The organism is Shimia ponticola (assembly GCF_007995215.1).
Taxonomy (GTDB): Bacteria; Pseudomonadota; Alphaproteobacteria; order Rhodobacterales; family Rhodobacteraceae; genus Shimia_B; species Shimia_B ponticola.
Genome location: NZ_VCDK01000008.1, coordinates 1 through 57671, shown reverse-complemented (window position 1 = coordinate 57671; position 57671 = coordinate 1). Strand labels below are relative to the sequence as shown.

General features: G+C 58.8%; 44 protein-coding genes (1 of these 44 running past the window's edge). 28 read left to right on the top strand and 16 right to left on the bottom strand.

Annotation, left to right across the window (positions count from 1 at the left end):
* The 8 genes in view from FE702_RS17435 to FE702_RS17400 are tightly spaced (at most 27 nt apart) and all read left to right on the top strand, a layout consistent with a single transcriptional unit that may run on beyond the window.
* Nucleotides 1-732, top strand: partial view of a phage baseplate assembly protein V gene (locus FE702_RS17435; protein WP_147127624.1) — the 3' portion only. Its footprint begins 93 nt before the window's first position; the window shows 732 of its 825 coding nt (coding positions 94-825); its start codon lies off the left edge, out of view; its stop codon occupies nt 730-732.
* Between the two features lie 3 nt (nt 733-735).
* Nucleotides 736-1161 (top strand): GPW/gp25 family protein, encoded by a 426-nt coding sequence (locus FE702_RS17430; RefSeq protein ID WP_147127623.1) that lies wholly within the window; start codon nt 736-738, stop codon nt 1159-1161.
* Nucleotides 1154-2398 carry a baseplate J/gp47 family protein gene (locus FE702_RS17425; protein WP_147127622.1) on the top strand — a complete coding sequence of 415 codons (1245 nt, stop codon included), beginning with the start codon at nt 1154-1156 and terminating at the stop codon, nt 2396-2398. The genes FE702_RS17430 and FE702_RS17425 overlap by 8 nt, the downstream gene beginning before the upstream one ends.
* Nucleotides 2395-5358, top strand: coding sequence for a baseplate J/gp47 family protein (locus FE702_RS17420; protein ID WP_147127621.1), 2964 nt, complete (start codon nt 2395-2397; stop codon nt 5356-5358). Before FE702_RS17425 ends, FE702_RS17420 begins: the two co-directional genes overlap by 4 nt.
* Complete coding sequence (locus FE702_RS17415) at nt 5355-7025, top strand: hypothetical protein (protein WP_147127620.1); 1671 nt, start codon at nt 5355-5357, stop codon at nt 7023-7025. The genes FE702_RS17420 and FE702_RS17415 overlap by 4 nt, the downstream gene beginning before the upstream one ends.
* Nucleotides 7026-7052: 27 nt before the next feature.
* Nucleotides 7053-11093, top strand: coding sequence for a hypothetical protein (locus FE702_RS17410; protein WP_147127619.1), 4041 nt, complete (start codon nt 7053-7055; stop codon nt 11091-11093).
* A gap of 12 nt (nt 11094-11105) precedes the next feature.
* Nucleotides 11106-12491 carry an eCIS core domain-containing protein gene (locus FE702_RS17405; protein WP_147127618.1) on the top strand — a complete coding sequence of 462 codons (1386 nt, stop codon included), beginning with the start codon at nt 11106-11108 and terminating at the stop codon, nt 12489-12491.
* A gap of 3 nt (nt 12492-12494) precedes the next feature.
* On the top strand, nt 12495-16451 hold the full coding sequence (locus tag FE702_RS17400; RefSeq protein WP_147127617.1) for an eCIS core domain-containing protein: 3957 nt from the start codon (nt 12495-12497) through the stop codon (nt 16449-16451).
* Between the two features lie 4 nt (nt 16452-16455).
* Here the strand turns inward: FE702_RS17400 and FE702_RS17395 are convergent, their stop codons facing one another.
* Nucleotides 16456-16752 carry a CcdB family protein gene (locus FE702_RS17395; RefSeq protein ID WP_147127616.1) on the bottom strand — a complete coding sequence of 99 codons (297 nt, stop codon included), beginning with the start codon at nt 16750-16752 and terminating at the stop codon, nt 16456-16458.
* On the bottom strand, nt 16752-16982 hold the full coding sequence (locus FE702_RS17390) for a type II toxin-antitoxin system CcdA family antitoxin (RefSeq protein WP_222611836.1): 231 nt from the start codon (nt 16980-16982) through the stop codon (nt 16752-16754). Before FE702_RS17390 ends, FE702_RS17395 begins: the two co-directional genes overlap by 1 nt.
* Nucleotides 16983-17442: 460 nt before the next feature.
* On the opposite strand from FE702_RS17390, the gene repA reads away from it, so the two are divergent.
* The 3 genes from repA (at nt 17443) to repC (ending at nt 20826) form a co-directional block, all read left to right on the top strand.
* The gene (repA, locus tag FE702_RS17385; RefSeq protein WP_147127614.1) at nt 17443-18618 is read left to right on the top strand and encodes a plasmid partitioning protein RepA; all 1176 of its coding nucleotides are present in this window, start codon (nt 17443-17445) and stop codon (nt 18616-18618) included.
* Complete coding sequence (gene repB, locus FE702_RS17380) at nt 18618-19583, top strand: plasmid partitioning protein RepB (RefSeq protein ID WP_147127613.1); 966 nt, start codon at nt 18618-18620, stop codon at nt 19581-19583. Before repA ends, repB begins: the two co-directional genes overlap by 1 nt.
* A gap of 175 nt (nt 19584-19758) precedes the next feature.
* On the top strand, nt 19759-20826 hold the full coding sequence (repC, locus tag FE702_RS17375; protein WP_147127612.1) for a plasmid replication protein RepC: 1068 nt from the start codon (nt 19759-19761) through the stop codon (nt 20824-20826).
* 50 nt (nt 20827-20876) lie between these two features.
* On the opposite strand, the gene FE702_RS18700 is transcribed toward repC, so the two are convergent.
* From FE702_RS18700 to FE702_RS17360, 3 genes are read right to left on the bottom strand one after another with little or no spacing between them, the layout of a single operon-like run.
* Nucleotides 20877-22859 carry an N-acetylmuramoyl-L-alanine amidase gene (locus tag FE702_RS18700; RefSeq protein ID WP_186827150.1) on the bottom strand — a complete coding sequence of 661 codons (1983 nt, stop codon included), beginning with the start codon at nt 22857-22859 and terminating at the stop codon, nt 20877-20879.
* On the bottom strand, nt 22856-23488 hold the full coding sequence (locus FE702_RS17365; RefSeq protein ID WP_147127611.1) for a hypothetical protein: 633 nt from the start codon (nt 23486-23488) through the stop codon (nt 22856-22858). Before FE702_RS17365 ends, FE702_RS18700 begins: the two co-directional genes overlap by 4 nt.
* Nucleotides 23485-25386 carry a hypothetical protein gene (locus FE702_RS17360; RefSeq protein WP_186827149.1) on the bottom strand — a complete coding sequence of 634 codons (1902 nt, stop codon included), beginning with the start codon at nt 25384-25386 and terminating at the stop codon, nt 23485-23487. The genes FE702_RS17365 and FE702_RS17360 overlap by 4 nt, the downstream gene beginning before the upstream one ends.
* Nucleotides 25387-25641: 255 nt before the next feature.
* On the opposite strand from FE702_RS17360, the gene FE702_RS17355 reads away from it, so the two are divergent.
* From FE702_RS17355 to FE702_RS17335, 5 genes are read left to right on the top strand one after another with little or no spacing between them, the layout of a single operon-like run.
* A complete protein-coding gene (locus FE702_RS17355; protein ID WP_147127609.1) occupies nt 25642-26772 on the top strand; it encodes an ABC transporter substrate-binding protein in 1131 nt (376 codons plus the stop codon).
* A gap of 48 nt (nt 26773-26820) precedes the next feature.
* Nucleotides 26821-27741, top strand: coding sequence for a branched-chain amino acid ABC transporter permease (locus FE702_RS17350; RefSeq protein WP_147127608.1), 921 nt, complete (start codon nt 26821-26823; stop codon nt 27739-27741).
* Entirely contained in the window at nt 27738-28721 is a 984-nt protein-coding gene (locus tag FE702_RS17345; RefSeq protein WP_147127607.1) for a branched-chain amino acid ABC transporter permease, read from the top strand. Before FE702_RS17350 ends, FE702_RS17345 begins: the two co-directional genes overlap by 4 nt.
* Entirely contained in the window at nt 28714-29463 is a 750-nt protein-coding gene (locus tag FE702_RS17340) for an ABC transporter ATP-binding protein (RefSeq protein ID WP_147127606.1), read from the top strand. Before FE702_RS17345 ends, FE702_RS17340 begins: the two co-directional genes overlap by 8 nt.
* Entirely contained in the window at nt 29460-30146 is a 687-nt protein-coding gene (locus tag FE702_RS17335; protein WP_147127605.1) for an ABC transporter ATP-binding protein, read from the top strand. The genes FE702_RS17340 and FE702_RS17335 overlap by 4 nt, the downstream gene beginning before the upstream one ends.
* Here the strand turns inward: FE702_RS17335 and FE702_RS17330 are convergent.
* The 7 genes from FE702_RS17330 to FE702_RS17300 form a co-directional block, all read right to left on the bottom strand.
* Complete coding sequence (locus FE702_RS17330) at nt 30143-31603, bottom strand: mannitol dehydrogenase family protein (RefSeq protein ID WP_147127604.1); 1461 nt, start codon at nt 31601-31603, stop codon at nt 30143-30145. The genes FE702_RS17335 and FE702_RS17330 overlap by 4 nt on opposite strands.
* Nucleotides 31604-31632: 29 nt before the next feature.
* Entirely contained in the window at nt 31633-32400 is a 768-nt protein-coding gene (locus FE702_RS17325) for an L-iditol 2-dehydrogenase (protein WP_147127603.1), read from the bottom strand.
* Nucleotides 32397-33401 carry an ABC transporter ATP-binding protein gene (locus FE702_RS17320; protein WP_147127602.1) on the bottom strand — a complete coding sequence of 335 codons (1005 nt, stop codon included), beginning with the start codon at nt 33399-33401 and terminating at the stop codon, nt 32397-32399. The genes FE702_RS17325 and FE702_RS17320 overlap by 4 nt, the downstream gene beginning before the upstream one ends.
* 9 nt (nt 33402-33410) lie before the next feature.
* Entirely contained in the window at nt 33411-34244 is an 834-nt protein-coding gene (locus FE702_RS17315) for a carbohydrate ABC transporter permease (protein WP_186827148.1), read from the bottom strand.
* Between the two features lie 6 nt (nt 34245-34250).
* Entirely contained in the window at nt 34251-35189 is a 939-nt protein-coding gene (locus FE702_RS17310) for a carbohydrate ABC transporter permease (protein WP_147127601.1), read from the bottom strand.
* 142 nt (nt 35190-35331) lie between these two features.
* Nucleotides 35332-36594, bottom strand: a complete 1263-nt coding sequence (locus FE702_RS17305; RefSeq protein WP_255449725.1) for an ABC transporter substrate-binding protein — start codon at nt 36592-36594, stop codon at nt 35332-35334.
* Nucleotides 36595-36725: 131 nt separating this feature from the next.
* On the bottom strand, nt 36726-37745 hold the full coding sequence (locus tag FE702_RS17300) for a LacI family DNA-binding transcriptional regulator (RefSeq protein ID WP_147127599.1): 1020 nt from the start codon (nt 37743-37745) through the stop codon (nt 36726-36728).
* A 124-nt stretch (nt 37746-37869) separates the two neighbouring features.
* On the opposite strand from FE702_RS17300, the gene xylB reads away from it, so the two are divergent.
* Nucleotides 37870-39303 (top strand): xylulokinase, encoded by a 1434-nt coding sequence (gene xylB, locus FE702_RS17295; RefSeq protein WP_147127598.1) that lies wholly within the window; start codon nt 37870-37872, stop codon nt 39301-39303.
* A 105-nt stretch (nt 39304-39408) separates the two neighbouring features.
* Here the strand turns inward: xylB and FE702_RS17290 are convergent, their stop codons facing one another.
* From FE702_RS17290 to FE702_RS17280, 3 genes are read right to left on the bottom strand one after another with little or no spacing between them, the layout of a single operon-like run.
* Nucleotides 39409-40593, bottom strand: coding sequence for a hypothetical protein (locus tag FE702_RS17290; RefSeq protein WP_147127597.1), 1185 nt, complete (start codon nt 40591-40593; stop codon nt 39409-39411).
* 7 nt (nt 40594-40600) lie between these two features.
* Nucleotides 40601-41467: a hypothetical protein gene (locus tag FE702_RS17285; RefSeq protein ID WP_147127596.1), complete on the bottom strand. Its 867-nt coding sequence runs from the start codon at nt 41465-41467 to the stop codon at nt 40601-40603.
* Nucleotides 41468-41526: 59 nt separating this feature from the next.
* The gene (locus FE702_RS17280; RefSeq protein WP_147127595.1) at nt 41527-42531 is read right to left on the bottom strand and encodes a UDP-glucuronic acid decarboxylase family protein; all 1005 of its coding nucleotides are present in this window, start codon (nt 42529-42531) and stop codon (nt 41527-41529) included.
* Between the two features lie 729 nt (nt 42532-43260).
* On the opposite strand from FE702_RS17280, the gene FE702_RS17275 reads away from it, so the two are divergent.
* From FE702_RS17275 to FE702_RS17235, 9 genes are read left to right on the top strand one after another with little or no spacing between them, the layout of a single operon-like run.
* Entirely contained in the window at nt 43261-43986 is a 726-nt protein-coding gene (locus FE702_RS17275) for a geranylgeranylglyceryl/heptaprenylglyceryl phosphate synthase (RefSeq protein ID WP_186827147.1), read from the top strand.
* On the top strand, nt 43979-45394 hold the full coding sequence (locus FE702_RS17270; RefSeq protein WP_222611835.1) for a B12-binding domain-containing radical SAM protein: 1416 nt from the start codon (nt 43979-43981) through the stop codon (nt 45392-45394). The genes FE702_RS17275 and FE702_RS17270 overlap by 8 nt, the downstream gene beginning before the upstream one ends.
* A gap of 13 nt (nt 45395-45407) precedes the next feature.
* Nucleotides 45408-47273 (top strand): asparagine synthase (glutamine-hydrolyzing), encoded by a 1866-nt coding sequence (gene asnB, locus FE702_RS17265; RefSeq protein WP_147127592.1) that lies wholly within the window; start codon nt 45408-45410, stop codon nt 47271-47273.
* Entirely contained in the window at nt 47270-48853 is a 1584-nt protein-coding gene (locus FE702_RS17260) for a carbamoyltransferase C-terminal domain-containing protein (protein WP_147127591.1), read from the top strand. The genes asnB and FE702_RS17260 overlap by 4 nt, the downstream gene beginning before the upstream one ends.
* Nucleotides 48846-49799 (top strand): hypothetical protein, encoded by a 954-nt coding sequence (locus tag FE702_RS17255; RefSeq protein WP_147127590.1) that lies wholly within the window; start codon nt 48846-48848, stop codon nt 49797-49799. The genes FE702_RS17260 and FE702_RS17255 overlap by 8 nt, the downstream gene beginning before the upstream one ends.
* Complete coding sequence (locus FE702_RS17250) at nt 49783-50712, top strand: hypothetical protein (protein WP_147127589.1); 930 nt, start codon at nt 49783-49785, stop codon at nt 50710-50712. The genes FE702_RS17255 and FE702_RS17250 overlap by 17 nt, the downstream gene beginning before the upstream one ends.
* Nucleotides 50709-52850, top strand: coding sequence for a peptidase domain-containing ABC transporter (locus tag FE702_RS17245; RefSeq protein ID WP_186827146.1), 2142 nt, complete (start codon nt 50709-50711; stop codon nt 52848-52850). Before FE702_RS17250 ends, FE702_RS17245 begins: the two co-directional genes overlap by 4 nt.
* Nucleotides 52847-54199, top strand: coding sequence for a putative HlyD family type I secretion protein (locus FE702_RS17240; protein WP_147127587.1), 1353 nt, complete (start codon nt 52847-52849; stop codon nt 54197-54199). The genes FE702_RS17245 and FE702_RS17240 overlap by 4 nt, the downstream gene beginning before the upstream one ends.
* 4 nt (nt 54200-54203) lie before the next feature.
* On the top strand, nt 54204-54896 hold the full coding sequence (locus FE702_RS17235) for a class I SAM-dependent methyltransferase (RefSeq protein ID WP_147127586.1): 693 nt from the start codon (nt 54204-54206) through the stop codon (nt 54894-54896).
* A 32-nt stretch (nt 54897-54928) separates the two neighbouring features.
* Here FE702_RS17235 and FE702_RS17230 read toward each other — a convergent pair whose 3' ends face one another.
* The gene (locus FE702_RS17230) at nt 54929-55903 is read right to left on the bottom strand and encodes a glycerophosphodiester phosphodiesterase family protein (RefSeq protein WP_147127585.1); all 975 of its coding nucleotides are present in this window, start codon (nt 55901-55903) and stop codon (nt 54929-54931) included.
* A gap of 136 nt (nt 55904-56039) precedes the next feature.
* On the opposite strand from FE702_RS17230, the gene FE702_RS17225 reads away from it, so the two are divergent.
* Both FE702_RS17225 and FE702_RS17220 read left to right on the top strand, forming a co-directional pair.
* Entirely contained in the window at nt 56040-56714 is a 675-nt protein-coding gene (locus tag FE702_RS17225) for a hypothetical protein (protein WP_147127584.1), read from the top strand.
* A gap of 156 nt (nt 56715-56870) precedes the next feature.
* On the top strand, nt 56871-57671 hold an 801-nt coding region (locus tag FE702_RS17220), incomplete at its 3' end, for a hypothetical protein (RefSeq protein ID WP_147127583.1).

The following is a 57671-nucleotide window of genomic DNA, read 5'->3' as shown; positions in this document are numbered from 1 at the left end:
GACCCGCAAGCCATGGGGCGTCTGATCCTGTCGATCCCGTCGGTTCTGGGGCAAGTCGACAGCACTTGGGCGCTGCCCATCGTGCCCTATGGCGGTGCAGATCAGGTGGGGATGCTGTCGGTCCCACCGGTTGGGGCATCCGTGGTGGCCGAATTCCTCGAAGGCGACGCGTCCTCCCCCGTCTGGTCCGGCACGTTCTGGCGGGCCGAGGGCGAAGTTCCCGAGGCTTATGAAAATCCCGACCACAAGGTCTTGATGACCCGTGCCGGTCACAAGCTGGTCTTTGACGACACCGACGACGCCGCGCGGATCACTCTGACTTCCGGCAACGAGGCTGAGATCCTGCTCGATGAAAACGGGTCGATCCAATTGACCGGGCAGGATGGCGGGACAGTGACGCTGGATGCCGAGGCTGGCGAGCTGACCGTCGAGGACGCCAATGGCAACAGCATCTCGATGACCTCATCGGGCATGACCTGCGTCGACTCCAACGGCAACGAGATCGTCTGCGCAGGCGGCGGCGTCGACATCACGACCTCTTCGACCGTGAACATCACAGGCTCCAGCGTGAACCTCGCGGGATCGGGCGGCGCGGCCCTCGTGAAGGACAGCTTTCTCAACATCTTCAACGCCCACCAGCATCCGATCCCCGGCCCCAGCGGGGTGACCGGCCCACCGACCACCCCGGCCCCTGCCCCGGCCCACGCCACGATGAAAACGAAGGCGAGCTAAGTCATGACGAACACACCCAGCACATCCACCCGCGCCACGTCGACCCTGCCCCGCGTCGCCTATATGTCGTTCCCTTTCCGAATGGGCCGCGAAGGCGCGGCAACGTCCGAGCGGTTCGAACACATTCGCGAACAGGTGGAACAGGTGCTGTTCACCTCACCGGGCGAGCGCGTGTTTCGGCCCGAATACGGCTTTGGCGCACGTCAACACGTATTCGAAATGAACGCGCAGCCGCTGTGGGAGCTCGCTCAGAACCGCCTTTATGGCGCGCTCGCCGATGCTCTTGCCGGTGAAGTCGACCCGAAATCCATTCAGGTTAGCGTCAGTGCAGGCGACGGCAACGAGGCGGTCCTGATGGTGCGCATTTCCTACACCATTGCCGCGCTGAACCGCGAAGAAACCCACGCGTTCGAGGTGACCAATGGCTGAGCTTCCCGCCCCCGAACTGCGCTTTGACGATGGCTGCCCCGATTGCGGGTCGCGCGCGGCGGTGTTGCCTTTGCCACTGCCCCGGATCGACGATGATTTCGACTGGAAGGCCCGCGATTACGACAGCTTCCGCCTCTTCATGATGCAGGAACTGGCCAGCCGGTTCCCCGAACGCCGCCGCTGGACCAGTGCCGATATGGAGGTGGTGATTGTCGAAGTTCTGGCCGCCGCGCTGGATCGCGCTTCCCACGCGCTCGACCGGGTGCAGGCCGAACGCTTTATCGACACCGCCCGCCGCCCCGAAAGCGTGCGCCGTTTGCTGAAACTGATCGGTTGGGAGGTTGACGCCGGCACGCAGCGCAGCCTTGAGAAAGAGGCCCTGGCCCGCGCCATGGCCGATGGCACCTCCGAATCTGAGGCTCGTGCCAACCTGCCGCCCATGGGGGCCTTGATCGAGGACTACTGGCGCGCCAACCCCGCCCAGATGGAGGCGGCTCGCCGCAATGCGCCGCGTCGCATCACAGAACAGAACCGCATGGTGACCGTTCAGGATCATGCCACCGTCATGGAAAGCCATCCTTTGGTCGCGCTCGCGCAGGCCCGGTTGCAATGGACTGGAAGCTGGCATTCGATCATGATCGCCGCGCTGCTGTTCGGCGATGTCGGACTGGACAAGAGCCTGCATGACGCGGAATCCGACAGCGCCCATCCAAGCGCGCTATCTCCCGAACTCTGGGCCGATATTCAGGACTTTCATGCCGCGCGGGGCCTCGACCTGCCGCCTGTGAACGCGGGACTGACGGGACGCCGCATCCTGCGCGGGATGATCGAGCAATACCGCATGATCGGCTCAGAAGTGTTCCTTGAAACGGCACGCGCGGCGTCTGTGTCGATCGTGCTCTCGGTCCGCGCCAAGCCCGGCTATTTCCGCTCTGAACTTCGCCATGCCTTGGAACAGGTGTTCACAGCCGATCAGGGCGGGTTCTTTGAACCCGGACGCCTGCGCTTTGGCGAAGGGCTTTATGCATCGGATATCATCGAAGCCGCGATGCAGGTCGAAGGTGTGGCCGTTGCCTGCCTGAACCTGTTCAAACGCGTCGGCTCCGCCTTTCCCGACCAGACATCCGAAGGCGTGATCCCGGTCGAGGCGGACGAATTCATCCGCTGTCAAAACGCCCCGCGCAACCCGGCCCAAGGCACAATCCGCATCACCGTGAACGGAGGAGAGGTCGGATGACCCATGCACCCCATACCCGCACGGACCTGACCCGCTGGAACCGCGCCGGTCTGACCCGGTTTGATTATGTGGATGGCAACGCGGCTGTCTGGCTTGAAGAACTGCGGCTCGCGGCGCTGGGGCTCTACATGCGCGGCGGACCCGACGATGCACGCTCAGCCGATGACTGGCGTGACCTTTGGCTGGATGACAGCGATCCGGTGCGCCGCGCTTTGCGCACCCCCGAACAATGGCGCGCCCTCGCGGCCAAAGTCGATTGGGACCGCATAGCACCTGTGATCCCCGACACGACCGAAAGCCGGGGCGACCGCGCCGCGAGGCTTCAGGACCAATACACCGACGGTCCGACCCCGGACCACGCATGGGAAATCCTGCGTGCCATGGCGCGCGCAAGCCACGTTCTGACAGGACATTTGCAGGCCTATGCCAACGAAGGCTACCTGCGCACCGCGACCCAGTGGGACAACCTACGCCGTCTGGCCGCTCTGGTGAACTATCAGCCGACCCCACCCGCCTCGGCCAGCACGCTGGTGGCGCTGACCCTGAAACCGGACGCAGGCCTGAGCGAGGTCAAAGCCGGTCTACCGATGAAATACGCGCCCACCGATGGCGGCGCCACGCTGATTTTTGAAACCGCGTCCGACATCCTCGCCCATCCTGATCTCAACGCCGCGCGCCCGCGTCATTGGCAACGCAACCGCACAAACGTCACGCTTGGATCAAGCAGCCTGAAATGGCTTTTGCCCGAGAAATCCAGCCTTTCCACGGGGGATATCGTGGTCGCGACGGATGGAACGCAGGGCTTTGCCGCGATCATTGATGCCGTCACGCGACACCCGGATGAAACCGCCCAGATCGACATCGCGGATAGCAGCAGCGTCAGCCCTCTGGCGATTGGCGATCTGGAAGTGCTGACCGAGGTCGAAGCCGTGCGTGCAGGCCTCGCCCGACCCAAAGCCAATGTGCTGGACCTTGTCCTCGTGGACGGAGGCGCTTTGTCGGTTGGCGGTCTGGTGCGCGTGCTTGCAGACGGAGTGTCCGAGATTGTCGAGATTGCCGCCGTCGAAGGCGCGAAAATCAGCCTGCAAACCGACCTTGCCCTGGAAGGTGAGGTCAAGGTCAGCCCGCTGATCGAATTACTGGCCGACAAAGAAGGCGAGTTTCAGCTGGGCGTTCCCGATGTCGAGGGCCTTTATTTCGCGGATGGAGGCGCGCCGTCCTTTGTCGGCGTCGCGGATGCCGAACTGGCGTTCAAGCTGGGCGATACGGCCAACCCAGCCGGGGTCAAGATCGACGGTCAGGCCGCAGAAGGTCGCCGCGCCTTCTTTGAACTGGCGGATCAGGACCCGCTGGTCGCCAAGGTCGATGAGATCAGCCGCATCACCGCAGATCTAGGCGATGCAGGTCACAAAGTCGTCTCCTTTGCGGGCAAACCACCCAAGTCAATGGTTACCGATAGCTGGCTGGTCGCGCGCAGCGCAGACGGAGCAAGCCTGATCCCGCTGCGTGTGGTCAAGGTCACGACGCGCACTGGCTCTTATGAGCTGACGTTTGACCGGCCGTTGACACTTGCGCCCGAGGAAACCGAGTTCCACGGCCCACTCAAAACCCCGATCCGGGCGCAGGGTCATGACCGCAACCCGGAGCGGCTTTTGCCCGGATCAAGCCGGGTAATCACGCTGGATGGCGTATCGGCCGAAGCGCGCGGTGTTCTGCGCCCTGGCCGCGCGATTATTCTCAGCGATGAAATGGCTCCGGGGCAGTCGGATGTATCTGCGTCGATCATCAAGATCGAACAGGAAAGCCCGCTGCGCCTGCGCATCGAACCTGATGCAGACGTTTCGCATCTGGTGACTGGATCGACGCTGATCCGGCTCAATGTGCTGACGGCCACCCACGGGGAACAAAAGGGCCCCAAGACGCTGGGATCAGGCGACGGAGAGTTCGGCGCGCAGGTCTTTACCGTGAATGTCGGTGAAATCAGCCATGTCCCCTCAAGCAAGGCGATCAGCGGTGTCGTGCCTGACATGACCGTCACGGTCGACGGCGAGGCATGGGACTATCGCGATTACGCTGATCTCAGCGCCGAAGGCGCGCTGGCATGGTCGACGACACTGGGCGAAGACGGATTGCTGCGCATCCATTTCCGCCGCCGCCTGCCGACCGGGACAAACAATGTCGGCCTCTTGCGCCACCGCGTCGGCGTTGGGTCGCGCGGCAATGCCGTGCCGCCACTGGGCTTTGAAAAGCCCATGAAGAAACACCCCAAGGTCGGCGAGATCTACCAGCCCTTTGCCACCGCTGGCGGCGCGGACCGCGAAGCGGTCGAGTCCGTGCGCCGCAACGCACCCTCGCGGCTGGTCGCCAATGGCCGCGCCGTATCCCTGAAGGATTTCGAACGTCTGACCGCCGGACATGCCTCGATCCTGCGCGCCCACGCCGAAGAGCGCAGCGTCGCCTCGGCCATCCGCGAAGTGGTGATAACGGTTGTCCCCTCAGCGGGAGCGCCGCTCACGCCCGGCCTGACGAGCAATCTCACCGAGTTGATCAACGCCCACGCCATCCCCGGTGTCGTGCCGACATTCCGCAAATTCGGGTCTGTTCTTCTTGATATCGGAGCAACGGTGCGCGCGGACCTCGTGTCCTATGATCAGGCCGACATTCTGGCCGCAGCCCAAGACGCCCTGCTTGCCGCCTTTTCGCTAGAGACGCGCGAATTCGGACAGGCGGTCTACAAGGCGGAGGTTCTGGCCGCTCTCGAAACAGTCACCGGTGTACTGACCGCGCAGGTCGATGATTTTGGCACGGTCGCCCCCGTGACAGGCATAAATGAGGCCCCGCGCCACACCGCAAGCAACGACGGCACCATGGCCGCCGTCTACCTCACGCCCGTGCAGGTCGCGACGTTGGACCCCCGCGGAGCGCATCTTCGGATCACAGTGAAAGGAGCAGGCGAATGACCGACCTGTCCAATCTACGCAGCCGCGCAGGCCGCATCCTGTGGCACGAATTGCCCGAGGAATACCGGTATCGCGACAACCCGACCGAAGGTGAGTTGGGGGATCTCGAAGCATTTCTGCATAGCTCTGGTCACCTGCTCGACCTGTTGCGTGCCACAACCGAACAGGCCCATGCCGACAGCTTTGCAGAAGAGATTGACGGCCGCCTGATCCAGCCATGGCTCCTGCCCTATCTGGCTGAGCTGGTGGGCGCGACGCTCGTGGCCCCTGATCCGACCCAACGCGCCGCAGAACTGAACAACGCCGTCACATGGTACAAATCCAAAGGCACTTTGTCGGCCATTGACGGGGTCGCCGATGTGGTGGGCGGCACCGAAACCGTCAGCCGCGAAGGCTGGCGGCACGTTCTGACAACACCGCGCATGTCGCTACCGCCGTTCACGACCCCGCCTGATACAGCGGCAGGCGAGGCGATGACGGACTCCATGATGCCACGCGGTTGCCCGGATTTCGCGCGCCCATCGCGGGCGGTGAAGGACCCGGACGGCACCAACCCCCTTTTCCGGCTCAAGGCGGCGCAGGATGCGGGTGATGATGCAGCGGATGTGTTCTGGAAGGTCCACAATCCCAGTGGCATCCCCTGCTTCGCTGGCAGCTTTGATGACACCACCTTGCGCACCCCTGATCTGCGTGACCCCGACGGAAGCGGTGAAATCGGCCCGCATCCGCGCCGCACGCTGATCCACGTGCGCCCGCCTCAGGGCATGTTCGCCGAGGCCGTGCCGCTGGCCCCCGCCGATCTGGATGTCAAAGCCACACTGGAAGCCGCCGCCACAGGGTCTGATGGCTCGCTTCTCATCACCGCCGAAGCGGTCTGTGCGCATCTCGGTCTGCCTGTGGCCTCTCGCATACGCATCCCGCTGAACGCGAATTTCCCTCTGCCCGCCAATCACTACATCGCGCGGGGCATCCTGCTCTTTGGCGGTCACACGATCACGCTGAACCAAGGGGCCTCGCTGGAGGCAGAGGACTGCGCCATTCCACGACTGAGCGTTCTGGGCACACATCTTTCGCCTGCCGGCGAACGACCCATTGTGTCGATGACCAATTGCCTGACGCAGAACGTCATGGCAACGAACGGCCTTGTCCGGCTGGTCTACACAACCGCCACAGGAACGATTGAGGCCGCGCGCCTTCAGGCCTCGGACAGCATCATCACGGCGGTGGGTGACACGCTGACCTGTAGCGGCGATGGCGATGGCCCGTTTTCCTGCGTGCGCTATTCGTCCATTGGCCTTTCGTCCGAGATGACGCCGGGCGAACGCGCCTGCCTTGGTCCGACCAATACCCAAATCGCACCGAATTTCGTGCGACTCTGGCTGCCTGATCTCACCGCGGAAAACGAGGATGAGGCAGATCCGCGTTGCGTTCTGCGGCCTGCCGAATTCGGGGAGCCGGGCTTTGGTGTGCTGGATCTCACGACGCCGACCGCCTTGACCCAAGGGGCCGAAGATAACGGCGAGATGGGTGCCCACCATGATCATTTTCACAGCGCCGCCATTCGTGCGCTGACCACCAAATTAGAGACCTTCCTGCCACTGGGGCAGGAGATTGCCTGTTTTTACGACCCGCTGCTGGCCCAAACGCCGCCGCAGGTCGATCCGTGATTTTCAGAATGTAAGGAGGCTGATGCCATGAAAGGCTCCAATTCCCGGCAAATCGCTGCCAAAGACACCCAATTCACGAACCTCTTCCATATTCAGGGAGGCATGGTCACAGATTCCGACCTTGGCGAAGGGGCCGCACTTGCGCAGGCCCGCGACGAGGCGCTGGGTCAGGCCACCATCGGGACAGGCATCCCCGCGAAAGGCGGGTTGATTGATTGGGGGGCCGAAGTCACGCGGCTGCGCAACGGGACCGTCTTTGCCCAAGGCAAACGGGGGGAATTCCGTCTCGACCCCACGAAAGAGGCCAAATCGCTTGCCGAGCAGGTGCTGGCACAACTGGACTATCCCGGCGCGCCAGAACTGCAAGAAGGTGCGCATCTGCTCTATGCCGATCTTTGGGACCGCACGATCCTGGCCGTGCAGGACCCACGTTTGACGGATGCGGGCCTTCACGGGACCGAAACCAGCTATCGCAGTCAAACCATGGTGCAGGTGAAAACCGTCCCGTGGGACGGCGATCTGCCCGCAAAAGGAGGCTTGAACAGTTTCCTCACACATCCGGCCATGTCGCGCACTGGTGCCGGTGAATTGCGGATCGGCGCGCTTGCCCCCGACAGCGATACAGGCGGATGCGATCCCTGCGCCGACCGGATCACGGTGGACCGGGTCCTGCCCAACGCGCTCTGGCGGCTCGAAGTGGTCGCCGTCCAGCGCGATAAGGAAGGCACCGTCACTGGTTTCGAACTGGCTTGGTCGATGGAAAACGCGGCTGCGGTCGAGGCCAACACCACCACCGGGCGTCAGGCCATCAAGCGCAGCGAAGGCGAGGCCGTCGTCTACGAATTCTTCTCGGATCTGACCGAGGCTTACAAAGGCTGGTTCGCGGGCGGCGATGATGTGCCGCCTGTCCCCCGGCCCGCCTTTGATGCCAGCATCGACGGTGCCGTGATCGAAAGCGAAGGCGGCGATGCCTATATCCGCCGCTGGGACGGTCACCTGCGCTGGAACGGCAGCGATATCATCACCACCGGTGTCAGCAACGCCACGCTCTCAGGCAGCGGCATCACCATCAATACCGGCAGCTTCACGGCACGTTTGGCCTTTGATGGCCGCGAAATGCTGGTGGGTGATTACTGGTTGGTCGAGTTGCGCCGGTTCGCCGATCCAGAGGATCAGCTTTACCTTGTTGGCGCCACGGCCGATGGCGAAGACACCTATGCCCTGCCCCATGGCATCGACCATTTTCACTGCCCGATCGGCATTATCGGCGATGGCGAACTCCTTCCGCCTGAACAGGCGCTCGCGCAAATCACCGCGTTTCCAGCGCTGACCGATCTGTCCGCGCATGACGTGTCCTACAGCCCACCGGACGGCTGCCGCGTGTTTGAACCGTTCGATCCCGAAACCGAGGTCCAGCGCGAGGTGGAAAACGTCAAAGAGGCGCTGGATTCCTTGTGTGATCTCGATGCGACGCGCATTGCCTTCAATTCGCAGAGCGGCTGCGAAACGCTTGGCGATACCTCCACCGTGGCCGAGGCGTTGGAGGCCCTCTGCGCCGCCGATGATGACGCCACCTTGCGGCTCATGCTGCGCACCATGATGGATTGGGGCGTGATCTGCGGCCACCGGTTGCAAACAGAACCCGGCAAAGACACGGTTCTGACCCTCTCCAGCGGGACCGCGCTCAACCCCCATGGCTTGCTGCAAGCCCATGGCGACATCACCTTTGAAATGGGCGACGTCGAGGTCCTTGGCAGCATAGATCAACAGCTTGAGCTGGGTCTGGACCTGTGCCTGTCGATGCAATTGCGCCCTGACGCGAGCCCGCGCTTTTTCCTGTCGCACGAGGCCTTTACCCGCCGCCCGGACGACAGGAACCTCGAACAGCGCATCCGCGATTGTCTGGAAGACAAAACCAAGCTCGACAGCAGTGATACTCTGAAAGAGATCGACGAAACCGACGCGATTGCCCTGTCCAAGATCCTGACCGGGGCCACCAGCCGCGACGGCATGGGCACGACTCTGATGCTGAACGCAGAAGAATTTGAGCGTGTCGCCGCGCTTCAGGAAAAACTGCGCGATGAGTTGCTGGAGGACGCCTCTGAGGCGTCGAAACTGCAATATCAGACGCTGGAGGCCGATGCGAAACGCCGGTTCGAGGAGGCGTCGGAAAAGGCGCGGGATGAACTGGCCATCGGTGTCGCGCGGCTGGCCTTCATGGTCGAACTGTTTACGGCCATGGCTGTTGTCGAACGTGACATGCAGGCGGTCTGTGTCTGCGAACGCGGGCTTATCGACTGTCCCACGCACAGCATGTCGGATCGCGGTTTGATTCCGCTGGCCGCTGTTGTCGTGACGAAGGCGGGCGAAGGCCTCGCTGTGCGGGAAATCTCGAATTACACCTACCGCAAGCAGTCCCATAACTGGCGCTCCGAAAGGTACTATTTCGGGGACCGCCTGAGACCTGTCTTGAACGAGTTGGGGGACCGCTGCGGCGGGGCCGATGGGATCGATACGATTTCCGAAGCCTTGCTCAGCTGGAATCCGACAGACGAAGAGCTGGAAGAGGCCAAAGAATCCCCCTACTGGCCCGTCGATCCGGGCATTTCCAACCTTGAGGAAATCAACGGCGCCGACCTGCGCGGCTATGGCGAGGAAAAGGCACGCTCGATCCTCGAAGAGGCCTCGATCGAGTTGATCCAGGATGCGGTCTTCTACCTTGAAGAAGGCGACGTCTATATGCGGATCGCCGAGGTTCTTCAAAAGGCGCCAACCCAGCCGTTGAACCTGAATTACGAGGCACGCTCGGGCGACAGTGTCGGCATGACCATCGACCGCGAAGGTCGCGTCGCCGATGTCTTTGTCGTCAAAGCCGCGCCATTTGGCGGCTATCTGAAACGCAAGACCCTGCCAGAAGAAGTGGTGACCGAAAACGTGAAGGTCGTGTTGCCGTCGCTGGTCGCCGAATATCTGCAAAACAACGAGGAAGAAGGCAGCACCGGTGCTCAGTTGGGCGGTCTGATCGGTGACGTCGAAGGATTACGCGAAGACTTTGGGCTGCGCGGCACGCAACTCGACAACATCGAGGCCGAGATCGAGGATATCCGCAACAATGCGCCTGACCTGAGCATGATCCCCGGCTTGCAGGCTCAGGTCGAAAGCCTTGTGAACAATCCGCCGGTCGTGCCTGATATCTCCCCGGTGGAGGACGCCATTGGCGCGCTCGATACGGACCTGCAAACCAAATTCAACGAACTCAATGTCACGATCGACAGCGTTCGCAACATGATCCCGGAAGAGGTCAATCTGTCGGCCATCGAAACCGAATTGTTGGACCTGCAAACCACCGTGGCTCGGTTGGACCAAGAGGGAACCGGCGAATTTGATCCGTCTGGTCTTCAATCTCAGATCGACGAATTGAACGACAGCAAGTTCGGACCGCTGGTTGCTCGCGTTACGACGCTCGAGAATGCACCACCAGTGGCCGGGTTCGATCCGTCTGGCCTTCAGGATCAGATTGATGAGCTGAACAACAACAGGTTCGGAACGCTGGAAGGCCGCGTCACGACGCTCGAGAACGCGCCGCCGGTGGCCGGGTTCGATCCGTCTGGCCTTCAGGATCAGATTGATGAGCTGAACAACAACAGGTTCGGAACACTGGAAGGCCGCGTTACGACGCTTGAGAACGCACCGCCGGTGACCGGGTTCGATCCTTCGGGTCTGCAAGCACAGATTGACGAGTTGAACAATACCAAGTTCGGGCCATTGGAGGGACGCGTCGATGCGCTTGAGGACGCACCGCCGCCGTCGGTAAACTTGGGACCTTTGCAGGACCGGGTGGATCAGCTTGAGGCCGAAAACGCCGCTTTGCGCGAAATGGTCAAAGTGAACACGCCGATTTCCCTCGTCTTACCGAAGGAATTGCTTCCTGCCTTTGCCGAACAATCCCGGTTCTTCGCCATGGGTCAGTTGCAGGTGCTGGATGACGACCAGTTGGGCCAGTTCTTTGGTGACGACGCCTCGAAAATCAAACAGCAAACCCAGTCCTTTTTCGCGACGAAGAAGTAACAGGAGCGCGTCATGGCCAAACGCAGCCGTATCCGCCGCAGAACCAAACGCCGCGCGCCCGCCGTGCGCCATCCGGGCAGCCAAGCGGCGCAACTGCAAAGCAAGGACCAAACCGGGGGTCTGATGATCGGCGGCGCACATGATCCCGCCGAAAAGGCGGCAGATGCCATGGCGGCACGGGTGATGGCGGGCGGAACGGCAGCACAGACGCAGGCTGCCCAACCAACCACCGCGCGTCCCGCTCATGTCCATCGCAAATGTGCCGCATGCGAAGCTGCCGAGAAGGCCGACACCGTGAAACGTTCGACTGCCGGAACGGTCGTCGCGCCGGGTGCCAAAGCACAGGCGGCGAGCAGCACGGCAGCAACGGCGATCACATCCCTTGGCTCAGGACGTCCGATGTCGGGTGCAGAACGTGGGTTCTTCGAACCTCGCTTTGGTCAGGATTTCTCATCTGTCCGCATTCATGAAGGCCCCGCCGCTGATGCCGCGGCCCGCGGGATCGACGCCGACGCCTTCGCGCATGGGTCTGACATCGCCTTTGCCTCTGGTCAAAACACGCCAGACACGATGGCGCATGAATTGGCCCATGTGGCACAAGGCGACGCAGCCGTGAGGCGCAAGATCACGATTGCGAACCACAAGTCCCCTGCGCCCGGTTATCCCAAAGGATCAAAGGTTACGAATGGCACCGAATTCGTAGATCTGATCAAAGAATTTCCGGGCGCGCCCAAGATCACCTTGTCCGCGTCGGGTGAGGTGATCCTGCCCAAAGACATTTGCGATCCCAAGGATCCGAAAAAGCCCAATCCGAAAAAGTCCGAAACCACGACCAACGAATGCCTGTGTTTCATGGTCGCCTCACCCGCCAATTGGGACATCAATTTCTTTGGCCACGGCCGAGGCGGTCCGGCCACCTATTTCGATACGAAATCCAAGGGCGGCTACGTCAATATGCCGACCAAGAAATCCAAGTTGGAATACGGGTTCATCGACAAAGCCGGAAAAGAGCATGTCGCCTCGAACTGGTCCGTCCTTGCCCACGAGCTTTGTGGGCACGCCAAACGCCACAACGACGGAACTCACAAGGACGACGCGCATAGCAAGATGCGCCATAACCACGGCGAAGTGGTGGATTTGACCAATAAAATCCGGTTGGAGAAGGACCCCAAGGCGCAGCTTCGACCCACCAGCGTCGCGGCCCCAAATTGCGGTGAGAGCCTTTCTCGCAAACGTGGCAGCAGCGATCCTTGGAAGACATCCAGTAATCTGAGCGTGTGTCAGGCCTATCGCGACAAATACATCAAAGCCTACAATGCCAAGCACGGTACGGCAGCCAATCCCAAGAAATACAAGTTGTCCGATCCGCTGCCGCCTCTCGGCCCGGTGAAGAAGTAGCCGATGGCCGAGGCGCGCACCAAGACCAAGGCCCCTGCCCCGCGCCGCGCGCCAGTGGTGCCGGTGCGCCGGATGGACCCACGCGCTGTCCTCTCCCCTGCCCTGCGCGTAGGAGCCGTCAACGACCCGGCAGAACGCGAAGCAGAAACCATGGCCGCCCGCGTGGTCGGCGCCTCTGCACCGGTTCTGGCAGCGCCCGTTGCCGATGCACCCACCGCGCCTCAGGCAGCCCCCCTGAGGCGGTCAGAAGACCAACCCAACACAGATGACCTCGCGCCGGAGCCTGTGCCGGGAGAGCAAGCCGACTTTGACCTGCCATCCACGCAGGACGTGAATACCGACGGTCTGTCGAACACGGAAACAAACGAACTCGACGCAGGCGCGCCGGTCGATACCGGCGGCAGCGCGCCCAATCCCGAAGGCGATGTCTCCGCGGCACGCCCGGACGGGGCCACGGTCGGGCGCATGGGCGGGCTCGCACCCTCTGACGTGACCCAACGGGTCGCCAATCCCGGCCCCGGTCGTCCCCTCCCCGCTGGCCTTCGGGCCAGAGTAGAGCCGCATTTCGGGACATCATTCGAAGATGTCCGCCTGCACACCACCAAATCAGACCAAGAGGCCGCGACGCGCATCGGCGCGCGGGCCTTTACGCACAAGCACCACATCTGGCTTGGACCCGGCGAAACCGAGACGAACACGCGCCTCATGGCCCATGAGTTGACCCATGTCGTGCAGCAAACGCGCGGGTCAGACGCCTTGCCCATCAACGGTGCGTCACCTGCCCGCCGGACGGAAACGGACGAGGCTCAACGCGCCGAAACCCCGACCATCCGCCGTGCTGGATGGCTGGTGAACAAGGCCGAATCCGCCGCTCGCCATGTGCCGGGCTATACCCTCATCACAGTCATCGTGGGTCGCAAGCTGATCTCGGGCGACAAAGTGGCGATGACGGGCAAGAACCTGCTCGGAGGGCTCTTTGGCCTCTTGCCCGGTGGCACGGCCATCTTTGACCAGCTTGAGCAGGCAGGCGTCATCGACAAAGCGTTTGAGTGGGTCAAGAAACAACTGACCGAGTTGAACCTGACCTGGAGCCGCATCCAGAACACACTGGAAGAGCTCTATGATGGTCTGATCTCATTTTCACCCGTCGCCAACGCAAAGCGCATTCTGGGTGGGCTGGTCTCTGACATCCTGACCTTCGTGAAACGGATCACTGTCAAGGTGCTTGAATTCGTCATCCAAGGCGCGCTCAAGCTGGCAGGTCCCTATGCGGATAAGGTCTGGGGCATCCTGAAACAGGCCGGCGAAGTGATCGGCGACATCGTCAAGGACCCGCTCGGCTTTGCCCTGAACCTCGTGAAATCCGTGGTTGGCGGTTTCCTGAAATTCGGGGCCAACATCCTCAAGCACCTCAAGGCTGGCATTCTGGGCTGGCTCTTTGGGGCATTGACGTCAGCGGGCCTCGAACTGCCTGCCAAGCTGGATTTCAAAGGTCTCATGAGCATCGTCATGCAGGTCTTGGGCCTGACCTACGCGAACTTCCGGGCGCGGCTGGTCAAACAGCTGGGACCCTCAGGCGAAAAGAAGGTCGCGATGATCGAGAAATCGGTCGAGATCGTGAAGGTCCTGCTGAAAGAAGGCTTTGCCGGCATCTGGAAAAAGATGCTGGAGATGATCGAGAACTTCAAAGAAACGCTGCTCGGCGGCATGTCGGACATGGTGATCACAACCGTGATCAAGGCGGGCCTCAGTTGGCTTGCTGGGCTGTCAAACCCGGTGGGGGCCGTGATCAAGGTCGTGCTGGGCATCTACGACCTGATCGTCGCCTTTCTGGAGCGGCTGGACCAGATCATGGACGTCGCCAAGTCGATCTTTTCCTCGATCGGGGCCATCGCCAAAGGTCAGGTGCAAAAGGCCATCGACTTCGTCGAAGCGACAATCGGCAAATCCGTCCCGGTCGTGATCTCTTTCCTTGCGGCAGCACTGGGTTTGGGCGGCATCACATCCAAGATCAAAGGCGTCATCAAAAAGCTTCAGGCCCCCGTCACCAAGGCAATGGACAAGCTGATCAAGTTCGTCATCAAAAAGGGCAAAAAGCTCTTCTCGAAACTGCTGAAGAAACTGAACGGCAAACGCAAACTGCCTGCCGGTGCGTTCAAGATCGGCAAGGAAAACCACACGCTCTTTGCCGCCCAAAAGGACAAGCGCAAGATCGTGATCAAGATCGCCAGCACGCCGTCCACCGCCGAAGAGACACAGGCCTGCACCAAGAAGGAAATTGCCAAGAAGCCGGAGGGTGCCAAGCCATCTGCGAACCCTGCTGGGCCGGAAATGAACAATGCCCTGTCCAAAACCGTCAAAGATACGACCGACGATGAAAACCGTGTCGATCTTGCCTCGGAAAAAAAGAGCCAACTGGTTCATTTGACGGACCTTCAAAAGGAAATCGACCGCCTCACCAAGGTCCTGAACGACGCAGGCGCTGCTGTTGAGAAAGACCCGAACCTTACCCCAGCGGGCCATGACGATGCCTGTCTGGTGCGCAACAAGACCGAACGCGATCCGACGTTTGAAGGTCAGGCGATGCTCTATTCCGAGCTGCAGGATGCGGCCAAGAAAGAGATCAAACCCGGCGTGACGCGCGGGTCTGTTTACGACCTCGATCACACGATCGAAAAGCAATATGCCAAGGCGCTTCTCAAAAACATTCACCTGTTCGATCAGGACAACCCGGACGCCAGCAAGGCCAAGGCAGGCACCGCCGGAAACAAGAAGGGCGACGAAAAGGTCTATCGCGATCCGGGCGCGACGAATGCGATGGGGCAACTGGGCAAAAAGGACGCGTCACGCGAGGCCATCACTGGCAAAGCCACCAACAAGAGCACCGACAAAGCCGACCTGAGCGAAATTGATGCCAGCGGCTCGAACCTACCTGCTGTGGCAATCTTTAACCGGACCCATGTCCAAAAGGCACAGCAAGATCCCGTCGCATTGGTCAAAGAGGCCTTGGGCGAGGCCACCAAGGAAGCCCGCCAAAACAAGCTTGCCGATCTGCTCATTGCGCAACTGGATCACGAAGTGCGCCTGATGATGGAAAAGGCCAATGGCGACGAGTCGAGCAACGCGGACCTGCGCGGCAAAGTAAAAGCGGGTCTGAACGAAGCGCGCGCAATGAATGCGAAGCTCTTTAATTTTGGCAACAAGACCTCCGCAGAGCCCGGCGACGTCAATCAGGCCGAATCCAAGATTGCACCAGAAGACAAAATGCTGAGCCCCAAAGTGAATTTCACGGCTGACGAGGGCAAAGGCGGCAAATACGCAGGCGCGACGCATTCGGTCAAAAACCAGATCGATTCAGACCATGTGGTCGACAAAGTGTTGCCGCTTACCGCGAAAGAGGAAGTGATTGCCGATGCCGCCACCCGGGCCGAGATCGCCAAGGAAGCCGCCGACGAGGGCGAGGAACTGACCAGTTCACAAAAAGGCCGCCTGAACCAGCTGAGCCACAAGCTCTACAAAGGGCGCGCGATGGCCGATTACACCGAATACAAGGGCTATGCGATCCGTGTGACCACGGCCATTCACCGTCAGATCACACCTGGCACCCGTCAAAATGCTGCAACAGTACAATCCAAGTTCAAGCAGGCCCGAGATGCGGCCAAGGCTGATATGGTCGACTACGTAAAGACCGGTGACACCAAGATCGCCAGCATCAAGGAAACGCTGCGCGATGCGCCAAAATCCTATTTCCAACAGCAATCCGTCGATCACGAAGATGCATTGGCGCAGGCCTATAACAAAGAGGTTCAGCGCGTCGTCGATCTGCATCCCGCCGCCCAGCAAGGCGCGGCCAAGACCGCTATGCAAGGGATCAAACTGCGGGTGTTCCAGTCATTGCAGAAATCAAATCAACTGACTGAGAACCTGTTTGGTGGCAAAGGGGCATATAGCGCCGAGTAGTGGCTCAGAAGCCGTGAAACACCATGTCGAGCGCGGCTGTTATGTCGTCGCGATGCTCGGCCACGGTGCCGACAGGCCCCTGCAAGGCACTGCGCTGCACCGCTGCCATGAATTGCGGTACCAGCACCCTCTCCTGCCCCTCAAACTCAATGACAGGGTTCAGGCGGCGCGCAGGGGTCGGCGCGGCATCACGTGCCATGAACGGCATCACCACTGCGGTCGTCAGCGGATCAAGCAGATCCGATTGCACATCAACGACAAGGCCCACACCGGTAAGGTCGTAAACGTCATATTGCGCCATTAGAGAACGCGGTGGCCATCAAGCGGCAATCCATGCTCTTTGACATGGTCGTTCGAGCTTTCGAGAGCGGCGCGGTTTTCTTCCTGCCATGCGGCTTTGGCGGCCTTGGCCACTTCGGCCTTGATCCCGCTTTCCGCCGCGCGGGACAGGTTCACATCCAAGGCCCGCGCTTCGGCCAGAAGCGCACTGTCGAGAGACAGGTTTGTTGGCTTGCGAACGGGTGCTGTCACGGAGGTCTCCTTGTTCTGATCAATCATAGCGCAGCCGGATATGTGCATCAATCATGCGCATCGCTGGTGAGTGAGTCGTTGCCTGAGCGATTCTTCACATGGACGCAGGATATAGGGTGCCGCCTGCATCATGGGCCGAACAATCAGAGGATGTGAAACACGCAGCCGCTCGGCCATTCTGGGCTGGAAAAGGGTCTGTTTAGACTCTACCCCCCATTTTTCACTGATTTTCAGTGGCTTATCTTGGATAGCTGACTTGAAGGATCAATTCCACTACATCTTGTGGTGTCAGAATCTTGGTCTCGCCGTACCGAATCTGTGGACAACTCGCTGATTTCCCACCTATAGAAACGGAAAAGGGTGCTAAAGCACTCAAAAGCGTTACTGAGGCGATCAAGACCCGGGGCGCGCAAAACGCCCAGAGGCGGGCAAGATCGGCGGTGTGGGACATGACCCAAACATGACACAGGATGTGTACATCAACGAACGCGTGCGCGCGAGCGCGGCGTCGCTTCAATCTGCGCTTGAGGCGCATATGCGGACGGTGTTCGCTCCGGATGCCCGGAAAACGCTGCGCCCCTTTTCGGCGGGCGAAGTTGCTGACCTCTTGGGCATCTCGACATCATTCCTGCGCAAACTGCATTTCGACGGCAAACTGCCAGAAGTGGAAACCAGCGCCGGTGGCCGCCGCCAATACACGGCCGCCGACATCACCGCGATCCGCCATGCGCTTGAGTCGACGGCCAAGACACCCGGCACCTACCTGCCCGGCCGCCGCGACGGCGACAGGGTGCAGGCGCTTGCTTTCCTGAACTTCAAAGGCGGCAGCGGCAAGACAACCAGCACGGTCCATACCGCCCAGCGATTTGCCCTCAAGGGATACCGCGTCTTGTGTGTGGACGTCGATCCGCAGGCGTCACTCACCACGCTCTTCGGGTTCCAGCCGGAGGTCGATTTCTACGACAGCGGATCAGTCTATGACGCCCTGCGCTACGAAGATCCGGTGCCGTTGTCAGCCGTCATCCAAAAGACGTTCTTTACCGGCATCGACCTCGCCCCCGGTGGGCTGATGCTTCAGGAATTTGAACACGAGACGCCCCGCGCCCTGATCGACAATATCCAGCCTCCGTTTTTCTCACGCATGGCCGCCGTCCTCGAAGAGGTCGAAGCCGATTATGACGTCATCCTGTTTGATTGCCCGCCGCAGCTTGGCTATCTGACGATGTCGGCGCTCTGTGCGGCGACGTCTGTCGTGATCACCATTGTGCCGAACATGCTCGACGTCGCCTCCATGGCGCAGTTCCTCCAGATGAGCGCCGATTTGCTCGACGTCGTGGCCGATGCGGGCGCCGAGATGAAATTCGACTTCATGCGCTTTCTGATCAACCGATATGAGCCAGCAGACGGACCGCAGCAGCAGGTCGTAAGCTTTCTGCGGACGCTGTTTCCCGATGACGTGATGATCTCGACCTTGCTGAAATCCACGGCCATTTCGGATGCCGGGCTGACCCAGCAGACGCTCTATGAGGTCGAGCGCGCCCAATTCAACCGACAGACCTATGACCGTGCGGTGGCTTCACTCAATGCCGTAAATGATGAGCTAGAGGCCCTCATGCAACAGGCATGGAGACGCTGATGGCCCGTAAAAACATCCTGAACCCGAACGCAGGCACCCCCCCTGCCCCATCCGTCGCCAAGGCCGCACCACATAAACGCGGCGCTGTCGGCGCGTTGCAGTCCTCTTTGACCAAGCTTCAGGAAAACGCTGTTCAAGAGATCGATCCTTCCAAGATCGACAATGCAGGCGTCGAGGACCGGATCGGCACCGATCTGAGAGCGATGGAACAACTGAAAACGAGCCTTGCGACCTATGGTCAGCAGGTTCCGGTTCTGGTGCGCCCTCACCCCACCCATCCGGGCCGCTACGAGATTGTCTATGGCCGCCGCAGGCTTGAGGCTCTGCGACAGTTGAAGCAGCCGGTAAAGGCCATGGTGCGCCAGTTGGATGATCAGGCACTGGTTCTGGCGCAGGGCCAGGAGAACACGGCCCGGCAGGACCTGAGCTTTGTCGAAAAAGCCTCTTTCGCAGCGCAAATGGCGGCTGCGGATTACGACCGCGACACGATTGCCGCTGCTTTGAACACCGATCAGCCGATGCTGAGCCGTATGCTCAAGGTAGGTCAGGCCATCCCGCTGGATCGGCTCAAGATGATTGGTCCAGCGCACGGTATTGGCCGGGACAGATGGCTTGAATTTGTGCGTGTGTCAGAGACACCTGGAGCGATGGGACGTGTCCTGAGCTTTCTCAGACATCCCGACACTGCCCCCCTGCCCTCTGACAGGCGCTTTGAGGGCGCTCTGGCAGCAGCCAAGGGCAAGCCCAAGAAAACGGCTGACAAAAAGGCCCCTGCCCCCGTGCGCCGCATCAAGGGCGCGTCCGGGGTTGTGGCGGATGTAAAGACAACACGCAAAGGCGTGACCATGACGGTGCCCACCCAAGGCGGCTTTGCCGATTGGCTTGCTGAAAACGCCGAAACCGTCATGACAGACCTTCATGCCCGCTGGCAAACGGCCACGGCAGAAGACCAAAACGAGCAGTAGAAAACAGGAGGAGATCGAGATCACAGGCGACAAAAGAAAAGGCCCCCCGAGATAGTCATCCCAGAAGGCCCTTCGTAAGCTTAGCACCTTCGAAGTACCTCCTCTGATCCAGACCTGTCAACTCTGGCCGCACGGCACAGGGGCAAAAAACTGTTGTCTCTCGACAAAAAAAAACATGACGGACCGTGACCTGACCCAAGGATCGCGCCAAGGAGGCTGTGCCCAGCACATGTCACAGAGCGCAGATGCAAACGACCATTCCGGCCTGCCGGATAAGTGGACCATCCTTGATCATCTGACAGAGGCTGCACCCGCTTTGGGCATCAGCCATCGCAGCCTTGGCGTCCTGCGCGCATTGATCAGCTTTCACCCGGCACGACAATTGGCCCCGATCATGGGATCAGCAGTTGTCTTTCCATCGAACCGCACGCTTGCCAGCCGTCTGGGGGGCATGCCTGAAAGCACCCTGCGCCGCCACATTTCGCACCTCGTAAAGGCCGGCCTGATCACACGCCGCGACAGCGCGAACCGGAAACGCTATTGCAGACGATCCTCAGTCCAAGAGCTCGCGTTCGGCTTTGATCTTGGCCCTCTCGCCCTCCGCGCCGGGGCCATTGCGAAACTGGCGCAAGAAGCGCGCGAAACGCAACAGCGGATCGCACAAATGCGGGCTGCGGTATTGGCCTTGAGACAAGAACTACTGGCCCACATGGACGTCGCTTCAGAACTTATGATCGACCTCACGCGCTCCTTGCGTCGCAAGCTCGGGCTCAATGTCTGGACGACGCTCTATGAACGCGCCAAGGCCCAACTCGCCCAGAATTGTCAGCTGACAAAAACAGAGCAACCAACAGAAGAACTGAGCGGCAACGACAGCCAAAATGAGCGGCACATAGAACCCAATCACAGATATAAAAAAAACAAGGATTGGATTTCTGATGTGACCAAGACTGCCCAGGATATGGTTGGGTACCCAATTCATTCAGAAGCAGAAGCACTGAACACCGCCATAACATTAGCACCCATGATCGGTCTCAGTCCTCAGCATTTGCAGAGAGCACGGTCGCGGTTGGGAGATGCGGTGGCAAGCTTGGCTGTATTCACCTTGGTGGCATGTTTTGAGACCGTTCAAAGGACGCGGTCTGCTTGGGATCAGCTATCTCGTCAAGCAGACCCACTGAAATTACTCGAACGGCTGGCAAATCGCGAAAATTGTCAGCTGACAAATGAGATACCTGTTTGATTTCAGGCGCTTACACAATTGTCAGCTGACAAATTGACCAAAAACAGGCTCTATAGCTGGATACCGGCGGCGCGAAACGCCTCGCGATACCGCTCCGCACTCAGGCCGATACCTTTACCGCGCGTGGTTTTGTATCGTTTGGACCAACGGTTCGTGTCGGCATTCACGATCTGCCGCGCCGCTTCGAAATCAAAGGCTCCATCGACGCCGTATTTCTTGAGGACCAGCTTCGGACTGCGGTAGCCCATGCGGTCCATCCCAAGAACCAGCACCTTGGCCGCGATCTCGGGGTCAGCGGCGCGGTCTGGATCGGTTTCTAGATTGATCCCGAGAGACTTGGAAAACTTGGCGTAGTTCTCACGGAAAGTCAGTTGCACGAAACCGCGTCCTTTGAACTTCTTGCCATCGCCTTTCTTAGAGTTCGAGGGGTTGGTCTCGTACTTTTTCTGTTCGGCTGAGTCGCGCCAAACCTCAACCATCAGACGTCCAAGATTGGTCTCGTGTTCCGCCGTCGCAAAGATGTAGGCGATATGAGACAGGTCCAGCACGCCGAATTCGAAACAGGCGGGGATGATCACCTTGGCCGCTTCGCGGGCTGCGTCTCGGTTGAGAGGATGGCATGACATCGCAGCGGCCTCGGCGAATAGACCGGCCAGATCATCCGGCATACTCAGCTTGGGCCGGGCAGGGGCCGTATCTGGACCCGGAATGATGACTGTATCACCCGCTCGCAGCCGTAGCGCCATCGCCTCGGTAAAGGGTGTGCCGGAGCTGTCGAGAAGCTCGCGCCATTTGGTGGCATCGCCCAGTTCACGTCGGGCAATCGCACTGAGCGTATCGCCGGGGCGAATGGTGATCTGTCGTCGCGCCACGCCGTTGTCAGCCGGCAACGCTCCCCCGATCTCACCCCCGAGGGTGACCAGTGATCCGTCATCGCTCAGCGTGACAGAGAGGCTCAATTCTTCGGCCAGCTTCTGCACGGGAATGAACCCAGACTGCATTCCGTTCCGCTGCGTTTCGAGTTCCTGCACCGGAAGGAAGAACGACGCGTCATTGATCAGGACTTCCATCTCGCCGGGTGTTTCACTTGCGGTGATGGTCCAGCCCAATTGATCCGCGACGCTGGGGATATGCGTCCACAGGGCAGTGTCAAAGTCCAAAACCCCGCCATTGACGATCTGACCGTCGATCAGGATGTCCAGAGGCGCGCCCAAGTCGTCCAGATCGTCCGCATAAGCGTCACCCGATTGCAGGTTCAGTTCGGCCTGGACCATGGCCCGCATCATGTCTCCGACGGCGCGTTTGCCCATGCTGGGGTCCCAGGGCAGGACCATCGGGTCCCACTTGGCACTTTGGGTGACGCCAAGCAGATCCTGCACCTCTCCGTGGCCCAGAACCGTCTCACGGGTCACGGGTATCTGGTAATGCGCGCAGAGCTGAGCCGCCAGCCGCGTCAGGACCTGTAACTGATCCTTGTTGAATGGGGCCTGTCCGGGGTTGAACGGGCGCTCTCGGGCGCCTGCCATGCCGCAGAGCGACAGTCCAATGGACTTGGTGTTCTTGTTGCGCGTGTGGGCGGCATATTTGCCCTTTTTGGGGGCGTCATTGGCGTCGATGCCATGTACGCCTTTGACGATGGTGCCGTCTTGTTGGACGAGGAAATGATAATGTTTGCGGTCGACTGACGAGGCCCGTGCGCCACCAGCGGTCCAATGCAGGATGATACGTTGCGGAGAGGCCTGGGGCAGGGGGCCGTCCCAGACCGGTGGGCGCGACATGGCCGCAACGGGGCGAAAGACAATCGCGTTCGCACCGCTCAATCCCAATTCGCGGCTTGTGCCACTGTCGACGGTTCCGCTTGGGTCCAGATTTGCGAATTCCTGAAAACGCCTGACCGCCTTGCGTGTGGCGGGGCCAAAATAGCCATCCGCACCACCACTGGGCAGGTGGTTCAGGGCCACCAGACGGTCTTGGAGCGTGACAACCGCCGGGTTGAAGCGCAACGGAAGCTCATAGCGCAATACCATGCTCATGAGACGCATCCGGCCTGCGCGGCGGCCTGGGACGCCTGGGTTTGCAGTGTCGCGATCGCGCTGGCCAAAGATGGCACGCGTGGCGGGTTCTGGCGCGCTTCGGCAGCCATGGCGAGCTGTGAGGCCATTGTCAGCCGTCCACAATCCCGCGAGGTCGCACGCAGCGCCTGATAGAGCGCGGCGTCGCCCTGATAGTAGGCTCCGGCATTCAGGCCGGGGTGTTTCGCCAGGTAGGCGGTGGCCGCCTGATCCAGCGCGTCATTGGCAGCACGTCCCGCGCTGGTTGTCGTGGCTGTCTGACGCGTCACACGCAGAGCGGCAAGGTTTCCGGCCCCGACGCTGCCTTGGGCATCGGGCAGGGTGCCAAGGGCGGTGGAAAAGTTCTGACGCGCACAGCTTGCACGGCGGACCGCTTCGGCCCCGCTGGCCCGTCCGGCGCGGACTTCATCCTGTGCCAAGCGCAGGCAGGCATCGGCCTTGATCGCGTGCCGTGTGGCGCAGGCCTGCGCACTGGCGTCGCAGGTCAATTCGGTGTCTGGCCCCGGCGGGGTCGTGATCGCGCCGCCCGTTTCGCATCCGCTAAGGACGCTAGCGGCAAGAATGGCCGCGACTGTGTTAAATACCTTCATGTCAAAGCCTCCTCGGCAATGCGTTTGAAAATCGACTTCACAAGGCCCTCGGCGGGCTTATTGCGGGTCTCGCGAATGAAATCTGTCAGAATGAAAATGCGGTGCAGGGCGCTTTCGCTCTCCGGTGTCCCACGCAGGGCGTCGATCACGCGCATCAGCTTGGATGGGCTGTCTGCCCCTGCGGCTTCCAGTGCGTCTGGCGGCAGATCAACCTCGACAATCGAGGCCAGTATCGATCCGCGCAGGGTATTCAGACCATCGTCAAAGGCCTCGCGTTCCGCATTGCCGCCAAAGCGGGCATAAAGCGCGTCATCGTCGCCCGCCGTGATGGCAACACCCAGATCTGAAAGACCTGCGTTGTTCGTCGTATCGAGGCCCGCATCAATCAACAGCGTCGCAAAGGCGGCATTGTTCGGGTCCTGCAGGGCCAGCAGCACGGTGTTTTCATTCACCAGCGCAGGCGGCAGCATTTGCGGCGTATAGCGGCGGTTTAGGATAAGCGTTTGCAAGCGATCCCGGGCCGGACCCACCAGACCGCCACCTGCAAGGAGCAGGCTGAGTGCGATGCCTGCCGGGTTGCTGATCAACCCGAGCGCCTGTGCCGGTCCGATCAAGGCGCGCGCCGAGGTCATCAGGGTCTGTTTCACCGGTTCGTCACCGTCCAGAATCCCCTTGAGGTCCCGCGCAATCGCGGCGGCTTCTGATGACCGTGCTTTGTCGAGCAGGGCCTCTACATCCGCGATGCGTTGAGTGATCGCGCTGATCCCGCCGCGAATGCGGGTCGTCTCGCCATCGGGCAGGACGTCGAGCATCACTTCGCCAAGGCTCAGAACAGACCGAGCGCGCCCAAGGATCGAGTCGGTGCTTTCATCGGTCACAAAGCTTGATTTCAGACCTTGCTGACCGACGGCCACGGACAGGATCTGGTCCACAATCTCCGCGGCGCGGTCGGGATTGTTCCGATGCGTGGCAAGCTCGGTTGCCAACTTGGCCCCTTTTACGGCGCGTTCGGCGTCCTTGGCGGCATTCGTCTCTGCCATTTCGGCGCGCAACATGCGCTCTTGTTCGGCAAGCCGGTCCTCTGGCGCAGGCGAGAAGACAAGCGTCAGGCTGTCCACCAGCTTTTGCAGCCCCGTATAGACAAACTGGCCCGAGAAGCCGCCGAGCAGGGCGGTCAGAGGTCGTCCGATGCGGCTGTTCTCGATCTCTTCTGCCGTTCCGGGAACCTGTGGTCCAAAGCTGCCGCCGAGCGAGTCAAACAGCAGTTGTGACAGGATCACCCCTGACATGATGCCCAGAAGGATGCGGATCGGGTAGTTTGAGCCGACACGCGGGTCATATGTCCCGTCCACCACGTATCTTCGCGCGTCATAGAGCACCGAAAAACAGGCGCCAAGAGCCGCGAGACAGACATAAAAGATCAATGAAAACAGAGTGTTGGTTTCTGGCTGACTGAGTAATCGCTTGTAGTAGTGCTGACCGAAATCCTCGGTCGTCATCACGGCAATCAAAATGACGATCGCCCCAAAAGTGATCCCCACCAGTGTGCGAATGGCCCCCACGGGTGCCAGCCAATTCATCCTACTGTTCTGGGCGTCGTGGTGAAACAGCTCAATCGACTTGGGCAAAGCGGGTTTGATGGCATCGGCCAGCAGTTCATGGAGCGCCAGCAGTTCCTCGCGGCTGATCTTGTCCAGGTTGTCGACGGTGGTTTCCAACACGGCGGACTTGGCTTCGATCTCGTCGCCGTGTTCATATCCGGGGCCGATCCCACGGGCGAGATAGTGAGACATCATCGCCGCGCATTCGCGCCAGCACCGCATTTTCCATGTGATGTCCGGATGGTTGACAGGCAGCCGCATCAGCCGCGCGGCTTCGCTTCCCTCAGAGATCGCCAAAACGTCTCCTCCCAAAAATATACGTTTTCAAAAAAATGAGGCCCGGCAGCAGTACCGGTCATACAATTCACGCGGTCAAAGCGTGGCAGCGTTCAATTTAAACGCAAGTATGGCTGTCCTGACCCTAGGTAACCCTTTTGGTATGTTGGAATCACCCTGCGGGTTCCTTGTGCCCTCGCCATCGCATCAAAGCCGTTTCGGGCGTTTACACATGCCAAAAAACAGGCATTCATTGCGCAAAACAGGGAGAATGGAATGAAACGGTTTCTTATGGCCGCTGCGGCCACGGCTTTGGGTGCGTCGTCTGCGGCAGCAGATATCAAGGTTGGTATGATCACGACCCTGTCCGGCGGTGGTGCCGGTCTGGGCATTGATGTGCGCGACGGCTTCATGTTGGCGATTTCGCAGTCAGGCCGCGACGACATCGAAGTCGTGATCGAAGACGATCAGCGCAAGCCGGATATCGCCGTGCAACTGTCGGACAAGATGATCCAGTCCGAACGCGTGGATGTGATGACGGGTATCATCTGGTCGAACCTTGCCATGGCCGTCGTGCCGGCAGCCGTGAACCAAAATGTGTTTTACCTGTCGCCCAACGCGGGCCCGTCGCCCTTGGCCGGGAAAGGGTGCCATCAGAACTATTTCAACGTCGCTTGGCAAAACGACAACCTGCACGAGGCTGCAGGCGCGCATGCCAATGGGGCAGGGTATTCCAATACCTTCATCCTCGCGCCGAACTACCCGGCAGGCACCGACGCGCTGACCGGCTATAAGCGTTTCTACGAAGGTGAGCTGGCCGGTGAGGTCTACACCAAGCTGGGTCAAACGGATTACGCCGCCGAACTGGCACAAATCCGCGCCAGCGGCGCGGACAGCGTGTTCTTTTTCCTGCCAGGCGGCATGGGGATTTCGTTCCTCAAGCAATACGCCAATAGCGGCATTGACCTACCCGTGGTTGGCCCTGCGTTCAGCTTTGATCAGGGTATCCTTCAGGCGGTCGGTGACGCGGCGCTTGGCGTCGTGAACACCTCGCAGTGGAACAAGGATATCGACAACCCGACCAACGCGGCCTTTGTCGAAAGCTTCCAGGCCGAGTTTGGGCGTCTTCCGTCGCTGTATGCGAGCCAGGGCTTTGACACCGCGAACCTGCTGATTTCGGCGCTAGAGGCGGCAGACCCATCAGATGCTGATGCCTTCCGCGAAGCGCTGCGCGCGGCAGATTTCGACAGCACGCGGGGCGATTTTGCCTTTGGTCCAAACCACCATCCGGTCCAGACGATCTATGCGCGCGAAGTGATCAAGGAAGGTGACGTGTTCACCAACAAGATCATCGGCACAGCCTTGGAAAATCACTCGGACGCTTACGCAGCTGACTGCAAGATGTAAGCGCTTTCCCTGTCCGTACTTTGGCGCGGGCAGGGGACCGGAGCCCTCATGTCCACAATCCTGATCATCGAGCAGGTCCTGAACGGCCTGCAATTCGGCGTGATGCTGTTTTTGATGGCAGCCGGCCTGACGCTGATCTTTGGTGTCATGGGCTTGATCAACCTCGCGCATGGGTCGCTCTACATGGTCGGAGCCTTTGCTGCGGCGGCAGTGGCGGGGGCGACGGGGTCGTTTTTCCTTGGCCTTGTGGCCGCGCTTGCTGCGGCGGCGCTTGCGGGCGCGGTGATCGAGATGGTGGTCATCCGCCGCCTTTATGCCGCGCCGCATCTGGATCAGGTGCTGGCCACTTTTGCGCTGATCCTGATTTTCTCGGAAGGGACACGGTGGGTCTTTGGGTCATTTCCTCTCTTCCTCGACATTCCCGTTGGGCTGGCGGGGCCTGTCACGCTGCCGGGTGGGATCGAATACCCGCTGTATCGCCTTGCGCTGATTGGGATCGGGCTGGCGGTGGGTCTGGGCCTTTGGGCGCTGATCGAGCGCACGCGCATCGGCATTCAGATCAGGGCAGGGGAGAATGACCGCGAGATGATCGCCGCGCTGGGTGTGGACATCTCAAAACTCTACACGTTGATTTTTGCGCTGGGGGCCGCGCTGGCGGGGCTGGCCGGGGCGCTGGTCGGCGCGATCCAGTCGGTGCAAGTCGGGATGGGTGAGCCGGTGCTGATCCTCGCCTTTGTCGTGATCGTCATCGGCGGAATAGGCTCGATCCGGGGAGCATTCATCGGCGCGCTTTTGGTCGGGCTGACGGATACGCTGGGCGGTGTGTTCCTGCCGGAACTGTTCAAGCTCTTTATGGAAACCGGGGCCGCGCAAAAGAGCGGCTCGGCGATAGCGTCGATGGCAATCTACATATTGATGGGTTTGGTCTTGGTCTGGAGACCAACAGGCCTGTTTGGGGCACGCGGATGATCAATGAACGTATGATCAACGCGCTGGTTTTGGCCGGGCTGCTGGCGCTGCCGCTTTATGCGTTGGCCGTGGATGAGCCCTTTACCATCACGCTGGTCACCCGCGCCGTCATCCTTGCGCTGGCTGCCGTGGGTCTTAACATTGTTCTGGGCTTTGGCGGGATGGTCAGCTTTGGCCATGCAGTGTTCTTTGGGATCGGCGGCTACGCGATGGGCATTTTGGCCTATCATGCGCAGACTTATTCGACGCTGGATCTGGGCCTGTTCACGACTGAGGGTACGAAGCTGATGCCAGTCATCTGGCTGGTCGCGATGGCGGTGTCTGGATTGGTCGCGCTGATCATCGGGCTTCTGTCGCTGCGCACCAGCGGGGTCTATTTCATCATGATCACGCTCGCCTTCGGGCAGATGTTTTTCTATTTCGCGATTTCATGGGCCGAGTATGGCGGTGAAGACGGTGTGTCGATCTATGTGCGCAACAGTTTTCCCGGTTTGAATACGCTGGTCCCGATCCAGTTCTTTGCGATCTGTTTCGTGATCCTATGCCTTGTTCTGTTCCTCAAGGAGCGGTTGCGTGCGTCGCCCTTTGGGTTGGCCCTGAACGCGGCGCGGCAGTCGGCAACACGGGCAGAAACGGTGGGGCTGAACCCCATGCGACTGCGGCTGGTGGCCTTTGTGATTTCGGGGATGATCACGGGTCTGGCCGGGGCGCTCTTTGCCGACCTTAACCGCTTTGTGTCTCCGTCGATGTTCAGCTGGCAGCTGTCGGGTGAGTTGATCGTGTTGATCATCATTGGCGGGGCGGGGCGGCTGATGGGGCCGGTGATCGGTGCCTGTGTCTTTGTTGCGCTTGAGCATTTTCTCGGGGGGCTGACGGATTTCTGGCATGTCTATCTGGGGCTGATCCTCTTGGGGATTGTCCTGTTCGGGCGGGGCGGGATCATTGGGATGCTGACCCGGACGGAGGGCGCGCATGTCTGACGTGGTCCTGTCCACCCACAACCTGACCAAACGCTTTGGCGCGTTGGTGGCGACGGATGACGTGTCGATTGATCTGCGCGCTGGCGAGGTTCATGCGATCATCGGACCGAACGGGGCCGGGAAATCGACCCTGATTCAGCAGATTTGTGGTGGATTGAAGCCGGATGCAGGTCGCGTAGAATTGGTCGGGCGCGATGTATCTAGCCTAACCACGCAAGCGCGGGCCAAGGCTGGGCTTGGGCGCACTTTTCAGATCTCGCAACTGTGCATGGAGGATACCGTCCTTGAAAACGTGCTCCTTGGTGCAATAGGGGCAGGGGGGTCGCCTTGGCGGTTTTGGCGGGGTGCTTTGGGCCTCACGGACATGCGCGAACGGGCCCAAGCCGCGCTGCACCGAGTCGGATTGGCCGACGCCGCCGACATCCGCTGCGCAAACCTAAGCCACGGGCAAAGACGGCAGCTTGAGGTGGCGGTCGCGCTGACGCTGAACCCGCGCGCCTTTGTGATGGATGAACCGATGGCGGGGTTGGGCGCAGACGGGTCCAAACAACTGACCGCTTTGCTGGATGGCCTGCGGGCCGAGGCCCCGATCCTGCTGGTGGAACACGACATGGACGCGGTCTTTGCACTCGCGGATCGGATCAGCGTGCTGGTCTACGGAAAGGTCATCGCCACCGGCACCGCCGACGACATCCGCGCCAGCGACGTCGTGCGCGAAGCCTATCTGGGAACGGAGGCATGAGCTTTCTCAGGGTCGAAAACCTCACCGCCAGTTACGGTGTCAGTCAGGCGCTCTATGGCGTGGACCTGCATATCGACGCGGGCGAGGTCGTGGCGCTGATGGGGCGCAACGGGATGGGCAAATCGACGACGGTCAAGGCCATCTGTCGGATGATTGCATCGGATGGCACGCTACAACTCGATGGGCAGTCTCTGCACGCCCTACCCAGCCATCGCGTCGCGCGTCTCGGCGTGGGGTTGGTACCGGAAGGCCGCCGCTGTTTTGCAAGTCTCACAGTGCGCGAAAACCTCATCGCTTCGGCGCGCTTGGGGGACTGGACACTGGCTAAGGTTGTCGATCTCTTTCCCCGTCTGGGTGAACGCCTCTCTCAAAAGGCCGCGTCGCTTTCAGGGGGCGAACAACAGATGCTGGCCATTGGCCGCGCGCTGATGACGAACCCGCGCCTGCTGATACTTGATGAGGCGACCGAGGGGCTTGCTCCGATCATCCGGCAGGAAATCTGGGTCTCGTTAGAGCGGCTCAAATCGCAGACACAGGTTGCTATCCTCATTATCGACAAATCGCCGAAGGAACTGGCGCGGGTTGCAGATCAGGCGGTGATCCTGGAGCGCGGCAAGACCGTCTGGAGCGGTGCCATGGCGGACATGACAGCAGACATATCGACCCGCTTCGTCGGCGTTTAGCCCGTGTAGCTTTGCAGAGCCGCGCGGGTGCCTTGATCCCAAATCTGACGCAGCATCGTCTCGAACACAGCGGCAAACGCGTCATAGGTGGCGAGATCGCCGTAGATGCTTTTCTGTTCGAGCCACAGCTTGGGTGTCTCACGCGCGGCGAGCGCGCAGGTATTGAGAGCGTCCCAATGGGGGTCGTTGGCCTCAATGGTGCTGCCGTCCTCTCGGGTGCCGGCGCACATCCGCGCCCAGAGCGCTTCGGTCAGGGCCAGCCCGTTGATCGCGCCATCGGCAGCCAGCGCATCGCGCAGGATGGGAAGGATAAAGCCGGAATGACGGGACGACCCGTCAAAAGCCACCCGACGGGTTGTGTCGTGGATCTTCGGGTTCGCAAACCGCCGCGATACAAGCGTCACATAGTCAGTGGGCGTGATTTCTGGCACCGGGCTGACATAGGGCGTGATTTCGTCATGCTGCACCTTTTGAAAAAAGGCCGCGATGTCAGGATCAGCCATGCAGGCGGCGATGGTTGGAACACCCAACAATTCGCCCGCATTTGCCAGCACCTGATGACCGCCATTCAGAATGCGGATTTTCATCGTCTCATACAGGTGGACGTCGCTGGTCAACGTTGCACCGGCATCTTCCCACGGGGGGCGGCCAGCGCAGAAATCATCTTCGATGACCCATTGGCGGAAATTTTCGTGGGTGACGGGTGCGGCGTCTTCGATACCGAAGTCCCGCGCCGTGGCGAGTTCGGTCTTTCCGGTTGCCGGAACGATGCAGTCGACCATCGCATTTGGGAAACTTGCGTTCACGTCAATCCAGTCGGCAAGGTCCGCGTCGCTCAACCGGGCCAGTTCCACCACTGTGTCGCGGAGGACATCGCCATTGTGTTGCAGGTTATCGCAGCATTGGCCGGTGAATGCGCCGATGCCTGCGGCGCGCCGCGCCTTAAGCGCCGCCACCATCGCGCCAAAGGCGGTGCGAGGGCTGTTTGGCGATTTGGCATCGTGCTGAATGTCTGGGTGGGCGATATCAAGATTGCCACTCGCATCTCGGTAATAACCGCCTTCGGTCACCGTCAGGGCAACGATGCGAATAGCAGGATCGGACATCGCGGCGATGAGAGAGGCGTTGTCGTCCTCCACCGGCAGGAAGTCGATCATCGGGCCGATGATTTCGACCTGTCCGCCGCTTGGGTCGAGTTCGATCAGGGTCGTGAGGCAATCCTGTGCGCGCAGGTGATCGCGCATCTTGATGTCGCCGAGGCGGACGCCTGCGCCGATGATGGCCCAGTCATGCGCTTTGCCGTCCTGCATCAGGCGGTGCAGATACCAAGCCTGATGCGCGCGGTGAAAATTGCCAAGGCCGATATGCACGATCCCGGGTGTCAGGCGGGTGCGATCATAGGTCGGGATCAGAACCCCGTCCGGCATGTCGTGAAGGGTCGCGTTGCACAGCTTCATTGTGCGTCCTCCTGTGGATCGGTCCTTCATCAGCTCATCCAATTCCCGCCGTCGACGTTATAGGTCTGCGCGACGATGTAATTTGCCTCTTCTGACGCCAGAAAAATCGCCATGCCGGTCAGGTCCTCGGCGGTTCCCATGCGGCCATAGGGGACGGCTGCGCCGACCTCGGTCTTTTTCTGGCCAGGGGCCTTGTTTTCGTATTTGGCAAAGAACGCATCGACACCGTCCCAGTGTTCGCCATCGACGACTCCAGGTGCGATGGCATTCACGTTGATGCCGTGTTCGATCAGATTGAGCCCTGCGGACTGCGTCAGGCTGATCACAGCCGCTTTCGAGGCGCAGTAGACACTGACCAGCGCCTCGCCCCGACGGCCAGCTTGGGACGCCATGTTGATGATTTTGCCTTTGATGCCGTGGTCAATCATGTGCTGCGCGACGGCCTGCATCACAAAGAGAGTGCCCGCCACGTTGATGCTGAACACGCGTTCATAGTCCGCGCGTGTCACCTCGACGATGGGGGCCGCGGTAAAGAGCGCGGCATTGTTGATCAGGATGTCGATCTGCCCGAATGCCTGGACGGTGGTGGCAACGGCAGCGTCGATGCTGGCTTGATCGGTCACGTCCATCGCAACGGCCTGCGCACCGATCTCAGCCGCAGCTGCTTCGGCGCGCGCGATATCGATGTCAGCGATCATGACCCGCGCGCCTTCGGCGACATAGGCCTTGGCAAATGCCAGACCTATGCCGCGTGCAGCGCCCGTGATCAGGGCTGTTTTGCCAGCCAGCCGTGTCATGCGATCCGCAGACCTTGGTCGTCAAAGCGGTGCATTTCGTTCACCCGCGGGCTGAGCGAAATGGTGTCACCGTGGTTCAGGGCCACATTGCCAAGCGCGCGCACAGTGAGCGTTTCGGCCAAGCCTGTGTCATGCACATGGAAGAATGTGTCCGAACCCAGATGTTCGGCGACGCCAACAGTGCCCGTCCAGGCGCCGCCGGATTCCACGACGTCGATATGCTCGGGGCGGATGCCGACGGTCTTGGCGTTGTGCTTGCTGGCCTCGTCGCCTTCGATGAAGTTCATCTTGGGCGAGCCGATGAACCCGGCGACAAAGAGATTCTTCGGCGCGCTGTAGAGTTCGAGTGGCGAGCCAACCTGTTCGATCACACCAGCCTGCAGAACGACGATCTTGTCGGCCATGGTCATGGCTTCGACCTGATCGTGGGTCACGTAGATCATTGTGGTCTTCATGCGCGCATGCATCTCGGTGATCTCGATACGCATGCCGACGCGCAGCGCGGCGTCGAGGTTTGACAGTGGTTCGTCAAAGAGAAACGCCTTGGGGTCCCGCACAATCGCCCGGCCGATGGCCACACGCTGCCGTTGGCCACCTGAAAGCTGACCGGGTTTGCGATCCAGATAGTCGGTGAGGTTCAGGCTCTCGGCGGCCGCCATGATCCGCTTTTCCTGCTCGTCTTCGCTCAGACCCGCCATCCGCATCGGGAAGGCGATGTTCTTGCGGACGGTCATGTGCGGATACAGCGCGTAGGTCTGGAAAACCATCGACAGGCCGCGTTTGGAAGGTGACACCTGCGTGACGTCGGCGTCATCGATCAGGACCTTGCCGGAGGTCGTGTCCTCAAGACCTGCGATCAGACGCAAGAGCGTAGACTTACCGCAGCCCGAGGGGCCGACGAAGACCGCGAATTCACCGTCTTCGATGGTCAGGTCCAGCGGCGGGATGACTTCGACATCACCAAAGCTCTTGGACACTTTTTCAAGTTGGATACGTCCCATTGGTTTTTCCTACTTAACGGCGCCGAAGGTCAGGCCTTGGACCAGTTGTTTTTGACAGAACCAGCCCAGCACCACGATTGGGCCGACGGCTGCGGTTGAGACTGCGGAGAGGCGGCCAAAGAACAGACCTTCCGGTGCACGGTTGCCTTCGATCAGCTTGGACAGTGTGGCTGCTTCTGTCGTCGTCAGTCGAACGGTCCAGTAGGCCTCGTTCCAGCAGAAGATGAAGCAGAGAAGGGCAGTGGAGGCGATACCGCCCCAGGCAAGCGGGATCAGGATCTCGCGGATTTCACCCCAGGTGTTCACCCCGTCCATCTGGCCGGCTTCGATGATCTCTTTCGGGATTTCCTTGAAGTAGGTGAAGAGCATCCAGATCACGATCGGCAGGTTGATCAGCATCAGAACCACGATGATCAGGAAATGGGTGTCAAAGAGGCCCATGCTCTTGGTCAGGAACGTCATGGGGTACAGGACCGCAGCTGCAGGCAGCATCTTGGTGGACAGCATCCACATCAGCACGTCTTTGGTAGCGCGGCTGGGGTTGAAGGCCATGGCGTAGGCACATGGAATACCAACTGCGAGCGCAAAGATCGTGGCGAATACCGCGGTGATGACCGAGTTACGGGCAAAGCGCCAGTAATCGTAGTTTTCGGTCATGTTCAGGTAGTTCTCGAGCGTCGGCTGAAAGAACAGCAGGTACTCTGGTTTGACCGCATCGGCGTCGGTCTTGAAGCTGGTCAGAACCATCCAGAAGATCGGGAAGAAGAACAGAAGACCCACGACCCAGGCCAGTGTCGCCCGGCTGACGCGTCCATATTTTGAAGATTGTGCAACGATAGCCACGGCGCGTTACTCCATTAGGGTCTTGCCGATCATCCGCAGCAGGAAGATGGCAACGATGTTGGCGAGGATGACGGCAAAGATGCCGGTGGCCGAGGCCGCGCCGATGTTGTTGTTGGCGAATTCGCCGATCAGGTAGGGCAGGTTCTTGTTCCCGTTACCGCGGCTGACGATTTCGATTTCGGCATAGAGCGACAGGTGAAAGATCGCCTGGATCATCACGACAATCGCAATGGGTCGGGCGAGGTGCGGCAGCGTGAGAAAGCGGAACTGTGACCATGCGCCTGCACCGTCCAGAATGGCGGCCTCTTTCTGTTGCTGATCTTCGGATTGCAGCGAAGTCATGAAGATCAGAACGGCAAACGGTGTCCATTGCCACGTCACCATCATGATCACGGCAATGGCCGATGTCTGTGTGGCGCGGAACGAGATCGGCTCGAACTGGGGCCAGAGAGAGAAGAACCAGCCCACGACAGGTGCGTTTTGCAGGGACGAAATCAAATCGTTGATCCCGGCAACCGCCAACCCCTGAAGGCCCAATACCGGATCAAGGATCATATTGATCCACAAAACGGCATTCACCGCAGGCATGACGAAGAATGGAGAGATCAGAAGAACGCGGACGATGCCACGACCTGGAAAGGCCTTGTTGATCAGAACGGCAATCAACACGCCGAGGATCACTGTCAGGAACAGAATGCTGCAAACAATGAAAAGGCTGTTCTGGATCGCAAGGAGGAAGTCTTTGTTTTCCAGAACGAATTCGTAGTTTCCGAAACCGCGCCAGTTGCTCAGTGCAGGTTTGGTCCATTCGGGTCGGCGCAGGCTGTTCAACACATAACGGATGAACGAGAAGTAAAGCGTCATCCCGAGTGGGATTAGCATCCAGATCAAGAGCAGAATGACTGCCGGTGACTGAAGCAATCGTGGAAGCCGTCTATCAGACATAGCTTAATTCCCCTGGATAGGCGGCGGTTGTTGCGCCGTCCAACCCTGCATATCGCGGTTCTAAGTTTTGTGGTTTGTTTTTAAGCCGAAAACCGGCGGTAGGTGTGAGCCCAGCGTGGGCCGGGCTCACCCTTAGAATGGCTTACTCGAAGTAGCCTGCTTCTTTCATGATCGCTGTTGCTGCCTCTTGCGAAGCGGCCAGAGCGTCTTCAACCGATTTTGCACCGGACAGAGCAGCAGCCATTTCCTGAGCGACAGCGGAGCCGACTTCTGGGAATTCAGGCAGTGCTGCGAACTGAACGCCAACATATGGCTTCAGGTCGGATGCTTCTGGAGCGGCCGAGTCGATCGCTGCGAGTTCTGCCGACGCAAAGCCTGCTGCCGCTTGGAACTCTGGGATCGAGTATGTCGACGTACGCTGACCGGTTGGGACCGAGCCCCAGCCGAACTCTGGGTGGTTACCCACAGCTTGCACGTAGTCTTTGGATGTTGCCCACTCGATGAAGTCTTTTGCTGCTTCGGCGTTAGGCGAACCTGCCGGAACAGCCATTGCCCATGCCCACAGCCAGTTTGCACCAGCAGATACACCAGCGTTTGGCGATTGTGCGTATGCAACACCGTCAACTTCCAGGAACGAAGCCGCGATTGTGGCGTCGATCCACATGCCGCACTTGCCTTCGTTGTAGAGCGCCAGGATTTCGTTGAAGGAGTTACCTTCGGAACCTGGAGGGCCGTAGTTGCCCAGCAGATCAACGTAGAAGTTGATGGCTTCGTTCCACATCGCGCTGTCCAGCTGTGGACGGCCTTCTGCGTCGAACCATGCACCACCGAAGGAGTTCACGACGGTCGTGATGAACGCCATGTTGTCGCCCCAGCCTGGCTTACCGCGCAGACATGCGCCGTAGACGCCGTTGTCAGGGTCGTGCATTGCAGCTGCCGCATCTTTGATGCGCGCCCAGCTGTCGTTGTCGTTGATGGTGACGCCAGCCGCATCGGCCAGGTCTTTACGATACATAACCATCGACGATTCACCGTAGAACGGTGCAGCGTACATGGTGCCTTCGTGCGACAGACCTGCGCGGATCGCTGGCAGGATGTCGTCCATGTCGTATTCTGCGCCGAACTCAAGTGGTTCGATCCAGCCTGCAGCACCCCAGATTGGAGCTTCTTGCATGCCGATGTTGATGATGTCGTACTGGCCGCCACCGGTTGCGGTGTCGGAAGTAACCTGCTCACGCAGAACGCCTTCTTCGAGCGATACCCAGTTCAGTTTGACACCGGTTTCTTCGGTGTAGGCTTCTGCAACGGTCTGCATGTTGATCATGTGACCGTTGTTGACGATTGCGATCGTCAGTTCGGCTGCGTGGCCGTCGGCAAATGCCGCGCCGGTTGTGATCAACGACATTGCCGTCGCTGCACGCAAAGTGCGCTTCAAAGACATCCGAAGTTCCTCCCTTTTGGATGTTATGGGGGAACCCTAGGGCACAGGCTCACGCGCCGTCAACAAATAATTTACGCGCGTAAAGAAAGTTAGTCTCAGGCGCTATCTCTTAGGGTCAGCTTGCCTTCAATTCGCGTGCTTTTCCAAGGCTCTACGTGCCCTTCGATGGCTGCGAACAGACTGTCGGCTGCTGTCTGCGAGACCTTGTCGTAGTCATGCGAAATGGTCGTCAGCGGCGGGCAGGTATAGCGCGAATGGGGGTGTCCATCCTGTCCGGCGACTCGAATCTGGCAATCCTCACCGCGTCCGACCTTGACCCCGCGTTCGTAGCAGGCGGTCAGCAAACCGATAGCCAGACGGTCGTTGCTGCACAGGATTGTATTCGTGCTGAACAGACCTTCTTCGAGCGCCTTGTGTCCGCCGATGCGTCCGATTTCCTCGAACTCCCAGCCCTCACCTTCGATCGAAACGACCTGCGCGGGTTGGCCGAATTCTTGCATGGCGTCCAGATAGGCCTGCCTGCGGCGATGCGCGTTCGGGTTGGCCGGTGTCTTCATTTCGAAAAAGCACGGCGGTTCGCCCGTCCGACACAGGTAGTCGGTGATATGCGTCGTGAACTGCCGGTTGTCCGATCCCACAAAGGACAGGCCAAATTCTTCGACCGAACTGTCAAAGAGCAAGGTGGGGACGTCGGCGCAGAACTTCTCCAGCACGTCATGATCAGAAGCGCGGCCCAACGGGGCAAGCAGAACACCAGCAGGTTTCAAGCTGCGCAAACTGTCCAGAACCTCGACTTCATGAGCCGAGTCGCCATGTGCGCTGAAGAGCGTCGGGCGGTAGCCCGCATCTATACACCGCTGTTCGAGGTTACGCGCGATCTCGGCGAAATAGGGGTCGACCAGCAGAGGCACGACAATCCCAACCGCCTTGGTCAGTTTGCGATTCTGGTTCATCGCGTAGATGTTCGGGCGATAGTCGTGCAGTTTCAGCGCGTCTTCTATCCGTGCCCGTGTCTTGGGGCGCACGCTCTCTGGGTCGTTGAAGTATTTCGAGACTGTTGGACGGGAGATTCCGCTAACCGAAGCGAATTCTTCCATGTTTTTTATTCTGGCCATGGGTAAGCGCCGAAGGCTGGCCTCCATTCTTTTCACACCTCCGATAATCTTTACGCGCGACAAAAAATCAAGTAGCTCGTTAAGGATTGCCCGCATCTTTGCCGGGTAAGCAGAGAGCACGGCTATGTATCTGGGACTGGACCTTGGCACGTCGGCGGTAAAGGCGATCTGCATTGATGGTGCGACCATCCTTGCGACAGCGTCAGCGCCATTGGACATCTCTTCTCCGCAGTCAGGGTGGTCAGAACAGGCGCCAACGGATTGGTGGGATGCCACCTGCGCAGCGATACGGATGCTTGGGGAGAGTATCTCTTTGGCAGACATCCGCGCGGTTGGTTTGTCTGGACAGATGCATGGCGCGGTGCTGCTCGATGCAGATCAAAACGTGATCCGCCCGGCGATCCTGTGGAATGACAGCCGATCCGTGGCCGAGTGTGCGGTGTTGCAGGACGCGCTGCCTGATGTCGGCACGTTGGCAGGTATCCCGCCACTGCCGGGGTTCACGGCACCCAAGGTCATGTGGTTGGCGCGGCATGAGCCAGAGGCCTATTCCGCGATTGCCAATATCCTGCTGCCGAAAGACTACATTGGCTTTCGGTTGCATGGTCAGATGGTGACCGATCCATCGGATGCCGCAGGAACCATGTGGCTGAACCAAAGCACGCGCGATTGGGAGCCGAGGATTTTGGCGGCGACAGGCACGGCCCTGGAATGGTTGCCTGCTCTGCACGATGGCCACGACATAGTCGGCACAGTTACGCGGGACGCCGCAGAGACCACTGGATTGCCGTCGGGCATTCCGGTTGTGGCGGGGGGCGGTGATGCTGCAACGGGGGCGGTGTCGCTAGGGGCAACAGAACCGGGCAGGGGGTTCGTGTCTCTCGGTACATCTGGCCAGCTCTTTGTGGCGGACCGTGTCTATCGTCCCAACCCTGATCAATATGTTCATGCCTATGCCCACACGGTGCCGGATCGCTGGTTCCAAATGGCGGCGATGCTAAACGGCGCGCGTCCGATTTCGTGGATCGGTGAGCAGCTGGACCTGACCCCGGGCGATGTTGTGTCCCTCGCGGAAACTGCGCGCGCGGATCGGATCCCCGTTTTCCTGCCATACCTGACGGGTGAGCGAAGCCCGCATGGTGACCCGCATATCCGCGCAGGTTTTTTTGGCCTCGAAGACACCACAGCGCGGTCCGAGTTGTGTCGCGCGGTCGTTGAGGCTGTGGCTTTTTGCTTTGCCGACGCGGCTGAAAGCTTTGGCCCCAGCATGGAGACACTTCCAAAGCTCTTTGCCATTGGCGGGGGCAGCCGATCGGATTTCCTGTTGTCATTGCTTGCGACTGCGACGGGCAAACCGATCACTCGGTTGCAAGGCGCCGATAGCGGCCCGGCCTTCGGCGCCGCGCAACTCGCGGCCTGCGGGACGGGTGCGCTGGCGATGCAGGACTTTGGCGTGTCTGACACATCCGGCGAGACATTCGACCCAAATCCAGACACAGGATTTGCTGATCGCCTCGACCGTTTCCGCGCGACCTACGCAGCGCTGAAGTCGGTTTGATTTCTATCCGGGCTTCTTGAGAGCTTTGGTGTTGGAGAACTGCACCGCGCATCGCCGGGCAGCGCCATGTGCAGTGAGATTGATGTGTACCGCGTCAGAGAATTTCTAAGTCTGCTGTTTCTGGGCGGAAATTGCTTCTGGTGAATATGCCTTACCTTTGGTGCCGCCCCATGACACGCGGCCCAAGGGTCTGTTGAACACACCCCGCAGGAAAAGCTCGACACCAACCGAGCAGATGAATCCGAAATACAGAAGCTTCAGAGCCCATTTGGCAGCGGCAAAGCGAATGCCGTTTGAAAGATCCATGCGGCCTGCGGGCCAGAACCCTGCGAACAGCATATTTGCCCAGTAATACTGGGCGACCGGAACGGGGTAGTCGCACATAAAGACCCAGTGATCGATCAAAAGGCGTTTGATCCGTGCGCGGTTCGTGCCCTTTGGGGCACCGACGACGTATTTGCACCATGGCCCGGAGAACACCTCTAGGCTGTCAGGAACGTTGTCGAGATTTCGTTCCATGACCTCAAAACAGACAAAGCCATCGTCGCTTGTGTAGCGGTGTGGGATGCCATCTTGCACGATGGCGCGTTCGACGATGATGCAGCAGCCGTGCGGATAGTTGGTGGCGGGCGTGGTTATGTTTTTGACCCGGTGCAAAAGGCGTGATGCGGTGTTGTCACCTTTTACGGCGATCTTTTCCGGACCGACGGCGCCATGGAACTGTCTTTCCACCATCCTGGCGTACAGCCTTGGGATGCAATCCTCGCTGAGCAGCACATCGTCATCGATCCAACCGGCCGCACGGTAGGTGGATTGCGCAAAGACCCGGAAGCTTGCATTGAGCGTGTCGGCCTTGCGCCCCTTCGACATCATCACGCAAATCAGAGTGACGCCACGGGGAACCTTGACCTGGCGGGTGACCTCTTTGATGCGCTGCCGAAGCGGGGCGGGCTCTGCACCCTGCAGGCCCCAGACGATGGCAACATGACCCTCTGATGCGGCGGCTTGATGCAAAAGGTCCTGTAGCTGTGCTGCGTGCTCAGACGCATCGCAGCGTTGAATGATCGTTGGCACCACAAGCAATAGATCAGGATCGGTTTTAGCCACGGCCCCGCTCAGGTCGGATTCCGAGATTGCCTCGACCTGATCATTGGTCGTTGTGAACCACTGTGTGAACGATGGTGGTGTATACTCCGGGCTATAGGCGCGCCGGACCATGCGACGCACCAGACCGCGCAGGCCGGTTTCGCGGTTTTGGCTGAGACTGGCGAATGGTTCTTGCGCACCCATCAGACGATTAATCCGAGCCAGAACTGGTAACCCCGTCCAGATGGTCTGGAATGATCCGCTGAATCACATCGTCGACATACTGATCGGTGATGGCTTTCATCTGCTGTTCATCCGGGGTGCCTGTGAGGCTGGCTTTGCAGACAAAGCGCATCGCCTCGAGAAGGCGGATGATTTGCGCAGGCTGCACTGATCCGGTTTCCAGCAAGTAGCCAAGATTGCCGGCACGCTCACCTTTCTTGGTGTAGTCTACGATGTCGTCGGCGATTGTGATGATCGTTCCGAAAGCAAAGCTAAAGCGACCCGAGAGGTCCGCGCCCCGATCATCACTCACAAGGAAATTCGCCAAACGCCCGTAGATACGCAGGAACCCACCACCATAGCTGCAGCTGTGGAAGCGCCACTTGCGAAAGTCCTGCGACCGGTCGTGTTTGGTCTGCATGACCCCTTTGGTGAGCACGCGCATTTCGGCTTCGAGATTTGCGCACAAATCTGGTCGTTTGCTGATGTCGCTCATCTCTCCGCTGGCCGAGTGCAGGAGGTGCAGCCCACAGCAAACGAGGTCTGTCGAATCAAGGTCGGTGTCGAGATCGGCTGCGTCGTCGAGAAGTTTCATCCCAACGATATGCCGAGCAAGGCTATGGTCGATACGTGTACGCAGAGGCCCATGTGCCAGTCGGTGAGACAGGAGATAAGGGACTTTCAGATAAAGCCCGAGACCCTCGCAATACGAGAGAATGACCGGATCATTTGTCACCTCCTTCAGGCATTCGACAAGGTCAGTCTTCACATCACTGATCGCTTGCGCCCACCTTTCGTCAAAAGAGGGCAGGGCAGGCGGAACGTGGTCTGCAGGTGGGTGTGATGCAACCAACATGTCGTTATCCTAGGGCGTCGCTGTTATTGCATCTTGGCCGAATGGAGTTGGGCATCCGCTTAGGTGTATTCCGGAGACCGGCTTTCGGCATGAAGAGATTGGAAATACGAAATCGTTTCGCCAAGACCTTCCTGCAGTGTCACCTTGGGTTCCCAGTCGAGAGCGCTCTTGGCCAGACTGATGTCCGGTTTGCGCTGCATCGGATCATCTTGCGGCAGATCTTTGTATTCCATTGAGGAGTTGCCGCCGATCCGTCTTGTCACCTGTTCGGCCAGTTCCGCGATGGTGAATTCCACGGGATTGCCGAGGTTGATCGGACCGGTGATCGACGCATCCGAGTTCATAAGCCGAACCAGACCTTCAATCAGGTCATCGACGTAACAGAATGAGCGCGTTTGCTGTCCGTCGCCAAAGATGGTGATCGGCTGGCCTGACAGCGCCTGCATGATGAAATTCGACACGACACGACCGTCATGAGGGTGCATGCGTGGGCCGTAGGTGTTGAAAATCCGAGCCACTTTGATTTCGACGCCCATCTGGCGGTGGTAATCGAAAAAGAGCGTTTCTGCGCACCGCTTGCCTTCGTCATAGCAGGACCGCGGGCCAATCGGGTTTACGTTGCCCCAATAGTCTTCTGTCTGAGGATGAACTGCCGGGTTTCCATAGACCTCGGACGTTGAAGCCTGAAGGATCTTGCACCCCAACCGCTTGGCGAGACCAAGCATGTTAATCGCCCCGTGAACGGAGGTTTTTGTCGTCTGTACGGGGTCGTGCTGATACTGCACCGGCGACGCGGGGCAGGCGAGGTTGTAGATCTCGTCTACCTCGACATAGAGCGGGAACGTCACGTCGTGGCGCACGAACTCGAACAGGGGGTTTGCGTGCAGGTGGTCAAGGTTCCGCTTGGTGCCCGTAAACAGATTATCCGCGCAGATCACTTCGTGCCCTTGGCGCAGAAGATAGTCGCAGAGATGCGATCCAAGGAACCCAGCACCGCCGGTGACAAGGATGCTCTTGGTGCTGCCGTAGAGGCGGCGGTTGGTGTGGAAGACTTTCTGAAGCATAACGGCACCTCAAGCACAAAAAAATTGCACTTGTTCCAAAAATTTAATGCACGCTACGAAAAGCAACCTTGAGGTGTAAAGCTTTAATTCTTTCGCTGCGGCAAAAGACTGCGCATACAATCATAAAGACCATTATCTATGCAATATATGTCAAGGCGGGAATCGGTGATCGGCAATCCACCCAAGGTGGTGCTGTGAAAGTCAACTAAGACCTTGGTGCAGGGGTGATTGAGGCTTCGCCTATAGGATTCGGGGCCGAGATCGCGGGTTCGATGCGCAGATTGCCACTATAGTATTGGTTTTGAAAGATTTCGACGCTGAAAAAAGAGGCATATCTTTCCACTTGGCACTTTTTCGCTGGCGATTCCTCGTTTGCTTTCGCCGGTGCGAAACAGGTCGATCTGGACCTGACCTGGGGCACGCGGTGCGGCACACCAAAGGGCAGTATTTAAAGGGTCAGAAGTGCGTCAGGCCTCAATTCAAGAAATAGGAGTTTCCTATAATAACCCCTGACGTGTGCGGCGTAATTACTGCCGGCAGGGCCTTAGGGCGAAAAATAGCTTAGTCAAATAAATCTAGACATTCGATCTGAAGTTGTGCTGACTTGGCGTTAATCATTCCTAACGTTAGCAATTGGTGGGCCCTAGTTTGTTAAAGTACACGCGTACAATCGCACCTGCGACGACCTCGATGGATCTGCTGAGAAGCGCACGCGGAAGCTGCCTTCACGTGATCGATCCTTTCAAAATGCCAATCTCGGAAATCGTGGAAAAGGCGAAGTTCGTTGAGAGTATGGGCTCGCCGTTCATCCTGTTGGGGAGCACCGACTACGTCGACTTCGACAACGTGATGCTCGATGTTGTGAGCGAAGTGAAAGCGAATGTGTCGCTTCCGGTCGCCACCCATTTTCCATCAGGCAAGAATGGTGGATTGCCTTACGTGGATGGCGTTGACTTTGTCATCGCTCCGGCGATCTTCAACTCGGACAGCCCGCAGTTTCTTTGGAAATGTCTTCTTGAGACCTACCGGGACCTCGGGGTCAGGTCCTCTGAGAATCGGTCTGTTCCTGTGCCAATCCTGTCAGCAGCGGCGACCTTTGGCATCGACGAAAAATCCGCACGCTATCTGAATGTGCAAGGTCTGCATCAGAATGAAACTGATGCGGGTCGTCTGGCGGAATTCGCGAACCGTTTTGGTTTTCAGATTGTTTACCTGTTCTCGCGTCACGGCGCTGTTGAGCCCTCGATGGTTAGGTCGATCCGCGCCAAGCTTGCGGACGACATCATGATCTTCGTGGGCGGCGGCGTTCGCGTTCCACAGGACATCGACGACTACGTGTCTGCTGGCGCCGACTTTGTGGTGTTCGGCACCGCTGGTGAGGTTGATGACTGGCGCAATGTCTTTTCATCGCTGCTGGGTCACACGTGCGAGCACAATCGGGTGGCCTATGCCTAGCAGCCAGTCTGATCGCTTTCGCATCGCGCTCGTCCGGCATCACGATCTTTGTCTCAACAGTCGACAGATCGCAGCCGTTCAAAAGCGGGCCGGTGTTCTTCCGCACCTTGGGCTTGGCTATATTGAGACCGTCCTGAGAAGGGACGGGTTCGACACGGTCCAATTTGATAGCCCCGCGATGGGGTTGGATGGTGAGGGGCTCAAGCAAGCGTTGATCCGGTATCAGCCGCATCTCGTCTGCGTCAGCACGACAACCCCCGGTTTGCCTGGGGCCATCGAAGCCTGCGAAGCGGCACGTGCGTCAGGTGCCAAGGTCATTTTGGGCGGCCCTCATACAGAGGTGTTCGGTGCCGAGAACCTTCACCACGATTGCATTGACTACGTCGGTGTCGGTGAAGGTCTGACAATCGTTCCTCAGCTGGCGGCAGCATTGGCGTCGGGTGGCGAGACCAAGGATATTCGCGGATTGATCTGTCGCGAGCACCACGGTGGCGTCGCGCCGATGATCAATCTTGCTGATGTTGGTTGGCCCCGTCGCGAGGGCCTGCCGATGAATCAGTACTTTTCAATCATGGCGAAACGCCCGTTTGCCACGATGATTTCGAGCCGCGGTTGCCCGTTCAAGTGCAGTTTCTGTTTCAAGCAAATCGTCGACAAGAAATCGATGTATCGCACGGCAGAAGATGTCGTCGATGAGATGGAATACCTCGTGCATCGCTGGGGCGTACGCGAAATCATGTTCTACGATGACGTCTTTACGATGCATCGCAAGCGCGTGGCCCAGATTTGCGAGCTTATCCGCAAGCGCAATCTCAAGGTCCGCTGGGAGGCCCCAACCCGCGTGGACCTCGTGCCTAATGAGCTTTTGAAAGACATGGCTGCGGCCGGTTGTGTGCGTCTGCGGTTCGGGATTGAGCACGGCGATCCAGAGATTTTGGAAAGCATGGGTAAAGAGTCCAGCATCGAGAAGATCGAGCGGGCGGTGATCGACGCCAGCAATGTCGGCATCAGTGCTTTTGGCTATTTCATCGTGGGATGGCTGAATGAAACCCAGGCCCAATTCGAGCGCACCGTCGAACTCGCCCAGCGTCTGCCGTTTGATTACGCCAGCTTTTACACTGCGACGCCACTTCCCGGGACGCGCCTGTTCCGTGAGTCCGTAGAAGCAGGCGTCGTGCCACAGGACTTCTGGTTGCGATTTGTCAAAGGTGAATTCGACCTTCGGATGCCAGAGCTTGCCCCCAACGCGCATCAACGCGCGCAGGAAGCGTATCGGAGGTTCTACTTCCGTCCGCAGATGATGATGCCGATCACGCGGCATATCTTTCATACCGGTCAGTTCTCAAACACGCTGTCCGGTTTGCTCACCCTCGCGCGGTCCAGTTCCAACACTGTCAGAGACTTCTGAGGGGGCCGAGAAGATGTGCGGCATTGCAGGGGTCAGTGAATTCAAACCGGGAGCGCATGGGCGTGATGCGGCAAGGCTGTGTGCAGCCATCCTTGAACGCGTTTCGCACCGAGGCCCAGAAGGCACTCAAATAGAGAGCCTTGGCGGGACGGCTTTGGGTCATTGTCAGTTGGCCTTTCAGGATCAGGCGCATGGGCAGCAACCGGTTTTCTCCGAAGATCGAGACATCGCCTTGGTCTTTAATGGTCAGATTTTTAACCACCTTCTTCTGCGCGAAGAGCTTGGTGGAACGTATCTTACGCAATCTGACGCGGAAACGATCCTTCGGCTTTACGAGGCTGAAGGGCGCGAGGGTTTGACCCGGCTTCAGGGGATGTATGCGCTGGCCCTTTGGGATGCGCGCAAGCCTGCATTGTTGCTGGCACGGGATCGCCTGGGCAAAAAGCCCTTGTTCTATTCAGTAGAGCAGGGGGTTCTGAGCTTTGCTTCAGAAGCAAAGGCATTGGACGTCGTTACACAAGATCCCCTCCCCAGTGCGCAGGCGGTGGCAGAATTCCTGTTCATGGGGTCCGCATCTGAAGGCGTCTCAGCGGGTATCCGCGCCGTCAAACCCGGCCAGATTATCGAGTGGTCTGGCGGTGGCGCGGGCGTCAAGACATCCGAAAGCCCACCGATTGCAAAGAGAGCGTCGGACGAGGATCAATCCCTCCGAACCCTGTTGCGCGACGCCGTCACCCGGCGCCTTCATTCCGATGGTGTGTCCTATGGCGTCTTTACCAGTGGCGGACTGGATTCCGCCTTGATCGCCTCGTTGGTGAAAGAGGTCTCCGGCAAAGCGCCGATCCTGTTTCACGCCGCTGTTGAGGACCACAGGTTCAGTGAACTGAACGCCGTCGAACAGTTGGCAGATCACTTAGGGTCCGAGCTCATTACCGTGAATGTCGACCGCCAAAAATGCGCGGACATCTTCCATCGCCTTTACCCGACCTTGGGTGCGCCAGTTGCAGATCCGTCCATGTTGGCATTTCTCCTGCTGAGCGAAGAGGCGCGAAAGCATGTCAAATTCGTCCTGACGGGCGATGGCGCTGACGACATCTTTGGTGGGTACGATCTGTACTTGGCGAAGGCGTATCTGGAGCAGCATGGAATGGACGCTGCACTAAGCGCGGCAAGCCAGCATTCCTCCATTCAGACGAGCCTAGTGGCTGACGCGGAAATTCGCGTTGCGCTGGATCGTCTGTCCGAAGTCATAGGCCCGTTGAGCATTTCAAACGCCAGAGCACCGTTTTCGGTCAATGAATGCCCGATGATGATGAACCACGCGATCCGGATGAGTAAGGATGAACTCGTCACTCACCTGACCAGCCAATTCAAGAATATGAGCGGCTTGGTGCAGGACGTTCCAGATGATGACCGCTGCTCGGTCATCGTGCATTATTTGCAGACCCGTATCCTGACCAAACTTGATCTGGGCAGTATGCGTTTTGGCATCGAGGCACGGTCGCCTTTCCTTGATGAGAGGGTTGTAGATTTTGCCCTGCGCCAACCGATGAGTGCGTTGGTGCGGGACGGTCAGACCAAACGCCCGGTTCGCGAACTCTGTCGGATTTACCTCCCCGAAGCCCTCTCTGGCCAAGCCAAGAGAGGCTTCAGAATGCCGATCGCTGACATCCTGAAGTCGGAACTGCGGGACACGGCAGATCAGCTGTTATCTGTAGAAGCGATTGAAGCCGCCGGCATGTTCCAAGCCGATGCTGTGCGGTCGATGTGGTCAGATTTTCTGGCTGGCAACGATGCCCACGCGCACCGCATCTGGACGCTGCTTTGCGCGCAGATCAGTGCGTCTTCCTCACATCGAATGCTGAGGAGTGCGGCATGAGAGTCTTGAGTATTCACAACATCGGTCATGACTGTGGTGCCGCTGCGTTTGACGATGACGGGCTGTTGTTCTCGATCGAAGCAGAGCGCTTGACGCGGCGGCGGTACGAACACGAGGCCAAACCGGCGGTCGAACATCTGCTGGATGAGACGGGGCTGGAAATCAGCGATTTTGACTTGGTCGTTCTCAGCGTTCCGACGCGACAAGACTTTCTGACCGTCGACGATTACGACACGCATTTTGCGGCCCTGAAGGCTGGCGCGTTTCATGCAGAGTCCCACTGCGAGATCATGGGCCATAAGGTGCGCTGCATTCTGGTGGCGCATGAAGTGTGCCACGCGGCCTGCGGTATTCAGGAGGCCGGAGCAGAGGCACAAAACGCGGCCATCCTCGTAAACGAAGGCCGGGGGCTGTGGGGCCGTTGCAGCCTGTTTTCGCTCCAAAACACTGACCTCAAGCTTCGGGATGTGGATTTTCTCCCTTGGTATTGCACGGGGTTCGGTTGGTCTGCGCTGGGTGATGTGCTGGGCTTTGGAAAAAGCCCGGGCGTTGCGGGTCACTTGATGGCAATCGCGTCGTTTTCCGAACCCAAAGCGTGCCTGTCAGAAGCTTTGAAGGGCATCAGCGATGATGTTCTTCACGGAACCGACGCGGCTATTGCGGCCTCGCAAGAGTTGCAGCGACACGACAAATTCGGCCGTGATTTCAACAGCGCGGCAAGCCTGCTCGCCACGTTACAAAACCTGTTCTCGGACGGATTGTTTCAAGCCCTGCAGAGCAGGCAAGAGGTGCAAGACGCCGACGCCTTGATCCTCTCAGGCGGATGCGCACTGAACATCGTCGCCAATTCGAAATTGCGGATGGGGATTGGGAAGCCGCTCTTTATCCCTGCCAATTGCAATGACTCAGGTCAGGCCCTTGGTGCGGGGCTTTATGTGCGCAAGTTCATATTGGGTTTGCCCGACGCGCAGGTGGCTATCGATACCAATGGCGCGGCCCCCAAAGAGGCCGAAGTTGCCCGGTTTGCCGAGCTGACGGGTTTGCACATGGAAGATGCCGATCCCCGCTCTGTGGCCGCCCTCTTGGCGCAGGGAAAAATCCTTGGTGTATGCACCGGTCCGTCAGAGCTTGGGCCGCGATCCCTTGGGAACCGATCCATTTTGGCGTCCGCCGATATGCCGGGACTGTTCGAGACAGTGAGCCTGCGCCTGAAACGACGCGAATGGTACCGCCCGGTTTGCGCCAGCTTTTCAGAGGACGCCTTTGCCGCAATCTGGCCCAACGAAGAGCCGTCGCCACATATGATGTATTCCTACGATTTGCCTGACGGTGTCGCCCCCGAAGCGCGGCACGTGGACGGGTCCTGTCGCGCGCATTCCGTAAGCCGGTCCGTCAACCCCTGGTACCACGACGTCTTGCAAGAGTACGAAGGGCAGTCCGGGGCGAAAGGGGTCATCAACACATCACTCAATAGCGCGGGGCGGGCCATGGTATTTAGCCCTGACCATATCCTTCAGGATTTTTCCGTCTCGGAGCTTGATGGATATGTCGTTGGCGAAAAGTTGTTCACCCATGCTTGACGGTCGTTCGATATCCCGCCGCCCAAGCACAAGCGACCGTGTCGCGCTGGTGAGCTGCTTTTTCAATTCGACCGGAAGTTCGCGGCTCGTGGAAAATCTGCGCGCCTTTGTGGACGGTCTTGGCGTCTATAAACCTGCTCTGCACCTCGTTGAATGCCTGCCACCCGGACAGCGCAGCGCCTTGGATGGGCTCGACAACCTGCATGTCGTTCATGCGGAGTCTGTCCTTTGGCAGAAAGAGCGCCTGTTGAACCTCGCGGTCGAGAGCCTGCCTGACAGTGTCGAGGCCGTGGTGTGGTGTGACACTGACATCATCTTTGCTGACCCGGACTGGGTGCCACAGACGCTTGAAAAGCTTCAGGATGTGGATGTGTTGCAGCCCTTCCGGCACGTGGCGCAAGTGCCCAGACTGGGAGACGCGCCGGTCGAGAGTTATGCCAGCGCTGTAACGGAAAACCCGGACTTGGCTGGGCTGAGATTTCATCAGCATGGCCACACGGGCTATGCGTGGGGCATCCGCCGGGATGTTATTCAGTCCGTCGGTTTCTTTGATGAATGCGTCATCGGTGGTGCGGATCACGTGATGGCGCATGCCTTCACCGGCACGCCACGTTGCGATTGCATTCCACCTCTTTTGGGCACCGAGAGCCGCCTGCAGCGCAGCTACGAGGCATGGGCAGATCGACTTTGGGCTGAACACGGGCCGCTCAAAATGGGGTTTCTGGATCTCGATATCGAGCACCGCAGGCACGGGTCGGACAAGGGCCGCAAGTACCTCGTGCGAAACAAGCTGTTAGAGATGTCGGGCTTTGACCCAAGCCAGCATCTGGTGCGCAATCAGTGGGACTGTTGGGAATGGAGCCCGTCAGCCACCGCACAGCGCGATTTGGTCAAAGCGTATTTCTCGCAAAGAAAAGAGGACGTTGCCTATGACGCAGTCACATGAAATCTGCATCATTGCCTGCTTCTACAACCCGACGGGAAGCAAGGTGCGGCTCGCGAATTTCAAGGATTTCTATCGTCCGCTCAAGCGGGAAGGCATCCCTGTATATGTGATAGAACAGGTGATCGACGGGGCCCCCAGTGCTTTGGAGGGGATCGTCGAAAACCTGAAGATTGTTCGATCCGGATCGATCCTTTGGCAGAAGGAGCGTTTGCTCAACCGATTGATTTCCATGTTGCCCGAGCAGTTCACCAAAGTTGTCTGGTCGGATGTGGACATGTTGTTTGGCAAATCCCCCAGCGTTTGGCTGGAGGCGATGTCGAAGAAGCTGGACGAGTTTCAGGTCGTCCACGGCTTTTCGAGCGTGAACCGCCAGCCGAAATATTGGCTGCCCTTCCAGAAAAAAGACTGCGTCTGCAGCATGGCCAAGGTGTTTGACGAATGGGATCACAGCGTCCCGTTTTCGGACGATTACCCGACGCATGGCCACACAGGGTATACTTGGGGCGCGCGTCGGTCGTTCCTCGAAGAATGCGGTCTCTATGACACCTGCATGTCCGGCAGCGGCGATCATCTGATGGCGCATGCCTTTTGCAACGATCTGGAAACCGGGTGCTTTGATCAGGTTTTTCAGGACAATGAAGCCTATCGCGATCACTACCTTCTTTGGGCTGAACGGGCCGCTGCGCTGACCGGTGGGCGCATGGGGTATGTCGATTGCGAGCTCGAGCATTTGTGGCACGGCAGCCCCCGAAACCGAAAGTACCGCAAGCGCGACAAAGAACTTATCAGCATGCGCTTTGACCCGGCAGAGGACTTGGTCCTGACGGATGATGGCACATGGAACTGGGGTCCAAAGGGACAGCGATTTGTGCCGTGGGCCAAAGAGTATTTCCGAGCCCGCAAGGAACGATGACCGGCACCAACGACGACATATCCAGAGTTTTCTCTGCGTTTGATGTCACGCTGCGATCTGGCAGCGTCTCAAGCTTCAGCGCCACCATCGAAGGATGCGCGGACTCGGCACGCGTGGCACAGTCTGTTGTCGATCTCGCACCGTCCCAGTTTCTCGTGCTGCAATATGACTCTCTGCGGTTGGACTTGCTGCCATTGCCGTGCCTCGTGGTCTGCGACGGTGCCGAGACGGTGGTGGTGCAAAAGGCGGGTGCAAACTGGGTAACGCTGTCCGGCAGCGGGTATTCAAGCCGCGAAAGAATTAAGCGACTGGATTTCGAGCTTCGGTTCAAACCGAAGCACGTCGTGGTTCATCGCGGGTTCATGACGTCGAGCTTTCGCTTTGTTGACTACGTAAAGAGCTATGCGCGCGGCAATGCGCGGCGGCTGATGTCTGGCTTTTTCGGAAGCGTCGCGGGACACATCGCCTCGCTCTTTATGCCGATCGGCGCTCTTTTGATTATCGACAAGGTCCTTGGGCACAACGGTGTCGGGACGTTGGATGTCATCATTGCTCTGCTTATCGGGGCCGAACTGCTGCGCTTTTTCATGACGACGTCACGCAACATCGTTTTGGGCGAGCTTGCGGACGAGTTCGTACACGAAACGCAGTCATTGCTGTTTCAGATGCAGGCCAATCGGCGAAACCCGCATTTCAAACCGACCAGCCACGAGCTTTATCGAACGCTCAAGCACATTGAGAAAACGCGAAAAATCTTTGCCGATTATACGGTGGCCTTGTTGGCAGACATGGTCTTTTTGCTGGTTCTGATCGCGGTGATGTTCCTGCTCAGTCCGCTTTTGGCCAAGATCGCCATGGTCGGTTTGGCGATCAATATCGCCTCGACAATTGTGACAAGCTTCTTGCGCCGTGACGTGGCCCGCCGACGGATGGAAGTGACCGAAGGCAGCGATGAAACCTATGTGGAATTGCTGACCACGGGCGTTGATCGCAGGTTGATGGGTCGGCAGCACAATACGCTGCGCGACTGGAACGAAAACATCGATGCAAACCTGCGGTTCGAAGCACAGGGCGATGAGTACAAGTTTGCACCCGGTCCCCTCAATACGCTGCTGCTGAACTGCCTTCGGGCAACAGTCATGTGGTTCGGTGCGATAGAAGCGTTGAATGGCATGATTACCGTGGGGCAATTCATTGCCTTCAACCTTGTTGTGGCCCTGTCTCTGGGTCCGATCAGCAAGATCGCAGCCTTTGTGTCGGACGTGACCGAATTGAAGCGCAGCGCGCGGACCGTCAAAGACTCGTTCGCGCGCCCGATGGAACAGGACAATGAACAGAGCCTGATCCTGCCATCGCCCAAAGGGATTGGCACCATCGAGTTCAAGGACGTTGAGCTTGTGACACCGGGCAAGGGCGAGGTCATCGTATCCGCCATCAACCTCAGGATTCCGGCAGGCGAAAAGATCGCCATTATGGGCGGGTCCGGCGTGGGCAAGTCGACCTTCTTGTCGGCGGTTCTGGGCGATGAACGCTGCTACACAGGTGAAATCTACGCTGGAAACGACAACCTTCACGACATGTCTTTGTCGGCCTATCGCCGCCGGATCGGTGTCTTGTCGCAAGGCGCCGGGCTGGCCGATGGGACCCTATTGTCCAACCTTCACATGGGTGACCGTGACTACGACTTGGACAAGATCTATGCAGCCTTGGAGAGCGCCAAGATTCTGGATCGGGTCAAAGCGTTGGAAGACGGACTTGATACCCACATCACCACCAAGGACTCTCCATTTTCGCAGGGTGAAAAACAACGCATTCTATTGGCGCGGGCCTATTTGCACGGCGCAGAGATGCTGTTGCTGGATGAACCGACAAGCGCGCTGGATGAGACCACCGAGGCGCAAGTCGCCGAACGCCTGATCGCGGATCACTCTGGCAAGACGCTCATTGTCTCGACCCACAGTCTTGCGCTGGCCGAGGAATTCGACCGGGTTTTCTTGATCAAGGATAAACGGTTGATCGAGTTCTCTGGGGCTGACGTCAAGGCAGGGGCGCTTGTGGAGGAAACGCGGCGGCCCAGCAAAGGCGTCGTCTTGCATGAAGCCTTTCGCAACGGCGCGCGAAAGGACGGTGGTCGATGACGCTTCCCACAACCGCATATCGCCGCATGTCGAGCCAGCCACGTACCATTTTCAAAATCTCGCGTGTGTTCCTGCTCAGCGCCATTGTTGGTCTGATTGTTTCCTGCATCATGAAGGTCGACATCGTCGCGCGCGCCGCCGGGCTTGTTGTGCCTGCGAACGAGACACGCCCCGTGTCGGCGACAATCGAAGGGATCATCTCTGAATTTGTGGTCTCTGAAGGGGAACGTGTTTCCCAAGGCGATGTGCTTGTTCGTCTCGAAGACCCGTCGCTGAGCATTGAATTGGCGCGTGTCCAGGAAACCATCCTGCGCCTTGCGATGGAGAAGGCGACTGTAGACGCGCTCTTGAATGCCACGGCCGAAGAGGACGTTCTGGCTTCGTTGCGCGCGTTGAATGACGACAACGAGGCTGTCGAAAGCTGGATGCAATTCCTGCGCAAACAGCGAGAAGAGCGTGACGACGCCCTTGAGGAGTTTGCGGCGAAGGAAGAACTGATACAGGCAGAGCTGACCGCGCTCGCTACAAATTCGGCGGCCTTGGAGGGTATTCTGGCGCTCCAAATGGACAAGGATTTGCGCGTTCGTGATCTTGTCGAACGCGGTATCCAGGACCAGTTCACCGGCCTCGACGTCATGATCACGACGGCCGAAATCAGTGAACGGGTCAGCCGAAACTCATCGGAGATCACCGTCAAGAACGCAGAGCTTCGGCAGATCGCTGCAAGCAGATCACGCTATCAGTCTCAGCTTCGTACCAAGAATATCGAACGGCTCATCAGACTTGAAGAAGAGGCGAGCAATCAGGTTGCCGCAGAACTTGATCTGCGAGAGCGCATGGGCCAGCTGATGGTGCGCGCGCCCATCGGCGGGACCGTGCAGGAAATCTCGACAGCCGCGCTTCATCAGCGGGTTGGGACTAAACCCCTGCTGAGCATTGTCCCGCACGACAACGAATTGCTGGTGATCGCCGGGATCAAGAACCAGGACATCGGCCAAATCGCACCGGGCCAGTCCGCAGAGCTTTTGTTCGACGCCTACCCATTGGCCATCTACGGAACGACGCAAGCCTTCGTTGAAACCGTGACAGAAGACATTGCCGGCATTTCGAGCACGATACCGGTGCCGGTCAATGTCACGGATGTCCGGGCCTATGCGGGCGAAGCGCTAGAGGCGTCAACCGGACTTACCTACCTGGCCAAGCTGGGGCTTGATGAAGACTCCAACCCCCGGATTCAACTGCGCCCCGGCCTGTCTGTGCTGGTCAACATCAAGACCGGTGAACAGCGGGTGATCATGTTCTTTGTGAACCCGTTGCTGCGCGCTTGGCATTGGACATTGAAGGAATAGCAACATGATGTTTTCTCGTCAGCCCCATGTCCCTGAAGGCGTTTCGCCAGAGAAAATGGCGGTCATGATGCGCAACCTTGTTAAGGCTGCTGTCGCCTTTCCAGAGGTGAACTGGGTCGACGCCGTGAGCAGCGGACAGTTGGGCAGCAAGCTTTGGCTCTTGGACTTTCTGACGAAACGGCAAGAGCATTATGGCTCTGCGTGGGTGATCGGTGGTTGGGTCGGAATGCTGCCGCACATGTTGTTGACGCATCTGCCGACAAGCTTTGAGCGCATCATCTCGATTGATCTGGATGAAGAGGCCTGTCGCGCCGCTGATCGGTTTCTGCGCCACTTTGTCGAAGACGGATTGAAATTCGCAGCGATCAAAGACGACGCTATGACCCTGGACTATCGGCAGTCACATTTTGACCGGATCAAGGAAAACGGCGACACGCAGACCTTCCAGGTCGCGTGCAATACGATCATCAACACGTCTTGGGAGCATTTCGACGACCCGGGCGCGTGGTTTTCGCTTCTGCCTAAAGACAAGTTCGTGATCATCCAGGCGAACACCAATTGGGACGCCGAAGGTCATGTGAGCTGCCCCAAGGACTTGGATGATCTGTGTTCAAAGACACCTTTCAGGAAAAGGGTTTATGCGGATGAACTGAAATTCCCGGTCGGCTCACGTCTGATGACGGCGGGCTACACGTGAGGGTCGTGGCCCATCACCCATCTGCTCGCTCTTTAGCGGCGTTCCTCGGCGAGGGGGCCGATCTTTTCGATCACGTCGGTCCAGACATAGCCGTCAAAGCCGTCAGGAACGCGGGCGAAGGTTTCGGCATCATTGATGCCGCTGGTAAAGCCAGACCCGTCATACGGACCCCACAAAATGACTTCCGTGCCGACAGAGGCCATGCGCTTGGTAAACTTGTGCGGCCAGCCCCAGGCAAGCGGCGCAAAATCCATAGGCACGCCGATCAAGGTGTTGTGGCAGCTCGACGGGATGTAGCCGGACCATCCCAAAAGCAGGTAATCCCGCGCGCAGGTCTTGAGCGAGGTTCGATCGTATCCTCGCATGTCCTCAGTCTCGGCAATGACTGCCTGCGTCGGGTTTCGTCCGCCATAGACGGCGAAAACGTTGTCGCGGCCCACCCCGGTTTCCAGCAGCGTCGCAAGGTGACGGCCATCGCTGCGGCGGTCGCTCTTGAAGTTGACCAGAAGGCGGCCTTCAAACTCGGTTTCCAAAAGCGCGTCCAACCGGGGGATCGCCCCAACGGCCGTCCCACGCAGGGGGAATGTCGTCCCGTCCTCGGTGAACCCGTAGCCCAGATCAAGGCTGGCAAGCTCGGCGAATGTCTTGCTCTTGGTTTCTCCGGTTCCGTTGGTTTGGCATTCGAGGGTCCAATCGTGAAAGACGACCAAAACGTCGTCGGTGGTGCGATGGACGTCGATCTCGACGACATCTGCGCCGTACGCGAACGCGGCGGTGATCGACGGGACGGTGTTTTCGATAAAGTCATGTTCGCGCGGGGCCATGTTTCTGGCCCGGCAGGTGTCATTGGTGCGCGGCACGCCGACATATTGCTGATGGACACCGCGATGCGCGATGAGCTTCAACCCCGATCCTTCGCTCGCGTCTACAAAGGCGGACGTGTTGTTGAGCCAGAGCAGGCCGCAAATCAATACCAATGCGATGAGCGTGACTCTGATGAATTTCATGATGCTCCCCACGCTGCGCGCAAATTACCAAGACTGCCAAGCCAACTATTCCACTCAGATCACATAAAGCAAACACTTATTGTGACGTCTGGTTTTCGCGAACAAATAACCGCCAATAACGAAAGGTACTGTTGAAATGAGAGACACATCATTAGTGGTCATCGATGTGCTCGATGAGAAGAATGACGGTTATCTTAGCGACTTTCGATCCTATCTTGATCGACTGCAATCCGCAGATACGGATGAGCGCCTGCTTGAGAATTATACCGCCGCGCGTTTCAATCTGGAGAAACAGATTTCCGTGCCGGTTGTTTTTGATGGTGAAAATGGCGAGATATTCGGGTTTTCATCCGTATTTACCCCTGACCACTGGCCTTCGGGGGTGGTGCGCGTAGGCAACCGAACCTGGATTGATCGGTCTTATCGTCAACATTTTCTCAATCAGGGAATGTCGAAAGCGGAGACGGTCGCAAGCACCAAGTTCTTCATTGAGCTTGTGTCCAAGTACCATATCGAAGTCTTCGAGCGGCTGAAGCTAAGCCTTGCCGTCATCACACGCGAAGCGAAAGGCCGCAATACCAGCAGCCTGAGCTACCTTGCCAAGCAAATTGAGACGCAGGGCTATTCCTGGACGCCCGACACTATGGGCTATTACCAAACCGTACCGAATGGGAATACCCAATCCTGTTGGCAAAAGATAATCTTTACAGAACACGAGCCCGGTTCGCGCAAACTGCTGGCCCAAATCCCGCGCATAACAACGGATGTGTATAGCAGGCGTTTTCTGAATGGTGAGAGATTTTCAGATTAGAAATCGAGATCTGCGTTTTGAGTGAAAACCCTGATCGAAATGGATCAAGATTGGCGTTCATATAGTCGAGATAACTGCTGATCACGTTAAATCTGAGTATCAAAGAGAAGTCCGTTTGATTGCCTTCAACGTCTCTAGCAAAGGGTGGAATTCAGCATGAAGCGAATAAAAGTCGTCTGTGCCAAAAGCTGGGGAAAGCTTGGAAACTATAATTCCGCTCGTCGGGTGGCGGAGTATGTCGAGCGCACATTGCCCAATAGTCAGGTTACCGTTGAGCCGCTTGAGGAGATCTGGCCACAATTTGCACAGTGGGGGCAGGAAATGCAGGACGCCGCAGCGCACTTGCGGCCAGAGGACGTGAGTCGTGAGTTCAGGCGGATAAACGGTTCAATCGCTCGGGAATTGGCCAAAGACGCGGTCACGTTGCCGGTTCTTCAGAAACTGCAACAAACTGTGCTGAGCTCCAGCGATGCATGTATTGGGACCAAGGGCATCATCTCGGGTCTTTTGTGTGACGCGCGGCGGGCGAGTGGCCGTGACATCCCGGTTTTGAACTGGGTGACGAACCCGGGGCTGATCGACATTCCGATTCACGCGTGTCCGGATGCCGACGGTCATTTTGTTCCTTTGCAGGAAGATGCAGAAAAGCTCTGTCGGCGTATGGCCGCAAACCCTGACGCGGTTCACGCCGTCGGCCCGCCAATTTCGCTGGCTCAAATCTCGGCGGGCATGCAGGGCGGTGCAGCGCCAGAAAAGACCAAGGGTTACGCTTTGGTCTTTTATTTCCATTTCCTAGAGGCGCAGTGCCTAGAGGTCGTCAAAGACGTGATGAGCATCGAAGGTGAGATTAATGCCTTCGTTTTTTACGCCACGATGGACCCAAGCGTTCAGCAAGCCACGACCCAGCTGGAAGCAGATTGTCAGGGCCGATTGAAAGTTTGCAGGGCGTGCAAGCAG

Coding starts and splice junctions, on each gene's coding strand:
- FE702_RS17365 (WP_147127611.1), bottom strand. CDS start 23,488: ATGAAGGTATTTAACACAGTCGCGGCCATTCTTGCCGCTAGCGTCCTT.
- FE702_RS17410 (WP_147127619.1), top strand. CDS start 7,053: ATGAAAGGCTCCAATTCCCGGCAAATCGCTGCCAAAGACACCCAATTC.
- FE702_RS17285 (WP_147127596.1), bottom strand. CDS start 41,467: ATGTTGGTTGCATCACACCCACCTGCAGACCACGTTCCGCCTGCCCTG.
- xylB (WP_147127598.1), top strand. CDS start 37,870: ATGTATCTGGGACTGGACCTTGGCACGTCGGCGGTAAAGGCGATCTGC.
- FE702_RS17350 (WP_147127608.1), top strand. CDS start 26,821: ATGTCCACAATCCTGATCATCGAGCAGGTCCTGAACGGCCTGCAATTC.
- FE702_RS17250 (WP_147127589.1), top strand. CDS start 49,783: ATGACGCAGTCACATGAAATCTGCATCATTGCCTGCTTCTACAACCCG.
- FE702_RS17230 (WP_147127585.1), bottom strand. CDS start 55,903: ATGAAATTCATCAGAGTCACGCTCATCGCATTGGTATTGATTTGCGGC.
- FE702_RS17405 (WP_147127618.1), top strand. CDS start 11,106: ATGGCCAAACGCAGCCGTATCCGCCGCAGAACCAAACGCCGCGCGCCC.
- FE702_RS17345 (WP_147127607.1), top strand. CDS start 27,738: ATGATCAATGAACGTATGATCAACGCGCTGGTTTTGGCCGGGCTGCTG.
- FE702_RS17255 (WP_147127590.1), top strand. CDS start 48,846: ATGCTTGACGGTCGTTCGATATCCCGCCGCCCAAGCACAAGCGACCGT.
- FE702_RS17245 (WP_186827146.1), top strand. CDS start 50,709: ATGACCGGCACCAACGACGACATATCCAGAGTTTTCTCTGCGTTTGAT.
- repA (WP_147127614.1), top strand. CDS start 17,443: ATGACACAGGATGTGTACATCAACGAACGCGTGCGCGCGAGCGCGGCG.
- FE702_RS17300 (WP_147127599.1), bottom strand. CDS start 37,745: ATGGCCAGAATAAAAAACATGGAAGAATTCGCTTCGGTTAGCGGAATC.
- repB (WP_147127613.1), top strand. CDS start 18,618: ATGGCCCGTAAAAACATCCTGAACCCGAACGCAGGCACCCCCCCTGCC.
- FE702_RS17305 (WP_255449725.1), bottom strand. CDS start 36,594: ATGTCGTTGATCACAACCGGCGCGGCATTTGCCGACGGCCACGCAGCC.
- FE702_RS17235 (WP_147127586.1), top strand. CDS start 54,204: ATGATGTTTTCTCGTCAGCCCCATGTCCCTGAAGGCGTTTCGCCAGAG.
- FE702_RS17270 (WP_222611835.1), top strand. CDS start 43,979: ATGCCTAGCAGCCAGTCTGATCGCTTTCGCATCGCGCTCGTCCGGCAT.
- FE702_RS17430 (WP_147127623.1), top strand. CDS start 736: ATGACGAACACACCCAGCACATCCACCCGCGCCACGTCGACCCTGCCC.
- FE702_RS17240 (WP_147127587.1), top strand. CDS start 52,847: ATGACGCTTCCCACAACCGCATATCGCCGCATGTCGAGCCAGCCACGT.
- FE702_RS17225 (WP_147127584.1), top strand. CDS start 56,040: ATGAGAGACACATCATTAGTGGTCATCGATGTGCTCGATGAGAAGAAT.
- FE702_RS17260 (WP_147127591.1), top strand. CDS start 47,270: ATGAGAGTCTTGAGTATTCACAACATCGGTCATGACTGTGGTGCCGCT.
- repC (WP_147127612.1), top strand. CDS start 19,759: ATGACGGACCGTGACCTGACCCAAGGATCGCGCCAAGGAGGCTGTGCC.
- FE702_RS17325 (WP_147127603.1), bottom strand. CDS start 32,400: ATGACACGGCTGGCTGGCAAAACAGCCCTGATCACGGGCGCTGCACGC.
- FE702_RS17355 (WP_147127609.1), top strand. CDS start 25,642: ATGAAACGGTTTCTTATGGCCGCTGCGGCCACGGCTTTGGGTGCGTCG.
- FE702_RS17415 (WP_147127620.1), top strand. CDS start 5,355: ATGACCGACCTGTCCAATCTACGCAGCCGCGCAGGCCGCATCCTGTGG.
- asnB (WP_147127592.1), top strand. CDS start 45,408: ATGTGCGGCATTGCAGGGGTCAGTGAATTCAAACCGGGAGCGCATGGG.
- FE702_RS17400 (WP_147127617.1), top strand. CDS start 12,495: ATGGCCGAGGCGCGCACCAAGACCAAGGCCCCTGCCCCGCGCCGCGCG.
- FE702_RS17340 (WP_147127606.1), top strand. CDS start 28,714: ATGTCTGACGTGGTCCTGTCCACCCACAACCTGACCAAACGCTTTGGC.
- FE702_RS17395 (WP_147127616.1), bottom strand. CDS start 16,752: ATGGCGCAATATGACGTTTACGACCTTACCGGTGTGGGCCTTGTCGTT.
- FE702_RS17320 (WP_147127602.1), bottom strand. CDS start 33,401: ATGGGACGTATCCAACTTGAAAAAGTGTCCAAGAGCTTTGGTGATGTC.
- FE702_RS17310 (WP_147127601.1), bottom strand. CDS start 35,189: ATGTCTGATAGACGGCTTCCACGATTGCTTCAGTCACCGGCAGTCATT.
- FE702_RS18700 (WP_186827150.1), bottom strand. CDS start 22,859: ATGAGCATGGTATTGCGCTATGAGCTTCCGTTGCGCTTCAACCCGGCG.
- FE702_RS17335 (WP_147127605.1), top strand. CDS start 29,460: ATGAGCTTTCTCAGGGTCGAAAACCTCACCGCCAGTTACGGTGTCAGT.
- FE702_RS17290 (WP_147127597.1), bottom strand. CDS start 40,593: ATGGGTGCGCAAGAACCATTCGCCAGTCTCAGCCAAAACCGCGAAACC.
- FE702_RS17425 (WP_147127622.1), top strand. CDS start 1,154: ATGGCTGAGCTTCCCGCCCCCGAACTGCGCTTTGACGATGGCTGCCCC.
- FE702_RS17280 (WP_147127595.1), bottom strand. CDS start 42,531: ATGCTTCAGAAAGTCTTCCACACCAACCGCCGCCTCTACGGCAGCACC.
- FE702_RS17330 (WP_147127604.1), bottom strand. CDS start 31,603: ATGAAGCTGTGCAACGCGACCCTTCACGACATGCCGGACGGGGTTCTG.
- FE702_RS17420 (WP_147127621.1), top strand. CDS start 2,395: ATGACCCATGCACCCCATACCCGCACGGACCTGACCCGCTGGAACCGC.